This is a genomic window from Streptomyces sp. NPDC097595, assembly GCF_044761525.1.
Taxonomy (GTDB): domain Bacteria; phylum Actinomycetota; class Actinomycetes; order Streptomycetales; family Streptomycetaceae; genus Streptomyces; species Streptomyces drozdowiczii_A.
In genome coordinates this window covers 1-54,942 of sequence record NZ_JBIWCN010000022.1, presented here as the reverse complement: position 1 = coordinate 54,942, position 54,942 = coordinate 1, and the positions used below count along the sequence as shown (strand labels likewise).

General features: G+C 72.1%; 51 protein-coding genes and 1 tRNA gene. 22 read left to right on the top strand and 30 right to left on the bottom strand.

Features of this window, described 5'->3' with window-relative positions; all coding sequences use genetic code 11:
* Window positions 1-60 precede the first annotated feature (60 nt).
* A complete protein-coding gene (locus ACIQZN_RS28895) occupies window positions 61-525 on the top strand; it encodes an Lrp/AsnC family transcriptional regulator (protein WP_403999879.1) in 465 nt (154 codons plus the stop codon).
* A 75-nt stretch (window positions 526-600) separates the two neighbouring features.
* Here ACIQZN_RS28895 and ACIQZN_RS28890 read toward each other — a convergent pair whose 3' ends face one another.
* From ACIQZN_RS28890 to ACIQZN_RS28875, 4 genes are all read right to left on the bottom strand, one after another.
* Window positions 601-792 carry a hypothetical protein gene (locus ACIQZN_RS28890; protein ID WP_403999876.1) on the bottom strand — a complete coding sequence of 64 codons (192 nt, stop codon included), beginning with the start codon at window positions 790-792 and terminating at the stop codon, window positions 601-603.
* 86 nt (window positions 793-878) lie between these two features.
* Entirely contained in the window at window positions 879-1,772 is an 894-nt protein-coding gene (locus tag ACIQZN_RS28885; protein WP_403999873.1) for an SDR family oxidoreductase, read from the bottom strand.
* A complete protein-coding gene (locus tag ACIQZN_RS28880) occupies window positions 1,769-2,728 on the bottom strand; it encodes an alpha/beta fold hydrolase (protein ID WP_403999870.1) in 960 nt (319 codons plus the stop codon). The genes ACIQZN_RS28885 and ACIQZN_RS28880 overlap by 4 nt, the downstream gene beginning before the upstream one ends.
* Window positions 2,725-4,251: a flavin-containing monooxygenase gene (locus ACIQZN_RS28875; RefSeq protein ID WP_403999867.1), complete on the bottom strand. Its 1,527-nt coding sequence runs from the start codon at window positions 4,249-4,251 to the stop codon at window positions 2,725-2,727. The genes ACIQZN_RS28880 and ACIQZN_RS28875 overlap by 4 nt, the downstream gene beginning before the upstream one ends.
* A gap of 355 nt (window positions 4,252-4,606) precedes the next feature.
* On the opposite strand from ACIQZN_RS28875, the gene ACIQZN_RS28870 reads away from it, so the two are divergent.
* A complete protein-coding gene (locus ACIQZN_RS28870; RefSeq protein ID WP_404000097.1) occupies window positions 4,607-5,251 on the top strand; it encodes a MerR family transcriptional regulator in 645 nt (214 codons plus the stop codon).
* Window positions 5,252-5,530: 279 nt separating this feature from the next.
* On the top strand, window positions 5,531-5,947 hold the full coding sequence (locus ACIQZN_RS28865; protein WP_403999864.1) for a hypothetical protein: 417 nt from the start codon (window positions 5,531-5,533) through the stop codon (window positions 5,945-5,947).
* A 71-nt stretch (window positions 5,948-6,018) separates the two neighbouring features.
* Here ACIQZN_RS28865 and ACIQZN_RS28860 read toward each other — a convergent pair whose 3' ends face one another.
* Both ACIQZN_RS28860 and ACIQZN_RS28855 read right to left on the bottom strand, forming a co-directional pair.
* A complete protein-coding gene (locus ACIQZN_RS28860; RefSeq protein WP_403999861.1) occupies window positions 6,019-9,057 on the bottom strand; it encodes a BTAD domain-containing putative transcriptional regulator in 3,039 nt (1,012 codons plus the stop codon).
* 139 nt (window positions 9,058-9,196) lie between these two features.
* On the bottom strand, window positions 9,197-10,012 hold the full coding sequence (locus tag ACIQZN_RS28855) for an exodeoxyribonuclease III (RefSeq protein ID WP_403999858.1): 816 nt from the start codon (window positions 10,010-10,012) through the stop codon (window positions 9,197-9,199).
* A 50-nt stretch (window positions 10,013-10,062) separates the two neighbouring features.
* On the opposite strand from ACIQZN_RS28855, the gene ACIQZN_RS28850 reads away from it, so the two are divergent.
* The gene (locus tag ACIQZN_RS28850; RefSeq protein ID WP_403999855.1) at window positions 10,063-10,557 is read left to right on the top strand and encodes a GNAT family N-acetyltransferase; all 495 of its coding nucleotides are present in this window, start codon (window positions 10,063-10,065) and stop codon (window positions 10,555-10,557) included.
* A gap of 15 nt (window positions 10,558-10,572) precedes the next feature.
* On the opposite strand, the gene ACIQZN_RS28845 is transcribed toward ACIQZN_RS28850, so the two are convergent.
* On the bottom strand, window positions 10,573-10,989 hold the full coding sequence (locus ACIQZN_RS28845; RefSeq protein WP_403999852.1) for a hypothetical protein: 417 nt from the start codon (window positions 10,987-10,989) through the stop codon (window positions 10,573-10,575).
* Between the two features lie 154 nt (window positions 10,990-11,143).
* Between ACIQZN_RS28845 and ACIQZN_RS28840 the strand changes: the two genes are divergently transcribed.
* Both ACIQZN_RS28840 and ACIQZN_RS28835 read left to right on the top strand, forming a co-directional pair.
* Window positions 11,144-12,391 carry a histidine kinase gene (locus ACIQZN_RS28840; RefSeq protein ID WP_403999849.1) on the top strand — a complete coding sequence of 416 codons (1,248 nt, stop codon included), beginning with the start codon at window positions 11,144-11,146 and terminating at the stop codon, window positions 12,389-12,391.
* On the top strand, window positions 12,376-13,023 hold the full coding sequence (locus ACIQZN_RS28835) for a LuxR C-terminal-related transcriptional regulator (RefSeq protein WP_403999846.1): 648 nt from the start codon (window positions 12,376-12,378) through the stop codon (window positions 13,021-13,023). The genes ACIQZN_RS28840 and ACIQZN_RS28835 overlap by 16 nt, the downstream gene beginning before the upstream one ends.
* A gap of 19 nt (window positions 13,024-13,042) precedes the next feature.
* Here ACIQZN_RS28835 and ACIQZN_RS28830 read toward each other — a convergent pair whose 3' ends face one another.
* A complete protein-coding gene (locus tag ACIQZN_RS28830) occupies window positions 13,043-13,240 on the bottom strand; it encodes a DUF4913 domain-containing protein (protein ID WP_403999843.1) in 198 nt (65 codons plus the stop codon).
* Between the two features lie 132 nt (window positions 13,241-13,372).
* Here ACIQZN_RS28830 and ACIQZN_RS28825 point away from each other — a divergent pair, with 132 nt between their 5' ends.
* On the top strand, window positions 13,373-13,714 hold the full coding sequence (locus tag ACIQZN_RS28825; RefSeq protein WP_403999841.1) for a hypothetical protein: 342 nt from the start codon (window positions 13,373-13,375) through the stop codon (window positions 13,712-13,714).
* Window positions 13,715-13,933: 219 nt separating this feature from the next.
* Here ACIQZN_RS28825 and ACIQZN_RS28820 read toward each other — a convergent pair whose 3' ends face one another.
* A complete protein-coding gene (locus ACIQZN_RS28820) occupies window positions 13,934-14,587 on the bottom strand; it encodes a hypothetical protein (protein ID WP_403999838.1) in 654 nt (217 codons plus the stop codon).
* A gap of 550 nt (window positions 14,588-15,137) precedes the next feature.
* Here ACIQZN_RS28820 and ACIQZN_RS28815 point away from each other — a divergent pair.
* Window positions 15,138-17,417 carry a hypothetical protein gene (locus ACIQZN_RS28815; protein WP_403999835.1) on the top strand — a complete coding sequence of 760 codons (2,280 nt, stop codon included), beginning with the start codon at window positions 15,138-15,140 and terminating at the stop codon, window positions 17,415-17,417.
* Window positions 17,418-17,479: 62 nt separating this feature from the next.
* Here ACIQZN_RS28815 and ACIQZN_RS28810 read toward each other — a convergent pair whose 3' ends face one another.
* Window positions 17,480-19,321 carry a hypothetical protein gene (locus ACIQZN_RS28810; protein WP_403999832.1) on the bottom strand — a complete coding sequence of 614 codons (1,842 nt, stop codon included), beginning with the start codon at window positions 19,319-19,321 and terminating at the stop codon, window positions 17,480-17,482.
* A gap of 243 nt (window positions 19,322-19,564) precedes the next feature.
* Between ACIQZN_RS28810 and ACIQZN_RS28805 the strand changes: the two genes are divergently transcribed.
* Window positions 19,565-20,728 (top strand): PP2C family protein-serine/threonine phosphatase, encoded by a 1,164-nt coding sequence (locus ACIQZN_RS28805; protein ID WP_403999830.1) that lies wholly within the window; start codon window positions 19,565-19,567, stop codon window positions 20,726-20,728.
* On the opposite strand, the gene ACIQZN_RS28800 is transcribed toward ACIQZN_RS28805, so the two are convergent.
* Entirely contained in the window at window positions 20,632-21,216 is a 585-nt protein-coding gene (locus ACIQZN_RS28800; protein ID WP_403999827.1) for a hypothetical protein, read from the bottom strand. The two genes, ACIQZN_RS28805 and ACIQZN_RS28800, sit on opposite strands and share 97 nt — an antisense overlap.
* A 151-nt stretch (window positions 21,217-21,367) precedes the next feature.
* Here ACIQZN_RS28800 and ACIQZN_RS28795 point away from each other — a divergent pair, with 151 nt between their 5' ends.
* Entirely contained in the window at window positions 21,368-21,964 is a 597-nt protein-coding gene (locus ACIQZN_RS28795) for a TetR/AcrR family transcriptional regulator (protein ID WP_403999824.1), read from the top strand.
* Window positions 21,965-22,047: 83 nt separating this feature from the next.
* Here ACIQZN_RS28795 and ACIQZN_RS28790 read toward each other — a convergent pair.
* From ACIQZN_RS28790 to galU, 7 genes are all read right to left on the bottom strand, one after another.
* Window positions 22,048-22,121 (bottom strand) — tRNA-Ala (locus ACIQZN_RS28790).
* A 97-nt stretch (window positions 22,122-22,218) separates the two neighbouring features.
* Window positions 22,219-23,337: a gephyrin-like molybdotransferase receptor GlpR gene (gene glpR / locus ACIQZN_RS28785; protein ID WP_403999821.1), complete on the bottom strand. Its 1,119-nt coding sequence runs from the start codon at window positions 23,335-23,337 to the stop codon at window positions 22,219-22,221.
* Between the two features lie 135 nt (window positions 23,338-23,472).
* Window positions 23,473-24,096, bottom strand: a complete 624-nt coding sequence (locus tag ACIQZN_RS28780) for a GNAT family N-acetyltransferase (protein ID WP_403999818.1) — start codon at window positions 24,094-24,096, stop codon at window positions 23,473-23,475.
* A gap of 17 nt (window positions 24,097-24,113) precedes the next feature.
* Window positions 24,114-24,629 (bottom strand): molybdenum cofactor biosynthesis protein B, encoded by a 516-nt coding sequence (locus tag ACIQZN_RS28775; RefSeq protein WP_403999815.1) that lies wholly within the window; start codon window positions 24,627-24,629, stop codon window positions 24,114-24,116.
* Window positions 24,626-25,126 carry a cyclic pyranopterin monophosphate synthase MoaC gene (moaC, locus tag ACIQZN_RS28770; protein ID WP_403999812.1) on the bottom strand — a complete coding sequence of 167 codons (501 nt, stop codon included), beginning with the start codon at window positions 25,124-25,126 and terminating at the stop codon, window positions 24,626-24,628. Before moaC ends, ACIQZN_RS28775 begins: the two co-directional genes overlap by 4 nt.
* A gap of 122 nt (window positions 25,127-25,248) precedes the next feature.
* Window positions 25,249-26,559 carry a gephyrin-like molybdotransferase Glp gene (glp, locus tag ACIQZN_RS28765; RefSeq protein WP_403999809.1) on the bottom strand — a complete coding sequence of 437 codons (1,311 nt, stop codon included), beginning with the start codon at window positions 26,557-26,559 and terminating at the stop codon, window positions 25,249-25,251.
* A 4-nt stretch (window positions 26,560-26,563) separates the two neighbouring features.
* On the bottom strand, window positions 26,564-27,466 hold the full coding sequence (galU, locus tag ACIQZN_RS28760; protein WP_403999806.1) for a UTP--glucose-1-phosphate uridylyltransferase GalU: 903 nt from the start codon (window positions 27,464-27,466) through the stop codon (window positions 26,564-26,566).
* A 95-nt stretch (window positions 27,467-27,561) separates the two neighbouring features.
* Here galU and ACIQZN_RS28755 point away from each other — a divergent pair, with 95 nt between their 5' ends.
* Window positions 27,562-28,158, top strand: a complete 597-nt coding sequence (locus ACIQZN_RS28755) for a 5-formyltetrahydrofolate cyclo-ligase (RefSeq protein WP_403999803.1) — start codon at window positions 27,562-27,564, stop codon at window positions 28,156-28,158.
* A gap of 26 nt (window positions 28,159-28,184) precedes the next feature.
* Here ACIQZN_RS28755 and ACIQZN_RS28750 read toward each other — a convergent pair whose 3' ends face one another.
* Window positions 28,185-30,938 carry a penicillin acylase family protein gene (locus tag ACIQZN_RS28750; RefSeq protein WP_403999800.1) on the bottom strand — a complete coding sequence of 918 codons (2,754 nt, stop codon included), beginning with the start codon at window positions 30,936-30,938 and terminating at the stop codon, window positions 28,185-28,187.
* A 243-nt stretch (window positions 30,939-31,181) separates the two neighbouring features.
* On the opposite strand from ACIQZN_RS28750, the gene ACIQZN_RS28745 reads away from it, so the two are divergent.
* From ACIQZN_RS28745 to ACIQZN_RS28725, 5 genes are all read left to right on the top strand, one after another.
* Entirely contained in the window at window positions 31,182-32,765 is a 1,584-nt protein-coding gene (locus ACIQZN_RS28745; RefSeq protein ID WP_404000094.1) for a potassium/proton antiporter, read from the top strand.
* 315 nt (window positions 32,766-33,080) lie between these two features.
* Window positions 33,081-34,364 (top strand): MFS transporter, encoded by a 1,284-nt coding sequence (locus ACIQZN_RS28740; RefSeq protein ID WP_403999797.1) that lies wholly within the window; start codon window positions 33,081-33,083, stop codon window positions 34,362-34,364.
* 67 nt (window positions 34,365-34,431) lie between these two features.
* Window positions 34,432-34,776, top strand: a complete 345-nt coding sequence (locus tag ACIQZN_RS28735; protein WP_403999795.1) for an FmdB family zinc ribbon protein — start codon at window positions 34,432-34,434, stop codon at window positions 34,774-34,776.
* A gap of 109 nt (window positions 34,777-34,885) precedes the next feature.
* Window positions 34,886-35,719, top strand: a complete 834-nt coding sequence (locus tag ACIQZN_RS28730) for an S-methyl-5'-thioadenosine phosphorylase (protein ID WP_391265425.1) — start codon at window positions 34,886-34,888, stop codon at window positions 35,717-35,719.
* Window positions 35,720-35,952: 233 nt separating this feature from the next.
* Window positions 35,953-36,534: a hypothetical protein gene (locus ACIQZN_RS28725; protein ID WP_403999791.1), complete on the top strand. Its 582-nt coding sequence runs from the start codon at window positions 35,953-35,955 to the stop codon at window positions 36,532-36,534.
* 55 nt (window positions 36,535-36,589) lie between these two features.
* Here ACIQZN_RS28725 and ACIQZN_RS28720 read toward each other — a convergent pair whose 3' ends face one another.
* Genes ACIQZN_RS28720 through ACIQZN_RS28695 form a run of 6 tightly spaced genes read right to left on the bottom strand, consistent with a single transcriptional unit; the run spans window position 36,590 to window position 42,159 of the window.
* Complete coding sequence (locus tag ACIQZN_RS28720) at window positions 36,590-36,799, bottom strand: hypothetical protein (RefSeq protein ID WP_403999788.1); 210 nt, start codon at window positions 36,797-36,799, stop codon at window positions 36,590-36,592.
* A gap of 37 nt (window positions 36,800-36,836) precedes the next feature.
* Window positions 36,837-37,274, bottom strand: a complete 438-nt coding sequence (locus tag ACIQZN_RS28715; RefSeq protein ID WP_403999785.1) for a hypothetical protein — start codon at window positions 37,272-37,274, stop codon at window positions 36,837-36,839.
* Entirely contained in the window at window positions 37,271-38,080 is an 810-nt protein-coding gene (locus tag ACIQZN_RS28710; RefSeq protein ID WP_403999782.1) for a ubiquinol-cytochrome c reductase iron-sulfur subunit, read from the bottom strand. Before ACIQZN_RS28710 ends, ACIQZN_RS28715 begins: the two co-directional genes overlap by 4 nt.
* Complete coding sequence (locus ACIQZN_RS28705) at window positions 38,077-38,679, bottom strand: 4Fe-4S dicluster domain-containing protein (RefSeq protein ID WP_018104243.1); 603 nt, start codon at window positions 38,677-38,679, stop codon at window positions 38,077-38,079. Before ACIQZN_RS28705 ends, ACIQZN_RS28710 begins: the two co-directional genes overlap by 4 nt.
* 7 nt (window positions 38,680-38,686) lie before the next feature.
* The gene (locus tag ACIQZN_RS28700) at window positions 38,687-41,011 is read right to left on the bottom strand and encodes a molybdopterin oxidoreductase family protein (RefSeq protein WP_403999779.1); all 2,325 of its coding nucleotides are present in this window, start codon (window positions 41,009-41,011) and stop codon (window positions 38,687-38,689) included.
* Window positions 41,008-42,159 (bottom strand): MFS transporter, encoded by a 1,152-nt coding sequence (locus ACIQZN_RS28695; RefSeq protein ID WP_403999776.1) that lies wholly within the window; start codon window positions 42,157-42,159, stop codon window positions 41,008-41,010. Before ACIQZN_RS28695 ends, ACIQZN_RS28700 begins: the two co-directional genes overlap by 4 nt.
* Before the next feature lie 118 nt (window positions 42,160-42,277).
* On the opposite strand from ACIQZN_RS28695, the gene ACIQZN_RS28690 reads away from it, so the two are divergent.
* Window positions 42,278-43,339 carry a P1 family peptidase gene (locus ACIQZN_RS28690; protein WP_403999773.1) on the top strand — a complete coding sequence of 354 codons (1,062 nt, stop codon included), beginning with the start codon at window positions 42,278-42,280 and terminating at the stop codon, window positions 43,337-43,339.
* 193 nt (window positions 43,340-43,532) lie between these two features.
* Window positions 43,533-44,288, top strand: a complete 756-nt coding sequence (locus ACIQZN_RS28685; RefSeq protein WP_403999770.1) for a DUF6227 family protein — start codon at window positions 43,533-43,535, stop codon at window positions 44,286-44,288.
* 17 nt (window positions 44,289-44,305) lie between these two features.
* Here ACIQZN_RS28685 and ACIQZN_RS28680 read toward each other — a convergent pair whose 3' ends face one another.
* Window positions 44,306-45,826, bottom strand: coding sequence for an MFS transporter (locus ACIQZN_RS28680; RefSeq protein WP_403999767.1), 1,521 nt, complete (start codon window positions 45,824-45,826; stop codon window positions 44,306-44,308).
* A gap of 62 nt (window positions 45,827-45,888) precedes the next feature.
* Between ACIQZN_RS28680 and ACIQZN_RS28675 the strand changes: the two genes are divergently transcribed.
* Window positions 45,889-46,857, top strand: a complete 969-nt coding sequence (locus tag ACIQZN_RS28675) for a helix-turn-helix transcriptional regulator (RefSeq protein ID WP_403999764.1) — start codon at window positions 45,889-45,891, stop codon at window positions 46,855-46,857.
* 113 nt (window positions 46,858-46,970) lie between these two features.
* Here ACIQZN_RS28675 and ACIQZN_RS28670 read toward each other — a convergent pair whose 3' ends face one another.
* A complete protein-coding gene (locus ACIQZN_RS28670; protein ID WP_403999761.1) occupies window positions 46,971-47,969 on the bottom strand; it encodes an RNA polymerase sigma factor RpoD/SigA in 999 nt (332 codons plus the stop codon).
* Window positions 47,970-48,345: 376 nt separating this feature from the next.
* On the opposite strand from ACIQZN_RS28670, the gene ACIQZN_RS28665 reads away from it, so the two are divergent.
* Window positions 48,346-49,392, top strand: coding sequence for a questin oxidase family protein (locus ACIQZN_RS28665; protein ID WP_403999758.1), 1,047 nt, complete (start codon window positions 48,346-48,348; stop codon window positions 49,390-49,392).
* 18 nt (window positions 49,393-49,410) lie between these two features.
* Here the strand turns inward: ACIQZN_RS28665 and ACIQZN_RS28660 are convergent, their stop codons facing one another.
* The gene (locus ACIQZN_RS28660; RefSeq protein WP_403999755.1) at window positions 49,411-50,193 is read right to left on the bottom strand and encodes a dioxygenase; all 783 of its coding nucleotides are present in this window, start codon (window positions 50,191-50,193) and stop codon (window positions 49,411-49,413) included.
* A gap of 135 nt (window positions 50,194-50,328) precedes the next feature.
* Between ACIQZN_RS28660 and ACIQZN_RS28655 the strand changes: the two genes are divergently transcribed.
* Window positions 50,329-50,841, top strand: a complete 513-nt coding sequence (locus ACIQZN_RS28655; protein ID WP_391265411.1) for a MarR family transcriptional regulator — start codon at window positions 50,329-50,331, stop codon at window positions 50,839-50,841.
* An 82-nt stretch (window positions 50,842-50,923) separates the two neighbouring features.
* Here ACIQZN_RS28655 and ACIQZN_RS28650 read toward each other — a convergent pair whose 3' ends face one another.
* Both ACIQZN_RS28650 and ACIQZN_RS28645 read right to left on the bottom strand, forming a co-directional pair.
* Entirely contained in the window at window positions 50,924-52,456 is a 1,533-nt protein-coding gene (locus ACIQZN_RS28650) for an MFS transporter (RefSeq protein ID WP_403999752.1), read from the bottom strand.
* Window positions 52,457-52,636: 180 nt separating this feature from the next.
* Window positions 52,637-53,284 (bottom strand): TetR/AcrR family transcriptional regulator, encoded by a 648-nt coding sequence (locus ACIQZN_RS28645; RefSeq protein WP_161212698.1) that lies wholly within the window; start codon window positions 53,282-53,284, stop codon window positions 52,637-52,639.
* 289 nt (window positions 53,285-53,573) lie between these two features.
* Between ACIQZN_RS28645 and ACIQZN_RS28640 the strand changes: the two genes are divergently transcribed.
* Entirely contained in the window at window positions 53,574-54,854 is a 1,281-nt protein-coding gene (locus ACIQZN_RS28640; RefSeq protein WP_403999749.1) for a M6 family metalloprotease domain-containing protein, read from the top strand.
* Window positions 54,855-54,942 lie beyond the last annotated feature (88 nt).

The following is a 54,942-nucleotide window of genomic DNA, read 5'->3' as shown; positions in this document are numbered from 1 at the left end:
GAATGGATTCCGGCCTGTTCAGGGGCAGTTCGGCCGTGGATATCCCGGTAATCTGACCGGATGACCGGGAATCTCGACTCGACGGACTGGGCGATCCTGGACGAGCTCCAGCGGGACGGCCGGATCGCCTTCACGGAGCTGGCGCGACGGGTGAACCTGAGCGCGTCGGCGACGACGGAACGGGTGCGGCGGCTGGAATCGGCCGGGATCGTGACCGGCTACCGCGCGGAGGTGGACCTCGAACGGGCCGGATACGTGGCGCTGGCGGTGGTCCGGCTGAAGTACCCCGGCAGCCGGCACGAACCGCTGCGCCGGATGCTCAAGGAGCGTCCGGAGATCCTGGAGTGCCTGCGTACCACCGGGGACGACTGCTACGTACTGAAGGTGGCGGCCACCTCGATGGCGCACCTGGAGGAGATCGTGGACGAGCTGGCCGAGTTCGGGAGCACGACGACCAACCTCGTATTCAGCCGGACGCTGCCGTTCCGGGGTCCGAGCGAGCCCCGGGACCGCGCCCGTCCGTGACGCCGGGGCGCGGCACGCGCGAAGGGGCGCGCCCGGAAGAATCCGGGCGCGCCCCTCGGCGTCACCGCGCGGCCGTTACCGGTCGAAGCGCTCGCTCGCCTCGTCCTGGGCGCGCTGGGCGGCGTCCTTCGCGCGGTCGCGGCCCTGCTGGCCGGCGTCCTTCGCGCGGTCGCGGCCCTGGCCCTGACCCTTGCGGTCCTGGGCCTGGTCCTGCGCCTGGCCGGAGAGGTTCTTGGCCTTGTCCTTGAACTGGTCGGCGATCGCCATGCTGTTCACTCCTATGTGATGCGTGGGGGTTCGGCCCCGGTGGGCCTCCACCAGATTCACATGGGCGACCACGCTCCGCATGTCGATCACTCACGCTCCGTACGCGAGGCGCGTTCCTGCTGGTCAGCGGCGCCTCCGGCGCCGACGAGGCCCTTGCTCATGCCCTCCATGCGCGGGCCGAAGCGGCGCATCTCGCGCTGGCCGACGACGCCGATGAGGGTCGGCAGGTAGCCGCGTACGGACTGCATGCCGCGCAGCCACCACTGGGCGTAGACATGGGCGGAGCGGCGCTCGATCCCGGCGACGATGCGGTCGACGGCGGGGCCGAGCGGGTACGTACGGTTCGTGGGCCAGGGCAGCCGCTTCCGCAGGTCCCGCATGACGTCGTCCTCGTCGGCGCCGCGCACCATGTCGGTGTCGGTCCAGGAGAGGTAGCCGACGCCGACCTTCACGCCCTTGTAGCCGACTTCGGCGCGCAGGCTGTGCGCGAACGCCTCGACGCCCGACTTGGAGGCGCAGTAGGCGCTCATCATCGGGGCCGGGGTCATCGCGGCGAGGGACGCGATCTGGAGGAAGTAGCCCCGGCTCTCCATGAGGACGGGCAGGAAGGCGCGGGCCGTCACCGCGCCGCCGATGAGATTGACCTCGATGACGCGGCGCCAGGCGACCGGGTCGGAGTCGACCAGGGGGCCGCCGGTGGCGACGCCCGCGTTGGCGACGACGATGTCGACCTTGCCGAAGCGCGCCTTGACGTCCTGGGCGACGCGGGACATCGCCTCGTGGTCGGTGACATCCGCGTGCCAGTGGTCGCTTTCACCGTGGAGGCGGGCCGAAACCTTCTTCAGCTCGTCGGGTTCGAGGCCGACGAGGGCGAGGATCGCGCCCCGGGCGGAGAGCTTGCGGGCGAGGAGTTCGCCGACGCCGCGTGCCGCGCCGGTGACGACGACGACCTGTCCTTCGAGACTTCCCGTGCCGCTCATGCGACCTCCTCCTTGCCCTCGATGTCTGTACTACCCCGCGCGTCCCCGTCCGGCCCGGACGGCAGGTAGGCGGTCACCAGTTCTCGTATTTTCGCCGTGACGCTCTCCGGCGCCTCGACGGGCGTCATGTGCCCCATGCCCGTCAGCTCGGTGAGGCCGAGGCAGTCGGGCAGGGCCGCCGCGACGGCGCGGGCGTGGACGGGCGGGGTGAGCCGGTCCTCCGTACCCGCGATGATCGCGGTGGGCACGCGCAACTCCCGTACGCCCTCGTCCAGATCCAGGTCCGCGAGGACGTTCCCCCAGGCGACCCGGGGTATGCGGGGGCAGGCGTGCACGATGCGGGCGCAGGTGTCGACCCGGTCGGGAGCCGAACCGGCGCCCATCGTCCCGTACTTCAGTATCCGCCGGGAGACCGGCGTGACCGGTCCCAGGGGGGCGCGCGCGCCGAGGACCGCGCGGGTGAGGCGGGTGCGTACGGCTCCGGCGCGCATCGGAACGACCAGCGACTCGGCGAGGAGCCGGGAGCTGCCGGTGCTGCACAGCAGGACGGCGGCGGCGTGCTCGCGCAGCTTCGGGCGGCGGGAGGCCGACATGATCGTCATACCGCCCATGGAGTGCCCGGCCAGCACGGCCTTCTCGCCCGGGGCGAGGGTCGCGGCGAGGACCGCTTCGAGGTCGTCGGCGAGGGCGTCCGTGCTGTAGCCGTCGCGTGCGGCGGCGGGCGAGGTGCCGTGGCCGCGCTGGTCGTAGGCGATGACGCGGTGGTCGACGGCCAGGTCCCGTATCTGGGCGTCCCAGAAGCTGGTGTTGCAGGTCCAGCCGTGGGAGAGGACGACGGCGGGCGCGCCCTCCTGGCCGTGTATCTCGACGTGGATGCGGGAACCGTCGGCGGAGACGGCGAGCAGTTCGCGGGCGGCCACCGGGCGGCGGCCGGCGACGGGCAGGGGGCGGCTCATCGGACGGCCTCCTCGGAGACGGTGTCACCGGACGTGCGCGGGGCGGGGACGGTCGGGCGCAGGACCTGGTATTCGGACAGGTCGACGGTCCGGGTGGCCTTGCGGAACTCGGCGGTGGTGCCGGGCCAGACGGTGGTGTTGCGGCCGTTGGCGTCCAGGTACCAGCTGTTGCAGCCGCCGGTGTTCCAGACGGTGCGCTTCATGCGCTCCTGGACGCGGCGGTTCCAGGTGTTCACGGCGGAGGGGCGGGCGTCGAGGGCCGCCTTGCCGCCGAGGAGGTTCAGCTGGCGCAGGTAGTCGGCCATGTAGTTCAGCTGGGACTCGATCATGAGGATCATCGAGGAGTTCCCGAGCCCGGTGTTGGGGCCGATGATCGTCATCCAGTTGGGGAAGCCGGCCGCGCTGGCGCCGCGCAGCGCCTGCATGCCGTCCTTCCAGGACTCGGTGAGCGTGATCCCGTCGGCGCCGACGACGCGTTCGGCGATCGGCATGTCGGTGACGTGGAAGCCGGTGCCGAAGATGATCGCGTCGACCTCGGTCTCCGTACCGTCCGACGCGACGACCGTGGAGCCGCGGACCTCGGCGAGCCCGGAGGCGACGACGTCGACATTGGGCTGGGCGAGGGCCGGGTAGTACGTGCTCGACAGCAGGATGCGCTTGCAGCCGATGCGGTACGAGGGGGTCAGCTTCGCGCGCAGGGCGGGGTCCTTGATGGCACGGGCCATGTTGGACTTGGCTATCCGCTCGACCAGGCCGAGCTGGTCGGGGTGCTTGGTGAAGGCGCTGACCTGCAACTCCCGGATGCCCCAGAGGAGTCCGCGGCGGGCGGTGCCGGTGGCGGGCAGGGCGCGGTGCAGCTTGCGCTCCAGGCCGCTGATCTTCCGGTCCATGCGGGGCATGACCCAGGGCGGGGTGCGCTGGAAGAGCGTCAGCTTGCCGACCTTCGGCTGGATCGCGGGCACGATCTGGATGGCGGAGGCGCCGGTGCCGATCATCGCGACGCGCTTGCCGGTGAGGTCGGCGTCGTGGTCCCAGCGGGCGGAGTGGAAGACCTTGCCGGGGAAGTCGGCGAGCCCCGGGATGTCGGGCATCTTCGGGTCGGAGAGCGGCCCGGTCGCGGAGACGACGACGTCCGCCACGATGGTGGTCCCGTTGGCGCTGTCGATGATCCAGTGCAGCTCGTCGTTGTCCCAGCGCATCTGCTTCACCTCGTGGTTGAGGCGCAGATGGGCGCGGAGCCCGAAGGTGTCGGCGACGTGCTCCAGGTAGGCGCGGATGTGCTCCTGCCCGGAGAAGGTGCGCGGCCACTCGGGGTTGGGGGCGAACGAGAAGGAGTACAGGTGGGACGGTACGTCGCAGGCGCAGCCGGGGTAGCTGTTGTCGCGCCAGGTGCCGCCGACGGAACCGGCGCGCTCCAGGACCACGAAATCGGTGATGCCTTCGCGGCGCAGCCGGACAGCGGCACCGAGGCCCCCGAATCCGGATCCGATCACCGCCACGCGTACATGCTCGTGCTGGGCCATGCTGCCGCCTCCTGCGGTACGTCACACGACTCTGCCAGCAATCACTGGCATGGTTGGGAGGGTAGAGCAGCGGAGTACTGATGGGTAGGGGGCGGGCGAGGGAAAGTTACCCGCGGTACAACTTGGGCGCCTCGCCCCGGGGAGGCGGATAAGACCGTCCGGCAGATGGTGGGCGGAGGAAGGAGCGGGGCTGGGTGCGTGCAGTTGCAAGGCGGAGGATTGAGCCAACGCGGAGCGTTGGTGATTGACGACAACGCGGCAGATGCGCGTGCCCAGCCCCGTGACGCCGCCCACCATCTGCCGGACGGTCTAAGGTGCGGGGGTGGCAGAGGGACCCGAGCACCGCGAGTACCGCATGGAGGAGCTGGCCAAGGAGGCCGGCATCCCCGTGCGGACCGTGCGCTTCTACCGTGAGCGCGGCCTGATCTCGCCGCCCCGCCGCGAGGGCCGCATCGCCTGGTACGACGACCACCACCTGGCCCGCCTGCGCACGATCACGGGCCTCCTGGAACGCGGCCACACGCTGACCGGCATCGCCGATCTGGCCCGTACGTTCGAGAGCGGCCGCGATGTCGCGGAGGTGCTGGGCCTGGGCGAACCGTCCGAGGAGACCCCGGTCCGCCTCACGCCCGAACAACTCGCGGACTACTTCGAGGGCGAGTCCACGCCGGAGAACCTGGCGCTGGCGATGGAGCTGGGCTACCTGGGGACGGACGGCGCGGAGATCGTCCACATCAGCCGCCGCCTGCTGGAGGTCTCGGCGGAGCTGGTACGGGAAGGCGTGCCCCTCTCCGCGGTCCTGTCCACGGGCCGCCAGGTCCGCCGCCACGCGGAGGCGCTGGCGGACCTGTTCGTATCCGTACTCCAGGAGCACGGCGCGGAGACGGACCCGGAGCCACCGCAACTGCGGCCGCTGGCCCGCGCGGTGATCGACGCGGAGCTGTCCATGGCGCTGGACCGGCGGCTGCGGCGGGAGAAGCCGGACCCGGAGGAGAAGTAGGCGGCCGGTACGGGGTGCGGGCCCGGCCCACACGCGCTCTGCAAGGTTTTTGCAGCCGCGCACCGGCAGAGTCGTGGAGCGGGCGGTCGTCAGGCCACACGCCGCACGGTGTCAAGAGCCCGTGCGGTGAGGCACTTGCCGCCGCCCGAGTCGATCAGTGCGGAGGGGATCCCGTAACGCGGGGATCGGCCCGGCGCATCCGGCGTCCCCCCACCGCCTTCCGTGCGGCATGCGGCACAGCCCGCTCCGCACGGCTTCTCTCGCATAAGGAGCCACCCTGTGAAGCCTCGTATCGGGCGGATACTCGCCGGCGCGACCGCGCTGGCCGCCGCCGCCCTCATGATGAGCGGCGCCACCGCCTCCGCCCAGCCCGACCCCGGCATCGACTGGGACCACATCTTCAACCCCAACAGCCCCACCGGCTCCGGCGTACGCGTGTACGTCGAGGAGTACGGCGACATCGTCACGGTGTGCGACAGCGCGAAGGACGGGAAGTCCGCCACCGCCGTGGTCACCGATCTCGGCTACTCCCCCAGCCGCGAGTACTCCATGACCGTCAGCAGTGGCTACGGCACGTGCAAGACGCACCGGGCCAGCGACGGCGGGAAGTACAACCTGCATGAGAAGAACTACGTGGCCATCACGTACTGGGCCAAGGGCGAGGACAACTACGCCGAGTTCTACAACGACCACTGAGCCGTCGTTGTCGCCGCTCATGAGGCGTTGAAGCGAGGGGCGGGGTGAAACGAGGCACGGGGGTTCCCGTTTCACTCCGCCCCTCCGACGGCGGCCAGGACGGTGCGGGCACGGCGCTCGACCGGCCGCAGGCCCAGTTCCCCGGCCGTCGCCAGGGCGGCTCGCGCCAGCTCCGCGGCGGCCTCGGTGTTCCCTTCCGCCTGCCGCACCTCCGCGAGGCCCGTGCGGGCGTCCGCCTCCTGATGCCGGAAGCCCGAACGGCCGGCGATCTCCAGCGCTTCCTCCAGGTGCACCGCCGCCTGCGGCAACTCGCCACCGAGGCGCGACACTTCGCCGAGATTGAGCAGGCAGTCGCTCAGCGCGGTGGGATCCGCCGTCTCACGGGCGAACGCCAGCGCCTTCTCCGCGAGCGGACGGGCCAGGTCGAGCCGGCCGGTGTCCCGGTGCACGCGCGCCAGAATCTCCTGGGCGTCCGCCTCGTTGCGGCGCTTGCGGTGCTCCTGGGACAGCCGCAGCGCCCGGGTCCCGTCGGCGAACGCCGCCTCGTAGTCTCCCCGGGCGTGGTGCGCTACGGCCCGGTTGACCAGCGGGCTGATGGTGCCCATCGGCTGCCCGTGCCGCAGGGAGAGCTCGATGGCCTCACTCGCGCGCTCGACGGCCCGCTCCGACTCGCCGAGGTAGGAGTGGATCAGGGACACGACGTTGAGGGCGATGCCGAGGAGCACCGGGCGGTCGAGGCCGCGGAGCAGTTCCACACCGCGTTCCTGCCATTCCCCCGCCTGACGCATCTGACCGCGACGCCCGTAGTAGACGGCCAGGTTGGACATCACGCCCGCCTGTCCGGGGACGAACCCGGCGGTACGGTAGCCCTCCAGGGCGCCGAGGAAGTGCTCCAGATTACTTCCCTGGTCCTCGGTGTGGTGGCCCAGCACACCGAGACTCTGCAGCATCGCCGCCCGCGCCAGGGGATCGCCCTCGGCCTCGGCGGCGCGCAGGCCGGCGGTGACCACCGCCTTCCACTCGACCCGGTGGTGCCGGTAGTAGAGATACATGCGCAGCTGGTCGGCGACCTGCCAGGCGATGTGGCGCGGCCCCGACGCGGCGGCGGCGCCGACCACCGCGACCAGGTTCGCGAGTTCCTGGTCGAGCCACCCCAGGGCCTGCTTCCGGTCGGCGAACCGTCCGGAGGCGGCGCGCTCCCGGGGCAGTTGCGCGACGCCCGTGTACTCGAAGGCGGTGGCGGCCTCGGCGGTGGCGAGATACCAGTCGCACAGCCGCCGCCACGCCTCCTCGTGCGCCGGCCGCGCCGCGGCGTGCTCCGCCGCGTACAGCCGCAGCAGGTCGTGGAAGAGGAAGCGGTCGGCCGCGCTGCGCTGCAGCAGGCTCGCGTCGGCCAGTACGTCGAGGAGCTCCTCGGCCACGGCCGGTTCGGCGCCCAGCAGCGCCGCGGCGGCCTCCGCGCCGAAGTCCGGTCCCGGGTGCAGGCCGAGCAGGGCGAACAGCCGGACGGCGGACGGGTCCAGGAACGCGAGGGAGTTGTCGAAGGCAGTACGGACCGCGGCCCGGCGGTCACCGGCGATGGACAGTTTCGCCAGGCGCCCGTCGCTGTCCAGGTCGGCGGCGTAGGACTCCAGCGACCGCCCCGGCCTGGCCGCGAGATTGGCGGCGGCGATCCGCAGCGCCAGCGGAAGCCGCGCGCACTGCTCGGCCAGCCGTCGGGACGCCTCCGGCTCCGCAGCCACCCGGCCCTCGCCGAGCACGCCGGACAGCAGGGTGTGCGCCTCGCCCGGGTCCAGCACCTGGAGCCGGACGGCGTGCGCGGCATGGCTGACACCGAGACCGCGCAGCTCGAAACGGCTGGTGACCAGCACGGCCACCCCTGCGGTGCCGGGCAGCAACGGCCTGACCTGCTCGGCGTCCGCCGCGTCGTCGAGCACGATGAGCACCCGGCGGCCGGTGAGCCGGCCCCGGAAGGCCGCGGCCCGGTCCTCCAACGGCTCCGGGATGGCGGCCGCGTCCAGACCGGAGGCCTGCAACAGGGCCGCCAGGACCTCGGACGGATCGCGGGGGCGGTCGCCCGCGCCCAGCAACCGCACGTACCACTGCCCGTCCGGGAAGGCCCGCCGCAGCCGGTGACCGAGGTGCACCGCCAGCGCCGTCTTGCCGACACCGGGCGTGCCGGTGATGACGACGGGTGCGGTGGTCTCCCCCTGCGTCGCCGCCGTGAACAGGTCCTCCAGTTCCCGGATCGCCCCGTCGCGGCCCACGAACCCCGGCACGGCGAAGGGGAGTTGGCACTGCACGGTCCAGTCGTCCCGTACGCCGTCCGGCGTGGCCTCTGGTGGCCTCCCGGGCCGGGCGGATGCCCCGCCCAGCTCCGGGGCGTCGCGCAGGATCGCCTCGTGCAGCTGCCGCAGGGGCGCGCCGGGGTCGACGCCGAACTCCTGCGCCAGGCTCCGCCGGAACGCTTCGTAGTGCGCGAGCGCCTCCGCCTGCCTGCCGGAGCGGAACAGCACGGTCATGAGCTGCGCGGCGATCCGCTCGTCCCACGGATGTTCGGCGGCGAGGCCCCGCACCTGCTCGGTGAGACCGGCCGACCCGCCCGCGGCGAGACGGTGGTCGATACGGTCCAGCAGTGCGGCCAGCCGTTCCTGCTCCAGGCGGGCGCGCACGCTCTCGGCCCAGTCGCCGGCGATGCCGGAGAGCGGGTCACCGTGCCACAGGCCGAGCGCCTCGTCCAGAATGCGCCCCGCCTCGGCATCGCTGTCGGCGTCACGGGCCTGGGCGGTCAGGCTCCGGAAGCGGTAAAGGTCGATGTCGGCGGCGGAGGCGGTGAGCAGGTAGCCGCCGGCCCGGCGCTGTATCGCCGCCGTGTCGTCGCCCTGCGCGGGCAGGGCGCCCCGCAGACGTGCCAGGTAGCTCTGGAGCGTGCCACGCGCGGTGGGGGGCGGGGAGTGGCCCCATACGCACTCGATCAGATGATCGATGGAGAGCGCGACCCCCGGGGCCAGCAGGAACGCGGCAAGGACGCATCGCTGCTTCGGCGAGCCGAGGGATATCTGGGCACCGTCGCGCAACACCCCGACGGGGCCCAGGAGCTGGAATTCCAAGCGCTGTCACCCGTCCGTAGATGTGCGGCAGGCACGGCACGCCCATCGGCGCCGCCGGGCCAACCTAGCGCGACCGCGCCCCAGCCCCCCGAAGAGGGGGGCACCATCCCCTCGGCCGGGGGCTTTCCGCGGCCGCTCGCTACAGGTCGAAGACGACGGTCACCGGCGCGTGGTCGCTCCAGCGCTCGCCGTGTGTGGCGGCCCTCTCGACCCACGCCTTCACCGCGCGGCCGGCGAGGCCGGGGGTCGCGATCTGGTAGTCGATGCGCCAGCCGGTGTCGTTGTCGAAGGCGCGGCCCCGGTACGACCACCACGAGTACGGGCCCTCGACGTCCGGGTGCAGGGCGCGTACGACGTCGACGTACGCCGCCTCCTCGAAGACCCGGGTCAGCCACGCGCGCTCCTCGGGGAGGAAGCCGGAGCTCTTGCGGTTGGCGCGCCAGTTCTTGAGGTCCGCCTCCTGGTGGGCGATGTTCCAGTCGCCGCAGACGACGACCTCGCGGCCCTCGGCGGCGGCGCGGGCCTTCAGCCCGACCAGGTAGGGCAGGAAGGCGGCCATGAAGCGCTCCTTCTCGCCCTGCCGCTCGGTGCCGACCTCACCGGAGGGCAGATAGAGGCTCGCGACCGTGACGCCGGGCAGGTCGACCTCGACGTACCGCCCGCTCGCGTCGAACTCCTCGCACCCGGCGGGCCCGTACCCGCCGAAACCGATCTGCACGCGCTCGGGGGCGCGCCGCGAGTAGAGGGAGACGCCGGCCCGGCCCTTGGCGGCGGCCGGCGCGTGGACGGTGTGCCAGCCCTCGGGGTCACGTACGTCCGCGGGCAGCTGCTCGGGCTCGGCGCGCACCTCCTGGAGGCAGATCACGTCGGCGTCGGTCTGCGCCAGCCACTCGACGAAGCCCTTCTTGGCGGCGGCGCGGAGTCCGTTCACATTCACGGAGGTCACAGTGAGCATTCCGGCACGATACCGACCCACACATGCCGCATACATGTACGATATCTCGCATGAATATCCACGTCCGGGCCTTCGACCACCCCGATGCCGTCAAACTCAACGATCGCGTACAGCTCGAATACGCCGAGCGCTACGGCGACGAGGGCGATGTCACACCCCTGGACGCCACGATGTTCGACCCGCCTCACGGCCTGTACCTGATCGCGTACGACGCGTCGGACCAGCCGGTCGCCACGGGCGGCTGGCGCTCCCAGGAGCGCAACGAGGAGGGCTACTCGGACGGCGACGCCGAGCTGAAGCGGATGTACGTCATACCGGAGGGCCGCGGCCTGGGCCTCGCCCGCCGCATCCTGGCCGCCCTGGAAGCGGACGCCCGCACCGCGGGCCGCACCCGCATGGTCCTGGAAACCGGCGACCGCCAGCCGGAGGCCATCGCCCTGTACCTCTCCAGCGGCTACACCCCGTGCGAGAAGTTCGGCCACTACCGCACCTACCCCAACAGCCGCTGCTTCGCGAAGCCGCTGCGGGGAAACGGCACGGCCTGAGGGGGCGCCCTTCCCTCAACCCGCCTTGGGAAACGCCGTCTTCAGGGCCGTCCCCCGGGTGAGGAACGCGACGCGGATCACCGGCAGCATGCACAGCGTCTGCGTCACCGCGTACCAGGGCGGGCAGACGCCCGGGATCAGGTCGACGCCGATGATGGCGATGGGCATGATCACCGCGAGGGTGCTCACGCGGTCGAAGGCGCGGCGGGAGCCCCCGGCGGCCGAGGCCGTGATGCGGAGCAGGACGTACGCGATCACCGGCAGCAGGACCGCGCGGACCCACATGAAGGTGTTCACCGTGTGACCGGTGGCGGCCACCACGGCGACCGCGCCGAGGGCGGTGGCGGTGAGGGCGCCGTAGAGCGTGATGCTCCGGCGCGCCGATGCGAGGGCCCGCAGGGCCTCGGGCTGAAGGTTCGTGTTCGTGGTCATGGTGACGACGCTACGAATCGCCGATCGGGCGCGGTATGCGTCTGGGCCCACAACGGGGTGGGTCCAGACCCACTCCTTGCCCGAGCGGTGCTCGCGCGCCTCCCGCCCGGTGCAGAGTGGGGGCATCGGGACGGAATCGGGGAGGCGGCGGGCGATGAGAGTGCTGAGGTCGTGGGCGGCCGGGGCGGGTAGCGGGTTCGTACGGGCGTGCGCCGTCGCCGCCGTCACGCTGCTGATCCCGGCCGTGTGGGCGGGCGCGGTGGCGTGGGGCATCGCGTGGGGCGCGGCGAACCCCTGGTCGTGGGTGGGGCCGTTCGTGCTGGTGTGCGTGGCCACGCTCGGCCTGGCGCGGCCCGTGTGCCGGGCCGTCCGCGCGCTGGTCGCCCGCTGGTCCGGGACCGAGATCCCGTCCGGCTACCGGAACGCCCCGCCGGTGACCCGCATGGCAACCGGCTTCTGGTGGAACGGCTTCGACTACCACCGCACCCGGCGGGACGCCCTCATGGACCAGCGGTGGCGGCTGCGCTGGAAGGATCCGGCGAACTGGCGCGACCTGCGGTTCACGGCGATCGCCCCGTTCACGGCGGGGATCGTCGCGTGCGTACCACTCGCGGGGGTGGTGTGGGCCTCCGCCGGGCTGGGAACGGGCCGGCCGGCTCGGCTCCTCGGCCTCCTCGTGGCCGTCGCCTCCTCCCCGTACGCCTGGCGGGCAGTCACCCCGGTCGCGGTCCGTTTCCTGCGGCCGTCCGCCCGGATGGCGCTCGCGGACCGGGTGGACGAACTCACCGGGCAGCGGGCCGATGCGACGGTGGCGCAGGCCGCCGAGATCCGCCGGATCGAACGGGACCTGCACGACGGCGCGCAGGCCCGGCTCGTCGCGCTCGGGATGTCCCTGGCGACCGTGGAGAAGCTGATGGAGACCGACCCTGACCGGGCCAGGGCACTGATGCGCGAGGCCCGGGCGGGCGCCACCGCCTCACTGGCCGAACTGCGCGACCTGGTGCACGGGATCAACCCGCCCGTGCTCAACGACCGGGGCCTCGTCGACGCCGTACGCGCTCTCGCCCTCGACAGCCCCCTCGAAACGGAGGTCGTCGCGGACGTGCCGAAGCGGCTGGACGCGCCCGTCGAGTCGGCCGTCTACTTCGGCGTCGCCGAGCTGCTGACCAACGCGATCAAGCACGCCCGTGCGACGCGGATGCGGATCACCCTCGCCCAGGACGGGACGGGCCTGGTCGTGGAGGCGGAGGACGACGGACGCGGCGGCGCGGTCCTCCGGGACGGCGGCGGACTCGCGGGGCTGCGACGGCGCCTCGCGGTGTTCGACGGAAGCCTGGAGATCACGAGTCCGGCCGGCGGGCCGACCCGCGCGAGGATCATGGTGGCATGCGAATCGTTGTAGCCGAGGACCTGTACCTCCTGCGGGACGGCATGGTCCGTCTCATCGAGGCGTACGGACACGAGGTGGTGGGTACGGCCACGACCGGGCCGGAGACGCTGGCCGCCCTGCGCGAGTTTCGCCCCGACGTGGCGGTGGTGGACGTCCGCATGCCGCCGACGCAGACCGACGAGGGCCTGCGCGCGACCCTCGCCGCCCGCACCGAGATGCCGGGGCTGCCCGTCCTGATCCTGTCCCAGTACGTGGAGCAGCTGTACGCCCGCGAGTTGCTGGCCGACGGGTCGGGCGGCGTCGGCTACTTCCTGAAGGAGAGCGTGTTCGACGCGGACCAGTTCATCGACGCGCTGGAACGGGTCGCGGCCGGCGGCACGGCCATGGACCCGGCGGTCATCGCGAAGCTCCTGTCCAGCGGCTCGTCGCACCGCCGCCTCGACGGCCTCACCGAACGCGAGCACGAGGTCCTGGCCCTGATGGCCGAGGGCCTCTCCAACCAGGCCATCGCCTCCCGCCTGTTCCTCAGCGACAGCGCGATCAGCAAGTACACGACCTCCCTGTTCGCCAAGCTGGGCATCACGGACGACGGCTCGAACAACCGCCGCGTACTGGCGGTGCTGGCGTTTCTGCACGGGGCGTGAGGACGGGTCCGTTCCCCGGCTACCGGCCCGGCTCGTCCTCACGTGCCATGAACGCGGTGCCGGTCCACATCGCCGGGTCCGACGGCTCCACGGGCAGCGGGGGGTGCGGGTACGCGGTATGGCCGTCGGTGGGAGAGCAGGCGGAGAAGGGGCCGGTGTCCGCGTCGAGCAGGGCGTTGAGGTGCGGATCGCAGTGGTAGAGCCACCAGGTGGACATTCCGAGGTTCTCGTCCAGGCGCAGGTGTTCCCAGGCCCGCCCGCCACACGGCGTCCAGGCGCGAGATCGCCTCCGCGTGTTTCCACCAAGCGGGGCACCACGTCAGCGTGGTGCCGTTGATGGCCCGGCGGGGTGTCGGCGGCCTTCCGGACCGCCCAGCTGTCCGCCCTCCGCCGCTGGCTGGGGACCGACTTCCAGCGCGGCGACACCTATCGGTTCGGCGGGGACACCGGGACGGACTGGCACCGCTTCCAGGCGCTCGCCCTGCGAGGACGCCTCAAGGGCGAGGACGGAGCCGGGGACCTGAGCGCGGCGCTGGAGCTCGTACGGGGCCGCCCCTTCGACGGGATTCCGCCCCGCCGTTACGTCTGGGCCGAGTACCTGCGCCAGGACATGATCACCGCCGTGGTGGACACCGCCGCACTCCTCGCCGAACTCCTCGACCGGGTGGCCCTGCGCCCCTCCCGCGGCTAGGTCCAAACGAAAGGCCCCAGGGCCTGACCGAACGGCGCCGGGCGCTCCGGTGGCGCGGTGGGACCCGCGTCACCGGAGCGCAGATCGCGCTCTCGAGCGCCCCGCTCTCGTTCCCCACCTGAACGACGTCGGCATCCGTGTTGAGGTAGTGGGGGAAGAGCGCCTGCTCACCATGGGTGAGCGCCGCAGCGCCGTTCTTGTCCGCGGCCCAGAAACGGATCAGCGACTCGCTGTCGACAAAGCCCCGGAAGCGGGATCGAATCCGTCTCCCGACATGACCCGCTCCACCACGGCCCGCGCCCGCGCTTCGCGCCGCGCACCGAACTCCCCCGTTCCCCTCGTACTGGCGACGATGGACTCCCGCGCGTCGAGCGGGGACTCCCGGATGACGGGGAGGGCGTGGATGTGCGCGCGCCTGAATTTCGTCTGCCGGTAATTCACCTCGTACGGCTGGTCGTCGTAGGAGAGACGGATCCTGTGCGGCTCGACACTGTATTCGTTGATGAACCGTCGACGCGTCGCCAGCGCCTCGCGCAGTGAATCGACGTAGATATCGGAAAGGTCGTGCAGGAATTCGGTGTCGTTCTCCGCCACCGGGCTCTTCCCGCGCTGAGAGCGCCACACCGCGACGGCGTCTCCCTGATCCCGCGTCACCTCGGCGGGAAGCAGGCCCAGATACGTGATGCTCTGGTCCTCCGCTTCCAACAGCAGGCGCTTGACCCGCCCTTCGGGCTCGTACGTCACTTCGAGGGTGGCCTCTGGATCCAGGATCATGGCCGCGGAGTGGATGTACAGCTCCCCCCGCTGCCACTCGTACATGCGGAGGTTCTTCCGGTCCAGTTCCCCGCCCACGTACGACGGCTCGTAGGCCATCCCGCGAAGCACCTGCTCCCGCAGACGCTCCAGAGCGCCCCGCGGATCGGAGACCACCTGCTCCCGAGTCCGGCGGGAGAAGTCCTCGAACGTCCACTCCAGGGCGTCCCACTCGGCGATCCTCTCCGCCGAGGCCCGGTACGGCGAAGGAATGCCCCGCCCGGACGCCGCGATTTCGGAGACCGGCAGGGTCCTGAAGAGGGAATCCCGGTCAACTTGCGGCTCAGCACACCTGGTTGGTGGCTACATTTCTGAACCTGCCTACCAGTCAGGCAACTTGCCGCATCGTACACCTGACCGATGTATCGTTATCGCGGAACGCGAGAAGCATGGCTCATCGCGCCGTGAACGCCGGACGGCGCCACCCGCAAGGCGGTTGAGAATGCACGGTCTCCCCGATGGCCCACCAGCCGTCCCACCGTCGTGAGCCGCCTATATCCTGCCTGGACGGCACGTCACCGCCCGCCTCTCCGGCTCCGGCCCGACTGGCCGGAGGACTCGCCCGTCGTGAATGCCCCAGCCCCTCGCTGACGGAAGGAAGACCGAGAGCATGCCGCCCATTCCAGCTGCCTCGTCCCACGCATCAGCCCGCAGTTTCCGGTACGAGGTCGTCGGGCGACAGCCGGCGGAAGGACACCCGGAGCACTTCGTCCTCGACCTGTCCGCCGACGGCCACGCCCGGCTCGGCCACGAACACGGCCCCGTCCGGAGGTCCTGGACCGCGCGTACGGAACCCGTCGTGTGGACACGCCTGCTGAAGGCCGTCGAAGACATGCCGGCCGGCAGCCCCGCCCAGGAGCCCTCCGACGGGGAGCCGGTCCACCGCAGCCTTCAGGTCCTCGACGCGTCGCAGACGCGGACCGTGGCATGGGACGGAGGAACCGCTTCTCTGCGGGCCGCCGCGCTCCTGGACTCGCTCGTGGCCCAGATAAGCGGTCCGGCGTCGGATCTCGTCGCCAACACCCTTCCCCCGCTCATCCACCGGCTCACCGGCGAACCCGCCGACGACCCGCGCGGCCACGAACCCACTGCCGTCTTCGGCCAGGTCGGCGGACAGGACGCGTTCGCTGTCGCACGGACCAGCGGCGGCTTCGGCCTGTACGCGGTCGAACCGCTGAAGCTGCTCGCGGAGACCGCCGACCAGGGGCAGCTGCACCGGGCCCTGGTACTGGGTTCGGACGGGACGCGGGACCTCCTGGTGACCAGCGGCCAGGACAACGCTGTGTGGGCCTGGGACCTCACGGGCTCCGACGGCCTGGTGCACGCCCGAGTGGGCCACAGCGGGCCCGTCGGGGCCGTGGCCTTCCCGGCGGACCCGGAGGGCGAACTGGTCTACTCGGGCGGCGCGGACGGCAATGTCTGGGCGTGGGGTGCCGAGGACGGCAAGGAGGTCGGCGCGCTGACCGGCCACGAGCACATGGTCAACGCGCTGGCCGGCGGCCGGGTGGGGGACCTCGACCTACTCGTTTCCGGCGGTGACGACGGGACGGTCCGCGTTCGGGACACCGCCACCGGTGGGTCGATGGGATCGATCACGCCCGGGACCGAGTGGATCAACGCCGTGGCGTTCACCGGCTCGGAGGGACGGGGCCTGGTCGCGGCCACCGGATCCGACCACGTGATCAGGGTGTGGGATCTGGCGGCCGACAAGCCGACCCGGAGGCTGAGCGGCCACACCGCGGCGGTGACCGGGCTCGCCTTCCTCGGCCTCGCGAACCGTGCGGTGCTCGCCTCGTGCTCGTACGACGGCACCATCAGGACCTGGGACGCGGAGACCGGAGACGCGCTGGACACGTGGCCCGCCCAGGACGCATGGCCGGCCGCCCTCGCGGCCGTTCCGTCCCCCGGCGGACCGCTGCTCCTGTCCGGCGGTGCGACCGGGACCGTACGCGTCTGGGACGCGCACGGCACGGAGGTACGCGCGCTGGCGACGGACCACGGGCCCGTCCAGGCGCTCGCAGCGGCCGAGATCGACGGAGTGCCGGTGGCAGCCGTCGGGAGCCTGGATGGTTCCCTCGGGGTCTGGGACGTCGCGACCGGTTCCGTACGCCAGGTGCTCGCCCCGGACGACGGCCCTGTCACCTCGGTCTGCTTCAGCCCGGCGGGCGACCGGATCGTCTGCGGGACCTCGCGAGGGACGGTGCGCGTCCACGGCGCCGACGACGGCGCGCTCCGGCTCGTACCGACACCCCACACCGACGCCGTCGCCGCCCTTGCCTTCCTCCCCGTGGCCGGTGGTCTCGTGGCCTCCGCCGGAGCCGACAGGACCGTACGCACCTGGGAGGCGGCCACCGGAACTCCGCTGCTGCGCCTGCGCGGCCATGAGGCGCCCGTGACGCTGCTGGCGGCCGGGCAGGCCGGAACGGATCCCGTGCTCGCCTCCGCCGACGAGGACGGGGCCCTCCTGGTGTGGGACGCGCTCTCCGGCCGACGCCTCCTCGACCTCCGCACCACCCGGCCGTTGACCGCTCTCGCCTTCGGCACAGTCGACGGCGTGGACATCCTGGTGGGCGCGGAGCAGGACGGTCCGGTCCGGGTCTGGGAGCCGGCGTCGGGCGAGGAACTGGTGGCGGTCGACCACGACGGCAGCGAAGTCACGGTGCTCGCCGTTCGCGCGTTCTACGAGATCACCGTGCTCCTGATCGGTACGCGCGACGGCGAGGTCCGCACCCGGCGGCTGCCGGACGGCGCCGACATGGGCGCGGCGGACGTGACCCTGACCCCGCTCGCCCTCTCCTTCGCCCCGCCCGAGACCCTGCTCGTCGCGGGAGTCGACGGCCTCACCACCGTCCCCTTCACTCCGGAGGTCGTGGGGAACGGGGCGGGCTGAGCCGTCCGGGGTAGGTGGCGATGATCCTTCGGTCCACCGCCACCTGCCCGCTCGACGCACGGTCAGCCGATATCGGCGCCGGCGCCGCGGCCGCGGTCCACGGCCGGCATCGGGCGTGGGATCTCGCCCGCACGCACCCGGCTCCGCCTGCGCGCCGCGGCCGGGGAAAGGCGTGTCGCCCCGGCGACCGCGACCGCCTCGGCGCCCTCCGCATCCATGGTCACGGGCGCCGCGCTCGGCTTTTCCGGAGCGGGACGGCTCGCCGTAGGGGACGAGGCGGGCGAAGGGGGCTCGGTCTCCGCGCCGGGAGACGAGCCCGCCGCGAGTTCGCCGAGACGGGTATCGGTGAGCGAGGCGGGAGCGTCCCCCCACCGTTCGGCGTACGCTTCCCGCAGCCCTTCGGGCACGGGCCGGATGCCCAGCTCCTCCGCCTGTGTGTCCGCCCGCTCCTCCAGTCGCCCGGCCCCCCGGCCGGCCACCGCGGCCATCGTGTGGTGCAGGTCGGCCCGGCCGTCGAGGACCAGGGCCTCATTGCGCCAGCGTTCGGCCTGGGCGGGATCCGCGCCGGGCAGATCGTCCCGTTCGTCTGCGAGCCTCTTGAGCCGGGCGGACTCGGTCGCTGCGTCGAAGGCCCGCTCGTAATGGCGGCGTGCCTCCTGGAGCGCCCGGGCCGCCTGCTCGGAGTACGTCGCGGCGGGACCGGTCGACTCGGTGCCGCCCAGCAGTTCCGCCACCGTCTCCGCCGGCGTGTCGCGCTCCAGGTCGAGACCGTGCCTGGCGAACAGCTCGTCCCGCAGCACCCCGGAGGTCCTCTGCTTGGCCGGACTCTGCGGCCACCTGTCCACCTGGTCCCACACACCCGCGACCTCGGAGGGGCGTGCCGTGGCCCACCACTCCTCCGTGCTCAGCTTGGCGCGGAGATCGGCTCCCTGGTACACGTGGCGGGGATCCTCGCCACGCATCTCGGCCGTGACGGCCTGAGCCTGTACGTTCAGTCTCTTCCACGTCTCGCGCAGCCCGGCCCGCTCCTCGCCGCCGTCCGCGAGCAGTCGGCCCGCCTCCTCCGTACGGATCATCTCCGCGAGAACCGCGTGATGGACCTCTTCGAGGCTCCCCGCCTCCGCCCCCGAGACGAGGCGCCGCTGTCGCCGCGTCTCCGCGTCGATCACCGCGTCCGCCCGGTCACCGGTGACCCGGGCCGTCGCGTCGCCCCCCGCGGGGCTCCCGTCGTTGGCGACGGTCTCGATCACGATGCCGCCGTCGGGTGTCCGCCCCTGGCCGTCGCACCACTGCCGCAGTTCGCGTGCGGCGGCGGCCTCCGTCTGCTCACCGGGTGCCGTACGCAACTCGCCCCGGTGCAGGATGTGTTCGGGATCGGCCGGGTCGCGGACGACGTACAGGGTGGAGGTCTCGCCCCAGAGTTCGGCGTCCTCGCGCGCTGTGCCGGCCTCCTCCCGCAGGGAGGGCGAGCCGAGGGCGAGCGCCTTGGACAGTTCGGGCACGTTGAGCTGCACGTCGGCCGGACTCAGCCCGTAGCGCTCTTGGAGCTGCCGGCGCAGGTGTTCGAGGGTCGCGGCCGCAGCAGGATCGGAGGGCGCCCACTCGGTGGCGGCCTGCCAGGCGCGCCCGATGTCACGGGGCTGGGGATCCTTCCAGAAGTCCTCGTCCCAGGCGCCCCTCAGTACGGGCTCGGCCCGCTGCCGGTCCTCCCAGACCGACCGGGCCGCCTCCTGCCTCTCGCGCTCCCACGTCCGCTGCCGGTGCCGCGAGACCTCCACGGCGACGATCTCCGCGATGGTCAGGGCCACGCGGACGCCCTCGGACCACAGATCGCCCGCGGCGCCGGTGATCTCGTTCGTGGTGCGCTCGTTCTCCTGCCCGTCCATCTCCCCCGGAGCGAACACCGTAATCCCCGATCATCCGGCCAACAGAGCTTGTGGCCGTGATCGTCCCACGCCCCGGGCGGCCACAGGCGGCAATCGGGCCACTCCCCGCAACGGCGACGGGCCTCGGCCGGGCATCCGTCGAGCACCGGCCGCCCCGCCCCGCCGGTGCGCGAGCGGGATGCCTGGGGCTGTCCAACAATGGCTGTGTCCGAGAAGGGAGGCGTCGCGGGATGCGTGCCGGGCGTGGCGAGAGGAGCGTCCGTGGCGGACGGTGACGGGCGGGACGACGCACCGGCCACGACGGGGCGAGGCACCAGGGCGGCGGTCCTGAGCACGGCCCTGCTGCTGTGCGTCCTGGTAGCGGTCCTGCAACTGACCACCCCGCCCTCCTCGCACATCGCCGCGGTCCTCGTCGCTGTGCCCGCCGTCATCTCGTTCGGGTTCGGGCCGCCGATGATCATCGGTTCGGCGGTGGTGGCGGCGGGGATCCGCTGGCTGCTCCTGCCCGCCGAGCCGCAGCGGATCGGCTCCGTGATCGGCACCACCGTGGTCATCTGCGTCATCGCCGCGCTGAGCTGCTTCGTGGTGCGGCGCGGGGAGCGGGAGTCCGCGCGGCTGCGGAAGGTGGTGTCCGTCGCCGAGACCGCGCAGCGGGCGGTGCTGCGCCCGCCGCCCGAGACGCTGGGCCACTTCCGTACGGCCGCGAGCTATCTGGCCGCCGCGCAGTACGCACGCATCGGGGGCGACCTCTACGCGGTGGCGGACACCGAGTTCGGGGTGCGCGCGCTGATCGGGGACGTACGCGGGAAAGGGCTCGGCGCCGTGTCCACCGCATCGACGGTCCTCGGCTCGTTTCACGAGGCGGCGTACGAGGAAGGCACCCTGGGCCGCCTGGCCGGGCGGCTCGACACCGGCCTGAACCGCTTCCTGCGCGACGACGAGGCGTTCGTCACCGCTCTCCTCATCCAGATCACGCCCGACGGCCGCGCGGAGGCGTACTCCTGCGGCCACCCGCCCTCACTCGTACTGCGCGACGGCACGGTCCGGGAGCTCCCGTCCGGCACCGGCCTCCCCCTGGGGCTGCGCGCCCTCGCGAGCGCCCCCGCCGACGCGGACGGCCCCCGGTCGGCCGGCACGCGGCTACGGCCCGGGGACACGCTCCTGCTGTACACCGACGGCATCGCGGAGACGCGCGACGAGACCGGGGCCTTCTACCCGCTCGCCGACCGCCTGACGGCCTACCAGCGCGCCCATTCCCCGCCGGTCGACCCGCAACACCTGCTCACCTGGTTGCAGGAGGACGCCCAGGACTACAGCTGCGCCGGCACCTACGACGACGCGGCGCTCCTCGCCCTCGCCTGGCCGCCGGAGCGCCCCAGCCTCAGCGCCGAGACGAGGAAGAAGACACCGCCCGGAACGGCGTAGCCGATCGCGCCGGTGAGCGCCGGGTCATCGGCGCCCGCCGACCCGACGAACGACGCCCCGGCCAGGACCGAGATGCCACCGCTGAGGATCATCGGCCACTGGCCGCCCATCGAGCGGCGCGGAACGGCCACGACCAGCTGCACCAGTCCCGCGACGACCGCCCACGCCCCCCACACCCGCAGCACCGCCGGAATCCCGGAGGCGGCGGCGATCCCGACCCCGGCCGCCGCGGCGAGGCTGACCGCCATGTTGACGTGGAGCAGCGCCGGCGAGCGGGTGGCGCGGGACGCCCGGGCGTCCACGACGGCGGCGCCCACGTCGAACAGCGGATAGAGCACGAGCAGCGCGGCCACGACCGGGCTGATCCCGTCGGCCGTCGCGAACATCACGAGGGCCCAGAGGATGGCGAACGCGGCGCGGACGAAGTACAGCCGCCGCAGCGCGGAAGCCGTGTTCGTGATGCCCGACGGGGCGGCAACGGTGCTCATGACGAACCTTTCGACGAGAGTACGGGGAACGCGGACACGACGGCCTGACGGCCACCTCGCGCGAGAACGAACGTTCTGTTCATCAGGTTGGCAAGGGGGCGCACTCCTGTCAAGACCGAACGTTCTACCTCTCGCCCAGTAGGCTGGCGTCATGGCGCACAACGAACCCGAGAGCCGCCCGTCCGAAGCCCGGGACCGGCTCCTCAGCACGGCCACCCGGATCTTCTACTCGGAAGGCATCCATTCCGTAGGAGTGGACCGCATCGTCAAGGAAGCGCAGGTGACCCGGGCGACCTTCTACCGCCACTTCCCCAGCAAGGAGAACCTGGTCGTCGCCTACCTGACCGAGGCGGACCGCGCCCTGCGAGGCCAGGCCGAGGCGGCCATCGCCGCAGGGCTCCCCGCGCCCGACACGCTTCGCGCCATCGGCGCGTCCATCGCCCAGGCCATCGGGTCCCCCGGCTTCCGGGGCTGCGCCTTCCTCAACGCCGTCGCCGAGTATCCCGACCCCACGGACCCGGTGCACCAGGTCGTCCTCGCGCACCGCCAGTGGTTCCTGGACACGCTCACCGGGCTCCTGGGCGCGATCCGCGAGGAACCCGCCGACCGCGCGGCCCGCCACTTCGTCATGCTGCGCGACGGCGCGATGGCCGCCGGCTGCCTCTTCGACCCGGAGCTGGTGTCCGAGACCTTCCTCAACGGAGTGGAAGGCCTCCTCAAGGCCCAGGCGACGGCATCGTTCACCTGAGGACTCTCCGGGTCCGCGTCACAGCGGGCCCGGAACGACGAAATCCCGTCCAGCCAGAGGCTGGACGGGATTTCATGTGTCTGTGGACCTGTGGGGATTTGAACCCCAGACCCCCTCGATGCGAACGAGGTGCGCTACCAGACTGCGCCACAGGCCCTTGCGACGTGTGAAACTCTAGCACCCTCCGGGGGGTGCTCGGAAATCCGTTCCGCGCTGGTCAGCCGTGGCGTGGCTCACGGCCGTCCGACGCCGCGTCACTCATTGGCCGCGCGGGGGCGGTCGCCGTCCTCGTACTGATCGAAGAGCGGGGTGCGGCCCCGGTCGCGGGAGCGGCGGGACTGCGGGGAGCGCTGGCGCGGTGCCGGGTCCACCGGGGGCGTCGCGGGGTCCGGCTGCGCCGGCTCGGCGGCGCTGGAGCGGGCCGCGCTCCAGGTCTCCGGGTTGCCGACCTCGACCCCGCCCGTGGCGCGCGGGGCGACGGGGGCGGTGACATAGGTGGGCAGCGGCACCGGGACCGGCTCCCAGCTGTCGCCCTGGACCCGGCCGCGCTCGCGCTGCTGGTCCACCCACTCCGCGTGGTCCGTCTGCTCGACCAGCGCGCGGCGGCCGGCCTCCTGCGGGGAGACCGTGGGCGTCGGCTCGGGGGCCGGGTGGCGCGGCTCCGAGTCCTCGTCCGTCTCGGCCGGGGCGGTGGGGGCGGGCTGGTGGCGGCGGGGGCGGTTCTCACGGAGCCGCTGGGCGGCCACCTCGGCGCGCCGCTGGTCCATCGTGAAGGCGAACCGCCGCCGCTCGTGCGCCCTCAGGTGCGCGATGTACGCGCTGAGGAGCACGGCCGGGACCGCGGGCGCCCACAGGAAGCGGAGCCCGCCGACGGCCGCGACGATCGCGCCGAGCGTGAAGGCGAGGAAGAGGACCACGGTGGTGCGCCGGCGGCGCGCGAGGACCTGGAGGCGCTGTGCGCGCCGGGCGCGTTCCGCGTCGATGCCGCCGGGGCGCGCGCGCCGGGCGGGGGCGGCGGGCTCGGCGCCGCGCCGCTTGCGGGGGGCGCGCTCCGGCGCGACGGCCGGCTCGTGCATCCGGGCCTCGGTGTGCGCCGGGGGCGCGGCGAAGGCCCGGACGTCGACGGAGTCCATTCGGTCCGTGCTCGTGTCCGGGTCGGCGTCGGGTGCCGCCTCGTCCTCGGTGCGCTCCTGCAGCCCCTTGGCATACCGGCGCTCCATCGCCGCCCGGCCGGACAGCAGCCGGATGGCGGTGCTGAAGCGCTCCGTCGGACGCTCTTCGTTCAGCTCGTCCTGCCTGCGGAGCCACATCGGCACCAAGTAGGCGGCCCAGGCCCCGACGATGACTGCGTAGATGAGGCCGCTGCTGCTCACATCTCACACCGTAGAGGGGTTTGCGCGGAGGGATCCGCCAATTGGCGCGGTGTGTCGCGCGATCCGGTCGATATCGCGGACTTTTTTATGAGGGCGCGCATCAGCCGATCGAGAGTAATTCGAACAAACTTTTTATTACGCGGGAGGTTCCGGCTGATCCGTACGGGGAGCCGGTCGCGAGCGGTGCCACCTCCGCATCAGCCCGTCCGGCACTTCCTCCGCCGTGAGCGCGTAGATCAGATGGTCGCGCCACGCCCCGTCGATGTGCAGATAACGCGGGCGCAGCCCCTCCTCGCGGAATCCGAGTTTCTCCACGACCCGCCGACTCGGCCCGTTCTCCGGCCGAATGCACACCTCGATGCGATGGAGCCCCACCACCTGGAAGCAGTGGTCGACGGCGAGCGCGACGGCGGTCGGCATCACCCCGCGCCCGGCCACCTCCCGGTCCACCCAGTAGCCGACGTGCCCCGAGCACATCGAGCCCCAGGTGATCCCGGCGACGGTCAGCTGCCCGACCAGCCGGCCCCGGTACTCGATGGCGAACGGCAGCATCCGGCCCGCGTTCGCCTCGGAGCGCAGATGGCGGATCATCTGGCGGTACGTGGGCCGATGGGCCACCGGTCCGCCGGGCGCGGGCGGCGGGACCGTCGCCTCCCAGGGGCGCAGCCAGTCCCGATTGCGCCGGTTGACCTCGCGCCAGTCCCGCTGGTCGCGCAGCTTGATGGGCCGGAGGGCGACATCGCCGTCCGCCAGGATCACCGGCCAGGTCGCGACGTTCAGCTCGGGCTCCCGGGTCGGGGGTGGTCGCCGCCGCGCAGCTGGTCCACGGCGTGCGCCAGGAGCCGTTCGAGGACGGCGAGCCCGTCGCGGACCCCGCCGGTCGAGCCCGGGAGGTTGACGATCAGGGTGCGGCCGGCCACGCCCGCCAGGCCGCGTGAGAGCGCGGCGGTGGGGACCTTGTCGCGGCCCTCGGCCCGGATCGCCTCGGGGATGCCGGGCACCTCGTGGTCCAGGACGCGGCGGGTGGCCTCGGGGGTGCGGTCGGTGGGCGAGATGCCCGTACCGCCGGTGGTGACGACCACGTCGTACGCGGACGCCACCGCGGTCCGCAGCGCCTGCTCGACCGGGTCGCCGTCGGGCACGACCCGCGGGCCGTCGACGGTGAAGCCGAGCCCCGTCAGCGCCTCGGCGATCAGGGGCCCGCCCTTGTCCGCGTAGACCCCGGCGGACGCGCGGTTCGAGGCGGTCACGACGAGGGCGCGGTACGGGGCCGGGGCGCCGGGGGCGCTCACGCGTCGGTCCCGGGGGCCTGGTCGCGTACGTAGTCGCCGGACTTGCCGCCCGACTTCGCCTCGACCCGGATGTCCGTGATGACCGCGGCCTTGTCGACCGCCTTGACCATGTCCACGACGGTGAGCGCGGCGACGGACACCGCGGTCAGGGCCTCCATCTCGACGCCCGTGCGGTCGGTGGTCTTCACCGTGGCGGTGATCTCCACGGCGTCGTCGGCCACGCTCAGCTCGACGCCGACCCCGGAGACGGCCAGCGGGTGGCAGAGGGGGATCAGGTCCGGGGTGCGCTTGGCGCCCATGATCCCGGCGATCCGCGCGGTGGCGAGGGCGTCGCCCTTGGGGACCCCCTCGCCCCGGAGCAGTTCGACGACACGCGGCGACACGAGGACCCGGCCGCTGGCCCGGGCGACGCGCGCGGTGACGTCCTTCCCGGAGACGTCGACCATGCGGGCGGCCCCCGCCTCGTCGATGTGCGTCAGCCTGTTCTGCGTACTCAACTCACTCCGCCTAGCGGTATGGGCGCCGGATTCCCCGGGCCGCACCGGGGCGCGGGTGCGGGGGCCGGGGGATGTCCCCCGGACGGCACAGCGCCAGATACCGTACCGCCACCGGGGCGCGGTCAGCGGAGCAGGATCACCTCGGTGTCGCTGCCGGGTTCGGCGGAGGTGACGTCCTCGGGGAGCACGATGAGCGCGTCCGCCTGGGCGAGCGCGGCGATCAGATGCGAGCCGGAGCCGCCGACGGGCGTGACGGTGTCGGCCTCGGCGTCGTACGTCCCGCGCAGGAACTGGCGCTTCCCGGCCGGTGAGGACAGGGCCTTGTCCGTGACGAGCACGGCCTTCGACGTCGGGCGGTCGATCGCGGGCAGGCCCATCAGGGTGCGGATCGCGGGGCGGACGAACAGCTCGAAGGAGACGTAGCTGGAGACCGGGTTCCCGGGGAGGGCGAGCAGCGGGGTGTGGTCGGGGCCGATGGAGCCGAAGCCCTGCGGTTTGCCCGGCTGCATGGCGAGCTTCCGGAAGTCGACGCCGCCGCCCGGCCCGTCCTCGTCGCCGACGGAGGACAGGGCCTCCTTCACCACGTCGTACGCGCCGACGCTGACGCCGCCGGTGGTGACGAGGAGGTCGGCGCGGATGAGCTGGTCCTCGATGGTGGCGCGCAGGGTCTCGGCGTCGTCGGCGACGGCACCGACGCGGTAGGCGATGGCCCCGGCGTCCCGGGCGGCGGCGGTGAGGGCGAAGCTGTTGGAGTCGTAGATCTGCCCGCCGGTCAGTTCGCCGCCGGGCTGCACGAGTTCGCTGCCGGTGGACAGGACGACGACGCGGGGGCGGGGCCGCACCTTGACGGTGGAGCGGCCGATCGCGGCGAGCAGGCCGATCTGGGGCGGTCCGATCACCGTGCCCGCCTTGAGTGCGAGGTCGCCGGGGCGCACATCGCTGCCCCGCTCGCGGACGTGGGCGCGGGCCCCGGCGGGGCGGTGGACGCGGACCTCTCCGCCGGCGCCCTCGGGGGCGTCGCTGTGGGCGCGCATCGCGGCGGCGGGGCCCTCGCCCGTACCGCCGTCGGTCCACTCGACGGGGACGACCGCCTCGGCGCCCTCCGGGAGCGGGGCGCCGGTCATGATGCGGGCGGCCTCGCCCGCGCCGACGCGCCGGCCGGGGCCGAGGCCGTCGTCGCCGGCGGCGACGTCCCCGATGACGGTGAGGACGGCGGGGAACTCCTCGGTGGCGCCCTCGACATCGGCGACGCGGACGGCGTAACCGTCCATCGAGCTGTTGTCGAAGGGCGGCAGGGCGATCTCCACCACGACGTCCTCGACCAGGACGCAGCCCTGGGCCTCGGGCAGTTGCAGCTCGATGGGTTCGAGCGGCTTCACCGCGGCGAGGATGTCTTCCAGGTGCTCGTCCACCGACCAGATCGTGCTGCTCAACGTGCTACATCTCCTCGGTGACGTACCGGCGGAGCCAACTGCGGAACTCCGGTCCCAGATCATCACGTTCGCACGCGAGTCTGACAATGGCACGCAGATAGTCGCTGCGGTCGCCGGTGTCGTAGCGGCGGCCCTTGAAGACGACGCCGTGCACGGGGCCGCCGGCCTTCTCGTCCTCGGCGAGCAGTTGCAGGGCGTCGGTCAGCTGGATCTCGTTGCCCCGCCCCGGCTCGGTCCGGCGCAGTATCTCGAACACCGCGGGGTCCAGGACGTACCGGCCGATGATCGCGAGGTTGCTGGGCGCGTCGGCGGGCTCCGGCTTCTCGACCAGGCCGGTGACGCGTACGACGTCCGCCTCGGCGGTGGGCTCGAAGGCCGCGCAGCCGTACTGGTGGATCATCGCGGGCGGGACCTCCAGGAGCGCGATGACGCTGCCGCCCTCGCGCTCCTGGATCTCGGTCATCCGGGTCAGCAGCGGGTCGCGGGGGTCGATGAGGTCGTCGCCCAGGAGCACCGCGAACGGCTCGTCGCCGACGTGCGGGGCGGCGCACAGGACGGCATGACCCAGGCCGCGGGGGTCGCCCTGGCGGACGTAGTGCATGGTGGCGAGGTCGGTGGACTCGCGGACCTTGCGCAGCCGGTCGGCGTCGCCCTTGCGGGTCAGGGCGCCCTCCAGCTCGTAGTTCCGGTCGAAGTGGTCCTCCAGGGGACGCTTGTTGCGACCGGTGACCATCAGTACGTCGTGGAGTCCGGCGGCCACCGCTTCCTCGACGACGTACTGGATGGCAGGCTTGTCGACGACAGGCAGCATCTCCTTGGGAGTGGCCTTGGTGGCCGGAAGGAAGCGGGTCCCGAGGCCCGCCGCCGGAATGACGGCCTTGCTGATCCTGGGGTTCGACTGGGTCATGCGCTGAACCTTAACGGGGCCACATGGGCGGAAGATGAGGCTCCGGTTAACTTTGTCCTCATATAGCCCTGCCTGAGAGGCCGGTAGGTACCCCCATGAACACCGATATGTCCGCAAAGGCCGAGCTGCGGCGTGAACTGCTGGCCACGCGCCGCCTCCTGACGGATCAGGACGCCGCACGGGCCGCCTCGGTCCTCGCCCGGCACGCGCTCGGACTGCCGGAGCTGAGCGGGGCCCGTACCGTCGCCGCGTACGTCTCGGTGGGGCGCGAACCGGGCACCCGCGCGCTCCTGGACGCGCTGCGCGCGCGGGGCGTACGCGTGCTGCTGCCGGTGCTCCTCGCCGACAACGACCTGGACTGGGCACCGTACGAGGGCGCGGAAGGGCTCGCGAAAGCGGGGCGCGGGCTGCTCGAACCCACCGGCGAGCGGCTGGGCCCCGACGCCGTCCTGGAGGCGGACGCGGTGCTGCTGCCCGGCCTCGCGGTGGACGCGCGCGGCATGCGCCTGGGGCGCGGCGGCGGCAGCTACGACCGGGTGCTGGCGCGTCTGACGGCCGCCGGGGCCACCCCCGCGCTCATCGTCCTGCTGTACGCGAACGAGGTGACCGCACAGGTGCCGGCGGAGCCGCACGACTTCCCCGTGAACGCGGTGGTCACACCAGAAGGCCCCCGGCGCTTCGGCGTGAGCTGAAGCACCGGGGGCCCTCGGGGGCGCGCTTACGGTTTCAGGGTCAGCGTGTCCGTCGTCGTCCCGGCCACCGCGTTCGTGCCGTAGGCCCAGGGCAGCAGTTCACCGTTGACCCACTTGTCGGTCTGGTCGGTGTAGTGCGCGGCGAAGGCGTGCCCGGAGGCTCCGGTGAGGTTGATCCAGCGGGACTTGTCCCAGTCCCCCACGTTGACGACCATCCGCATCGACGGCACCCAGACCACCTCGTAGCCGCCGGCCGCGTTCCAGCCGGTGGCGTCCACCGCGGCCTCGCCGCCGCCGAGGTTCCAGGGGCCCCGGTTCAGGAGCCGCTGGAGGAGTCCGGGGCCCTCGGTGCCCAGGGTCTGGTTCTTCAGGGTCAGCTGGTGCAGCCGGCCCCAGTTCCAGGTGGTGATGTCCTTGCCCAGCTTGGCCGTCAGCTCCCAGCGCGCGTCCTCCATGGCGCGGGCGAACAGCTGGTCGCGGGTCTCGGTCGCGTCGTCCTTGCGGCTCTTGGGCGACTTCCACCACTTGCTGTCCGGCTTGTCCATGAGGTTGGCGACGACCTGGTACCAACGGTCACCGCCGTCCGGCTGCGCGGAGTCCGGGGCGCGCTGGCCGCATTCGCGTACCAGCCGGTCCTGCTCGTCGGCCGGGCCCGAGTTCTTCGGCGGCGGCACGTTCAGGCACTCGCCCTCGACGCGCATCTCCTTGGGCAGCTTGTCGCCGAAGGCGAGCTTGAGGATGTTGCGCCAGACGCCGTTGAAGTACGCGGCGGCGGCCGAGTCGGCCTCCTGGGTGTAGTCCCAGCCCTCCAGCAGCTTCTGCGCCTGGCGGACGTCCTTGTCGGCGATGTTGATCTTCAGCAGCTCGGGCACCAGCAGCGCGGCGATCTCGCTGGTGTTGTCCATCTGCATCTTCTGCATGTCTTCGGTCGAGATCTTGCCGCCGCCCTTGATCTTCGACTGGATGAGGTCGTTGATCCGCTGGCTGCGGCTGCCGTAGCCCCAGTCCTTGGTGAGCAGGTACGGGTACGTGTCCTCGTCGATCACGGCCTGGTTGGCGGTGACGATGTAGCCGCGCTTCGGGTTGTACTCGTAGGGCAGCTCGGCGAACGGGATCGGGTCCTTCTTCCAGCCGTACGCCGAGGACCAGCCGGGGCTGGGCGTCGTGCCGTCGCCCTGCTTGCGGACCGGGATCTTGCCGGGCGCCTGGTAGCCGATGTTGCCCTTGGTGTCGGCGTAGATGAGGTTCTGCGAGGGAACCTCGAAGTGCTCGGACGCCTTGCGGAAGCTCGTGAAGTCCTTGGCGCGGTTCAGCTCGAACACGGCGTCCATGGAGTGGCCGGGCTCCAGCGCGGTCCACTTCAGGGCGACGGCGTAACCGTCGGCGCGGTCCGGTGCCGAGTTGGTGACGGGGGCCTTCTGGCCGACCTTCTCCAGCTCGCTGCTGCGGTCGGAGACCAGCGGGCCGTTGTTGGTCTCGCGGACGGTGATGTGCCGGTCCTTGCCGCCCGCGACCTTGATGGTCTCCTCGCGGGTGGTGAAGGGCTTGGTCTTACCGTCGTACAGGTAGCCGTCGCCGGAGACCTTCTCCAGGAAGAGGTCGGTGACGTCGGCGCCGAGGTTGGTGAAGCCCCAGGCGACGTCCTGGTTGTGGCCGATGATCACACCGGGCATGCCGGAGAAGGTGTACCCGGCGGTGTCGTACTTGCAGGTTTCGGAGACCTGCCGGCAGTGAAGGCCCATCTGGTACCAGAGGGACGGCAGCATCGGCGCGAGGTGCGGGTCGTTGGCGAGCAGCGGCTTGTTGGTCGTCGTGTACTTGCCGGAGACCACCCAGGAGTTCGAGCCGATGCCGGTGCCGTTGGGCCCGAGCAGCGCGGGGATCTCGTCCAGGGTGTCGGAGAGCGCGCCGAGCTGCGTGTTCAGGCCCTGGGTCGCGTCCGCCACGGTGTTCGCGCCGCTCGCGCCGGTGTCGGTCGCCTTCGGGTCGAACGTGCCGGTGGCCGAGGAGATGGCGCCCTCGGTGACGATCGGCTCGTGCTTGTCGTACGGGTAGTCGGGGTAGAGCTGCTTGATCTCGTCCGTGTCGAGCCGGCTCGTCATCAGCGAGCGGTCGATCTCGTCCTGCATGTTGCCGCGCAGGTCCCAGGCCATGGCCTTCAGCCAGGCGACCGAGTCGACCGGGGTCCACCGGGACGGCTTGTAGTCGTTGGTGAGGCCGAGCGCGGCGTACTCGACGGAGATGTCCTTGCCGTCGCGCCCCTTGAGGTAGGCGTTCACGCCGTCCGCGTACGCCTGGAGGTTCTTCTTGGTCTCGGCGGAGAGCACGGTGTCGTACTCCTCCTGCGCGACCTTGCGCCAGCCCAGCGTCCGCAGGAAGGAGTCCGTCTCGACCTGTCCGGAGCCGAACATCTCGGAGAGCCGGCCGGCCGTCAGGTGACGGCGTACGTCCATCTCCCAGAAGCGGTCCTGCGCCTGTACGAAGCCCTGGGCGCGGAACAGGTCGGCGTCCGAGTCCGCGTAGATCTGCGGGATGCCGTAGCCGTCGCGCTTGACGTCGACGTTGCCGGAGAGGCCGTCGATGTGGATGGTCCCGTTGGTCTGCGGGTACGAGGCGCGCACGGTGGACACGGACCAGTACGTTCCGTAACCGATGCCCGCGACGAGCGCCAGCACCAGGACGATCAAGAGCAGGCGGGCGCGGCGCCCCTTCTTCTTCTTGCGCGGCCCGCCACCGGCGGTACCGGTGGATCCGGAAGAGGCGGTTGTTGTGGCGGGCATCGCTGTCCTTCGAGGGCAGGGCGGTCCTGGGAGTGCAGGAGCAACCATAGGCGCAGCGCGTCACCCACTCGGACGCGGTATCAGGATGGCTCGAATTGCGTAGCGATCGTACGAATACTCGAACGCATCAAGAAAACGTTAAAGATTAGGTAAGGTAACGAAGTACCGGCCGCCGGAAGACGATCCGGCAGGCGTACGCAGGGAAAGGACCGGCCACTGACTGTCCACACGCTCAACGAACTCCTGCTCGTCTGCTCACTCGTCCTGCTCGTCGCCGTCGTGGCGGTCCGCATCTCGTCCCGCAGCGGGCTCCCCAGCCTGCTCCTGTACCTCGGCATCGGCATCGCCCTGGGCCAGGACGGCTTCTTCGACGTCAAGTTCGACAACGCGGAACTGACGCAGGTCATCGGCTACGCGGCGCTCGTCGTGATCCTCGCCGAGGGCGGACTCGGCACGAAGTGGAAAGAGGTCAGACCGGCGCTCCCGGCTGCCGTGATGCTGTCGCTCGTCGGCGTCGGCATCAGCGTGGGCGTGACCGCGGCCGGGGCGCACTACCTGGTCGGCCTGGAGTGGCGGCAGGCGCTCATCATCGGCGCGGTCGTCTCGTCGACGGACGCCGCCGCGGTCTTCTCCGTGCTGCGCAAGGTCCCGCTGCCCGCCCGCGTCACCGGTGTCCTGGAGGCCGAATCCGGCTTCAACGACGCCCCCGTGGTGATCCTCGTCGTCGCCTTCTCGACCATCGGCGAGGTCGAGAGCTGGTACGTACTGATCGGCGAGATAGCCCTGGAGTTGGCCATCGGCGCCGCCGTCGGCATCGCCGTGGGCTGGCTCGGCGCGTACGGGCTGCGCCATGTGGCGCTCCCCGCCTCCGGCCTCTACCCGATCGCCGTCATGGCCATCGCGGTCTCCGCGTACGCGGCCGGCGCCATGCTGCACGGCAGCGGGTTCCTCGCCGTCTACCTGGCCTCGATGATCCTCGGCAACGCCAAGCTGCCGCACTGGCCGGCGACCCGGGGCTTCGCCGACGGGCTCGGCTGGCTCGCCCAGATCGGCATGTTCGTCCTGCTCGGTCTGCTGGTCACCCCGCACGACCTGCTGGACGACTTCTGGCCCGCCGTCGTCGTGGGCCTGGTCCTGACCGTCGTGGCACGGCCGCTGGAAGTCTTCATCTCCCTGCTGCCGTTCCGATTGCCCTGGCAGGAGAAGGCCCTCATGTCCTGGGCCGGGCTGCGCGGCGCCGTACCCATCATTCTGGCGACCATTCCCATGGTGTCCGGGATCGACGGCTCCACCAGGGTCTTCAACATCGTCTTCGTCCTGGTGATCGTCTACACCCTCATCCAGGGCCCGACCCTCCCCTGGCTCGCCAAGGCCCTCAACATCAAGGACGACCCGTCCGACGCCGCCGACCTGGGCATCGAATCGGCGCCCCTGGAACGGCTGCGCGGGCACCTGCTGTCGGTGGCCATCCCCGCCGAGTCGAAGATGCACGGCGTCGAGGTCGGGGAGCTCCGCATGCCCGCCGGCGCCGCGGTCACCCTCGTGGTGCGCGACGACAAGAGCTTCGTACCCGCCCCGTCCACGGTGCTCAGGCGCGGCGACGAACTGCTCGTCGTCGCCACCGACCCGGTGCGCGACGCGGCCGAGGCACGGCTGCGCGCGGTCGCCGAGGGCGGCAAGCTGGCCGGCTGGCTCGGGACGCCCGGCGGTCAGCCGGGGGGAATGGAGTCCCCGGTGCCGCAGGTGGCCGGGGCGCTGAAGGCGGTCAAGAAGCTCGGCGGCAAGGCCGACGAGGGCAAGAAGCGCAACGCGAAGGCACATCACTGAGCACACACAGTGTTCACAGGCGGCGAGGGGCGGGGCGCACACAATCACAGGGCCCCCGCCCTTCCTGCCTGTAGCATGAAGGAAACCCAGAACCACCGATTGATCGACCAACTCTGCCTGACGCAGAGCTGGCGCGACCGTATGGCGGTCGTGGCGTCCTCCGTACCGGCTGTGCCCCGCACACCGGCCGCGAGCGCCCGGCATCTACCGCAGTTCCGCGCGAAGAGGACAGCTCTCGGCAGCCCCGACCGGGCCCGCACCCCTGTGCCGGCCGCCCCGGGGGCACGGCCACCAGGCGGCAGAAAGGCAAGGACCGTGGCGTCCACGGTCTCCGAACGCCCCGGATACGGGCAGTTGCTGCGCACCCCCGGGGCGTGGACGTTCGTCCTTCCCGGCTTCGCCGCACGGCAACCCTTCGCGATGCTGACCATCGGCATCGTGCTGCTGGTCCAGCACACCACCGGCTCGTACGGGAGCGCAGGCGCCGTCGCGGCCGTCACCGGGGTCTCCATGGCCCTGTTCGCGCCGCAGACCGGCAAGCTCGCCGACCGGTTCGGCCAGCGGGCCGTGCTGCTGCCCGGCGTCCTGGTCCACGCCGCCTCCGTCTCGCTCCTGGTGACGCTCGCCCTGGCGGACGCGCCCCTGTGGGCCCTGTTCGCCGCGGCCGTCCCGACCGGCGCGTCCGTCCCGCAGATCGGCCCCATGGTGCGGGCCCGCTGGGCGGCGATGCTCGGCGCGGCACCGGGCCGCGAGGCGTCCCCGCTGCTGGCGACGGCCGCCGCGTTCGAGTCGGTGACGGACGAGTTCACCTTCGTCATCGGCCCGGTCATCGCCACCGCGCTCTGCACGGGCGTGCACCCGGCGGCCGGCCTGATCGCGGAGGCCGCGCTCACCCTGTTCGGCGGGCTGCTCTTCGCCGCGCGGCGCGCCACGCAGCCGCCGGTCCGCGACCGCGCCCTGCCCGGCGCCGAGCGGCACGCCTCGGCCCTGTCGATCCCCGGCGTGCGCGTGCTGGCGGTCGCCTTCCTCGGCATCGGCTCGGTCTTCGGCGGCATGCAGGTCTCGCTGACCGCGTTCGCCGAGGAGATCGGCAACCCGGGCTCCAACGGTGTGCTGTACGGGATCTTCGCCGCCGGCAACATGCTCGCCGGGGTCGCCTGCGGGGCCATCGCCTGGAAGTCCGGCCCCCGCCGCCGCCTGCTCGTCGGCTACACGGCGCTGGCGCTGACCGCGTCGGGCCTGTGGGCCGTGCACTCGGCGCCGCTGCTCGCCGGACTCGGCCTGCTGGTCGGGCTCTGCATCGCTCCGGCCCTGATCAGCGGCTACACGCTGGTCGAGGCGCTGGTGCCGGGCTCGGCGCGGACCGAGGCGTTCACCTGGCTGACGGGCGCGGTCGCGCTGGGCCAGGCCGCCGCGGTGACGGTGGCCGGCCGGCTGGCGGACGGGCACGGCGCGAGCGCCGGTTTCCTGGTCCCGCTGGTGGGTACGGTGCTGGCCCTCGCGACCCTGCTGACGCTGCGTTCGAGGCTCCTGCCAGCCGGTGTGGGGCGGACCGTGGCGCGTGGTATCGGTCACCGCGGGCCGGTCACGGTGGACTGATCCAGCGGAATACGTCACTATGGAGCGTCGTTAGCACTCATCGAGTCAGAGTGCCAGGAGGAACAAAGTGCCGACCTACCAGTACCAGTGCACCGAGTGTGGCGAGGGCCTCGAAGCGGTGCAGAAGTTCACCGATGACGCCCTCACGGTGTGCCCGAACTGCGACGGACGCCTGAAGAAGGTGTTCTCGGCGGTCGGCATCGTCTTCAAGGGTTCCGGCTTCTACCGGAACGACAGCCGCGGCTCCTCGTCGAGCAGCACGCCGGCTTCCTCCGCCTCGAAGACCTCCGGTTCCGGTTCGTCCACTTCTTCGACGTCCTCGGACTCGAAGCCCTCGGCCGCCCCGGCGTCCACGTCGTCGGCCTCCTCGTCGTCTTCCTCTTCCTCGACGAGCGGTTCGTCGGCCGCCTGAGCGACCGGCTCCACAGTTCTTACGAAGACCCCGCCGACCTGTTCGGCGGGGTCTTCGCGCGCCCGCGCCCGCCGGAGGGGGCTGTGCGGACACGGCCTAGGGTGACCGCATGGCGAACGCAGAGATCGGCGTGATCGGCGGCTCGGGGCTGTACTCCTTCCTGGAGGACGTCACCGAGGTCCGCGTGGAAACCCCTTACGGAGACCCCAGCGACTCCGTCTTCATCGGCGAGACCGGCGGCCGCCGGGTGGCCTTCCTCCCCCGGCACGGCCGGGGCCACCACGTGCCCCCGCACCGCATCAACTACCGCGCCAACCTGTGGGCGCTGCGCTCGGTCGGCGTACGCCAGGTGCTGGGCCCGTGCGCGGTGGGCGGCCTGCGCCCGGAGTACGGGCCGGGCACACTGATCGTGCCGGACCAGCTGGTGGACCGTACGAAGACCCGGGTGCAGACCTATTACGACGGTGAGACCCGGGCCGACGGGGTCCAGCCGAACGTGGTGCACCTGGGCTTCGCCGACCCGTACTGCCCCGAGGGCCGCAAGGTGGCGCTGGCCGCCGCGCGGGGCCGGGACTGGGAGGCGGTGGACGGCGGCACGCTGGTGGTGGTCGAGGGCCCCCGCTTCTCGACCCGCGCCGAATCGCGCTGGCACGCGGCGATGGGCTGGTCCGTCGTCGGCATGACCGGGCACCCCGAGGCCGTGCTCGCCCGCGAACTGGGCCTCTGCTACACGACGATGACCCTGGTCACGGACCTGGACGCGGGCGCGGAGGCCGGCGAGGGCGTCTCCCACGAGGAGGTGCTGAAGGTCTTCGCCGCCAATGTGGACCGGCTGCGCTCGGTCCTCTTCGACGCGGTGGCGGGGCTGCCGGCGACGGAGGACCGGGGGTGCGCGTGCGGGCACGCGCTGGACGGGATCGAGACGGGGATCGCGCTGCCCTAGGTCCTGTTGCCGCTGTTGTAGGGCCTGTTCCCGCTGCTGTAGGGCCTGTTGCCGCTGCTGTAGGTCCTGTTCCCGCCTGCGGGTGACGGAGTTATCCACATCCAGTGGGCGGTCCACAGGCTCCGGCGGGAATCGGGCGGCTGGTGGATCGTGGGGGTTGTCCGGCGGCCGGGACCTCGGGGTTCCGGCGGCCGGGCCTGCCCCATCGGCCCCTGACGCAGGCGGTGTTCGCGATGCGCTCGTCCGGTTCCCACTCCGTCCCCCAGCACCCTTCCACCGCTCCGTACGCGGGCGGGCCACCGGGACCGCTGCCCGCTCCCCCGCCGTGCGGGGTGCCCGCGTTCCCGCCGCTGCGGGTGCGCGTGGGTGCCGGTCAGCGACTGCGCCGTGCGATGTGGCGGCAGCGCCGGTCGATGGCGGCGGGCCTGGCCCTGACGGCGGCCGCGCTGGCCGTCTCCGGGCTGGCCGGGGGCGGTGGCGGCGGGCACGGCGGTGATACGGCGCGGGCGGCGGCCCGGGAGCGGGCTTCGCCTCCGGTACGCCTGGTGTCGGCGCCGGTACGGATCGCGGACGCGGAGACCGTGCGGCTGCTGCGGCCGGGCGACCGGGTGGACGTGGTCGCGTCAGGGGGTCCCGGGGCTGCGGAGGAGGCCCGGGTGGTGGCCAGGGGCGCGCGCGTGGAGCGGGTGCCGTCGGCGGAGGCCGGGGGCCTGGCGGGCGAGGGGGCGCTGATCGTCCTCGCGGTGCCCCGGGCGACGGCGGCGGGCCTCGCGGGGGCAGGGATCTCCGGCGGATTCGCGGTGGTCCTGTGCTGAGGCGGGCGGCGCGGGCCGTACGAAGGTGGGCCCGGGCCCCGGAGGGATCCTGGCGTCAGATGTGGTGCGGGGGCTTCTCGTCGAGGAAGCGAGCCAGGTCCGCGGCGCTGCCGCCGGACGGGGCCCGCTCGCCCCACCCCTGGTCCGTGTCGTCCGCGGACTGCTGGTCCAGCGGATCGTCGAAGATCAGCGTCGGCTTCGGCCTCGGCCGGTCCGGCGTGGTGGGCTTCGCGTCTCGCGGTGCGGGGGCTGGGGCGGTACTCATGCCTCCAGGGTACGGCCGCCCCGCCCCGGCAGGCCGGTCAGCGGTCCTTGGGGTCGAGCAGCCAGAGCCCGAGGACGACGAGGAACGACAGGCAGAGGAAGCCTGCGCCCCACCACGCGGTGCCGGAGTTGCCCTCCATCCACTCGTCCACGATGACCGTCAGGCCCCAGAGCTGCCCGATGACGACGGACATGGCCAGCACGAGGCGGGCGGTGAGCTTGGAGGACCGCTCGGGCTCCTGGTCGGTGCCGGCACCGGGTCCGGGCCCGGTGTGGCGGACGCGGGGGTCGCCGTAGCCACTGGTGGGCCGGATCTGCGGGTAGCGCTCGTGGACGGGCCGGTTGAGCTCGGCCCGCGCGCTGCCGGGGTGGTACTCGGGGTACTGCGGGCCGGGGTGCCGCGGGGGGCCGGGGGTCTGCGGGTCGGGGGCGGGCTGCGGGCCCGGGGCCCCGGGGGGCCGGTGGTCGTCGCTCATGACGGGCTCCCGGGGGTGTCGGACGCGCCGGCCGCGGTGCGCGTACGGGACGGGCCGGGGGCGACCGGGCCCGGAGCCACCGTGCGGGCGGTTCCGCCGGGGGCGGCGGGGGCCTCGGCGCCGTCGCGGACGCCGGGGCAGCCGAGGCGGGAGGCCAGGTCGGGGCGGTCCTCGCCGAACTGGCGGCACAGCCCGTGCTCGATGCTCTCGCCGGAGCGGGTGGTGCCGACGGCCCAGATGCTGCCGTCGGTCTCCTCGGTGAGCACGACCTTGGGCAGCCCCCGGGGCGGCGGTCCGGCGGTGACCTCACCGCTGCGGGCGTCGAAGACCCCCTCGTGGCAGGGGCAGTACAGCTCGCCCTCGGTGCCCCGGTCCTTGCGCCAGAGGACCCCGCAGGCGAGGTGGGTGCAGATGGCGGAGTAGCCGACCAGGGTGCCGTCGTTGAGCCGGACGGCGACCGCACGGTCCTCCTCGTCGGGGTAGTCGAAGGCGATGGACTCGCCGGGAAGGAGTTGGGCGGCGATCTTCTTGGGGGCGGGGGCCTTGCCGTCGTCGGGGTCGCCGTGGCGGGGCAGGATGCCGCCGGCGACGCCGAGACCGCCGATGGCGAGCCCGCCGGACACGGTGGCGACGATGCGCAGGTAGTCGCGCCGGGTGGTGAGGGCGTCGGCGGCGATCCGGTCGTGCAGGGCCTCGCGCGGGTCGCCGGAGGCCGGCTGTCCGGGGGCGCCGGGCGGGGTGCTGCCGGGGTCGCGGGGCGGGGGCTGCCTCGGGTCGCCGGGGGGCGGGTAGTCGGTCTCGGTCACCGTCGGACGTCCTTCCCGTTGATCTCCACGACGGGCAGGCCGCCGGGGACCGGCCACTGGACCCGGTCGGCGGGCACGACCATCGCGACGCCGGTGCGGACCTCGCTCTCGCCGAAGACGAAGGAGTCGGCGACCTGGACACCGGGGCGCTCGGCCTGGAGCTCCTCGGCGGTTCCGTAGAAGAGCGCTCCGGTCGGGCAGACGGTGGCGCACATGGGGGCGAGGCCGTAGGCGGTGCGGTCGTAGCAGAGGTTGCACTTCATCTGCAGCTTCGCCTGGAGGTCGATCTTCGGTACGCCGAAGGGACAGGCGTTGACGCAGTTGGCGCAGCCGATGCAGCGGGTGGTGTCGGCCTGCTGCACGACGCCGTCGGCGGTCACCAGGATCGCGTCGGCGGGGCACACCTCGGCGCACGGGGCGACGGGGTCCTCGCAGTGCATGCAGACGGTGGGAAGGGAGGCGACGGACTGGCCCTCGTCGGTGTAGTCGAGGTGGATCATGGACTTGCCGCGGTGCGAGTCGCATTCGCGGCAGGCGGAGACGCACGCCTGGCAGCCGATGCAGCGGCCCGGGTCGATGAAGATCGTTCGGCCCATCATGCGGGCATCAGCTCCTCTCCGAAGTGCCGCGGCCCTGCGGGGAGGTGGGCGGCAGCGGGTCGGTGCGGGAGACCTGGGTCTCCGGGTACGCGACGTGTCCGGGGGCGACCGGGGGCGAGGGGACGTCGTCGATCCGCTCGGCGTGCTCGATGCGGCAGGCGCACACCTTGTACTCGGGGATCTTCGAGCGGGGGTCGAGGGCGTCGATGGTGAGCGCGTTGGCGGCGGTGGGGACCGGCCAGTGGTACGGGATGAAGACGGTGTCGGGGCGGATCGCCTCGGTGACCAGGGCGGGGAAGACCTCGCTGCCGCGCCGGGTGACGACGCGGACCGGTTCGCCGTTGCGGAAGCCGTGGGAGGGGTGGACCTCGGCCCAGGGGCGGGGGGTCTGCTCGACCAGGCCGCCGAGCCTGCGGGTCTGGTTGCCGGAGAGGAAGTGGGCGACGGTGCGCCCGGTGGTGAGCGTCATGGGGTGCTCGTCGTCGTACGGGTCCATCGGCGGGTGCCACTCGACGACCTGGAGGTGGATCTTGCCGTCGGGGTGGTAGGTCCTGCCGTCCTCGAAGAGCCGGGGGGTTCCGGGGTGGTCGGTGGACGGGCAGGGCCAGGCGATGCCTCCGGTCTCCTCCAGCCGTTCGTAGGTGATGCCGTAGTAGTCGTTGACGGTGCCGGCGGAGGCGATCCGCAGCTCGTCGAAGACCTGGCGGGAGTTGTCGAAGGCGAACTTGTCGCCGGCGCCGAGCCGGCGGGCGAGTTCGCACATGACCCAGGTGTCCGTCCGGACTCCTGGGGGCGGGTCCTGGGCCTTGTTGTGCTTGACCACCCGGGCCTCGGCGTTGGCCATGACGCCGTCGTCCTCGGCCCAGGTGGTGACGGGGAAGACGACGTGCGCGTTGGCGGCGGTCTCGGAAAGGAAGAAGTCGAATTGGGCGTGGAACTCTGTGGCGTCGTACCCCTCCTTGACCACCTTGTAGTTGGGCAGGGAGACGAAGGGGTTGTTGCAGATACCGATCAGGCCGCGGATCTCGCGGCGCTGCATCTGCCAGACCATTTCCATCATCGAGGTTCCGGCGGGCGGGAGTTCGGACTCCTCGATGCCCCAGATCTCGCAGATCTGCCGGCGGTGGTCCGCGTTGTTGATGGAGCGTCCGCCGGGGAGGAGGTCGGACTTCTGGCCGTGCTCGCGGCCGCCCTGCCCGTTGCCCTGGCCGGTGAGGGTGCCGTAGCCGGCGCCGGGCTTGCCGATGTGGCCGGTGGCGGTGCAGAGGTTGATCACGGTGAGGCAGTTCTCGACGCCCTGCGAGTGGTGTTCGATGCCCCGGGCGTGCCAGGCCATGGCCTTGGGGGCGCGGGCGAAGGTGCGGGCGACCTGGACGATCTGTTCGGCGGGGATGCCGCAGATCTCGGCGGCGCGGGACGGCGGGTATGCGGCGACCTTGGCCTTGACCTCCTCCCAGCCGGTGGCGTGGGCGGCGAGGTACGCCTCGTCGGTGAGGCCCTCCGCGATGACGACGTTCAGCACGGAGTTGAAGAACGCCGAGTCGGTGCCGGGCTTGAGGGCGACGTGGATGTCGGCGGTCCGGGCGATGGCCGTCTCGCGGGGGTCGATCACGATGAGGCTGGCGCCCCGGTCCCGGGCTCCCCACACGTACTGGGTCATGACGGGGAAGCACTCGCCGACGTTGGAGCCGGCGATGAGCAGGCAGTCGGTGAGGAGGATGTCGGAGAAGGGGTTGCCCGCCCGGTCGATGTTGAAGGCGAGCTTGTTGGCGCCGGCCGCGCTGACCATGCAGAGCCGGCCGTTGTAGTCGACGTGCCGGGTCTTGAGGGCGACCCGGGCGAACTTGCCGACCAGGTAGGTCTTCTCGGAGAACAGGCTCGCTCCGCCGAGCAGCCCGAAGGCGTCGTTCCCGTACGTCTTCTGGATGCGGCGGATCTCGGCGACGGTGAAGTCGAGCGCCTCGTCCCAGGAGACCTCGCGGAAGTCCTCGTCGCGGGAGCGGCGCATCAGGGGGGCGGTGAGCCGGTCGGGGTGGTTGATCTGCTGGTAGGCGTTGATGCCCTTCGGGCACAGGCGCATGCGGTTGATGTCGTGGTTGCGGGGTTCGACGCCGAAGACCTTGCCGCCGCGGTCGACGCGCAGATACATGCCGCACTGGACGCCGCAGAAGCAGCAGTGGGTGGGGACGAGGGTCTCGCCGTTCTGGTCGGCGTGCCACCGGTCGGCGGGGATGCCGCCCGCGTCGCGGAAGGCGCGGGTGCCCGGCGGGGCGAGGGAGGGATCGATGGGAACGACCGCATGCGGTTCGGGCGTTCGCGAGTCCGCGGTCACTTGAAACCCTTCTTCACCTGGGAGAGATAGGCACTGCCTCGCAGCACCCGCTTGCAGCGCGGGCAGTATTCGGCCCACTCGTCGAAGCCGAGGCTGAGGTCGCGCATGGTGCCGCGAAGGTTGTCGACGTAGGGGGTGGTGTCGATGGGTTCCTCGCAGCGGCGGCAGGCGAAGACCTCTTCGTCCTGCCGGCCGGTGTACTTGAACAGCTGCATGCCGACGGCGGCGGGGCGCTGGACGATGTGGAAGAACTTCCCGAACGGGATGTAGATGAGGGTGAAGACCACCGCGACCATGTGGAGGATCGCCAGGAACTCGTAGCCGCCGCCGTGCAGGAAGATCGAGGAGAACGTGAGCAGCAGCCCGGTCACCGAGATGACGATGAGTGCGATCAGCGGCACCAGGTCGTAGGCGAACCGCTGGCCGGTGATGGCCCCGCGGTCCTTCATCCGCCGCCACAGGAAGTAGGAGGCGCCGGGGATGACGAGGACGGCGGCGATGTCCAGGCCGTGGAACATCAGCCAGCCGAGGAAGTTCAGGGAGTCGAAGCCGAGGATCTTGAAGCCCCAGATACGCATCTCGTAGCCGGGTCCGGTGCTGGTGCCCGAGGTGAAGGTGAACCAGCCCCAGGTCAGCGGGAAGGTGATCAGCGCGGCGAGGATGCATCCCCAGAAGATCAGCTGGTGGGCGGCCCAGCGGGCGTGCGAGCGGGCGCCGAGGAACTTCTGGAAGCCGAGGTAGGTGGCGATCATCTTCGGCAGCGCGGTGGGCGCGCGGCGGAAGTTGTCCATCGAGAAGAGGCTCCCCCAGCCCTTCTTGAACAGCCGCTTGGCGCCGGGCGCGGAGACCCAGACGGTGTACCGGTACGCGACGCCGAAGGCCAGGAACACCGTGGCGACGGCGTACGGCAGCAGCGCGGAGTCGAAGTGCTCCAGGAACCGGCTGCCGAGCACGATGGCCACGACGAGCAGAAGGGAGACGATGACGCCCGCCGCGGTCGCCCGCGCGGTGACGGACCGGGGAACGAGCCCCCCGGCCCGCCCGGACCCGCCCGGCGCCGGCACGCTGCCGCCCGCGTCGACGGTCCCGGTACGACCCCCGGGGGCGGGCTGCGCGGCTGCGCCTGCGGCTTCAGGTGGCTCGGTCACGGTGCCACGGTAGGGCGGCGTGGGGCGGTTGGTCCTGTTTTGCGGGGCCAGGGGGTGAGCGCGTCGCGGGGCCCACGGCGATACGTTGTCCGCCCACGCGCGCCCCGAAGGAGCCCCCATGACCCGTCAGGATGCCCTCACCGACGTTCACGGCCTGCGCGTCGGCCACGCCCAGGTCGCCGGGGAGGGTGCTCTCAGCGGGACCACCGTCGTACTCGCGCCCGAGGGCGGGGCCGTCGCCGCCGTCGATGTGCGCGGGGGCGGGCCGGGGACGCGGGAGACGGACGCGCTGGATCCGCGCAACCTGGTCCAGCGCATCGACGCGGTCGTGCTCACCGGCGGCAGCGCGTACGGGCTCGACGCGGCGTCCGGGGTGATGGCGTGGCTGGAGGAGCGGGGGCGCGGGGTGCGGGTGGGCGCCGATCCGGCCCAGGTGGTCCCCGTGGTCCCGGCGGCCTGCGTCTTCGACCTGGGGCGCGGCGGCGACTGGCGGGCCAGGCCGGACGCGGCGACGGGCCGGGCCGCCGTGGAGGACGCCGCCCGGGCCGAGGAGGGCGCGGCGGTCGTCCAGGGGTGCGTCGGCGCGGGCACGGGGGCGGTCGCCGGGCAGCTCAAGGGCGGGGTGGGGAGCGCGAGCGTCCTGCTGCCGTCCGGGCTCACCGTCGGCGCGCTCGTCGTGGTCAACGCGGCGGGCTCGGTGCTCGATCCCCGTACAGGGGTGCTGTTCGGGGAGTACGGCGGCGAGGAGCCGGCCGTCGTCCCGCCCGCCGAGGTCCACGAGGCGGCGCGAAGGAGCCTGGCGCAGGCGCGCGGCACGGATGCGCGCCCCCCGCTCAACACCACGCTCGCCGTCGTCGCCACCGACGCCGTCCTCACCCGGGCGCAGGCGCAGAAGCTGGCGGGCACCGCGCACGACGGGCTGGCGCGCGCCATCCGGCCCGTGCACCTGATGACCGACGGGGACACCGTGTTCGCGCTCGCCACCGGCCGGCGGGACCTGGCCGCGGAGGACCCCGTCGCGCTCAACCCGCTGCTCGCGGCGGGTGCGGAGGTGGTGGCCCGGGCCATCGTGAAGGCGGTCCGGGCGGCGAAGGGCGTCCGGGGCCGCGACGGCGGGGGCACCTACCCCTCGTACAGCGACCTCTACGGACCACTCGCGCAAGGAGGCCCGCTCGCGTGAAGAAGCCCGGTCCCCGCGAGCAAGCGCGCCACCCGCGTGCGGAAGCCCCGCCCGCGTGAGGAAGTCCGGGCCCCGTGCGCGGAACCTTCCGTGCGCCCCGTGCGTTTTTCTGAACCCCGGTCCCGATGTCAGCCCCAGGGGCTACGTTATGCACGCACCAAGTCACACGCGGCGACGGCCTGGAGACAGCACCTTGAGCGATCCGTATGAGACGACCGAGCAGCACCTCGAACGAATCCTGCGTCGGGCTCTCAATTCGTTCGACCTCCCCGACAGCACGGTGGAGCGGCTGGGCTCCGCGCTGGCCCACAGCAGCTCCCTGTACTCCTCGCACCACAGCGCCACCCTGCACCGCGAGACCTACCGCCATACGTATCTGCTGAGCGACGGCTCCGCGCTGACCCTGTGGGAGCTGGTGCACAGCGGTCCGCGCGGGGACGGCCACCCCGACACCCGGCAGCACGAGCTGTACGACGACGAGGCCGACGCCCACATCGCCGCCGCCCGGCTGACCGGCAGCCTGTGGGACGTCCCCGACTTCTGCGACGAGGAGGGGGCCCAGGCCGACCTGGAGCTCATGTCGGCGCTGCTGGCCGCGCCCCCGGCCCCGCTCCCCCGGATGTACGCGCCGGACAACTCCGCGGACCACGCCCGCCGTGTGCTGCGCCGCGCGGAGAACGGCGACGTGCCCGGCGAGGAGACCGCCCATCTGCTGCGGGCCGCGTTCGCGCACCACATCACGCAGGTCTTCGGCCGCCAGTGCCGCGTGGAGGGCCGGGACGCCGGCTTCACGCTGTACGAGCACGCGTTCCTGCTCCTCGACGGCAGCGAGACGAGCCTCTGGGAGGTCGAGCACACGGCGACCCCGGACGGCCGCCACATGTGCGAGGTGTACGGCGACGAGGCGACGGCGCGCGGCGCGATGGAAGCCCGTACGCGCATCTGCTGACGGGCCGCCCGCCGCGCTCAGTGCGTGAGCACCGGCTCCTCGGCGGGCTCCACCGCAGCCGGCTCGTCCTCCGCCGCGCCCTCCACGTGCTGCTTCGGCCTGGCCGGCAGGGCGAACATCACCACGAAGATCAGCAGCAGCACACCGGCCACCCACCACAGCGACTGCTCGAAGGCGTCCGCGAACGCCGGGCCGACCTGCTCGGGGGTGAGCCGGTCGCCGATCGCCCCGTAGAAGACGACCGAGACCAGCCCGAGGCCGAGCGCGTTGCCCATCTGCTGCACGCTGTTGAACAGGCCGGAGGCGGACCCCGAGTGCTCCTTGGGCACCTCGGACAGCACCGCGTCGGCCAGCGGTGCCACGATCAGGCCCATGCCGACGCCCATGACGACCAGGGGCAGCGCCATCTGCCAGGACGTGATGCCCATGCCGTAGTGGTGCGACTCCCAGATGTAGAGCAGCAGGCCGGCCGCCATGAGCAGGGCGCCCGCCTGGAGGACCTTGCGGCCGAACCGGGGCACCAGCTTCTGTACGGAGAGGCCGGCGGCCACCGACACGGAGACCGAGAAGGGGATGCCGGTCGTACCGGCCCGCAGGGCGCTCCAGCCGAGGCCCATCTGCATGTACAGCGTCCAGACCAGGAAGAAGATGCCGAGCCCGATGCCGAAGGTCAGCTGCACGGCGATCCCGGCGGCGAAGCTCCGCACCCGGAACAGCGACAGCTCGATCAGCGGCGACCCGTCCCGGCCGGCCTTGGCGCGCTCGAACAGCACGAGGAAGAGGAAGACGAGGACGCTCCCGGCCATCGACAGATAGCCCCACAGCGGCCAGCCCAGCTCACGGCCGCGGGTCAGCGGGTAGATCAGCATCAGCATGCCGAGCGTGACGAGCACGACGCCGACCAGGTCGAGCCGCAGCGCCCTGGGCGACTTGGACTCGGTGATGTACTTGCTGCCCAGGACCAGGCCGAGGATGCCGACCGGCAGGTTGATCAGGAAGATCGGGCGCCATTCCAGACCGGCGATGTTCCACTCGGTCAGCAGCGCGCCCAGCAGCGGCCCGGAGACCGCGCCGAGGCCGACGATCGCGCCGAACAGGCCGAAGACCTTGCCGCGCTCGTGGGCGGGGAAGGTGGCGTGCACGATCGACAGCACCTGCGGCACCATCAGGGCCGCCATGGCGCCCTGGAGGAAGCGGGAGGCGACCAGCATCTCCGGGTTGGCGGCGAATCCGCAGAGCGCGGAGGCGAGGGTGAAACCGCCTATGCCGACTAGGAAGAGCCGCTTGCGGCCGTAGATGTCACCGAGCCGCCCGCCGGTGATCAGCCCGGCCGCGAAGGCCAGGGCGTATCCGGCGACGATCCACTGGATGGAGCTGAACGAGGCGCCGGTGTCCCGCTCGATGCTGGGAATGGCGATGTTGACGATCGTGACGTCGACCAGGTCCATGAAGGCCGCGGTCATCACGATGGCCAGGGCGAACCACCGGCGGCGGTCCGAAGATGCCGCGGGAGACGGCAGTGGTGCGGAGGAAGTCATGGAAAGAACTTAAACAGCCAATAGGCCAGAACATGACCCAATGGGCGCGCATCCTGGGTGACATGACCGATACCCCGGCACGACTGCTGAATCTGCTGTCACTGCTCCAGACACCGCGCGAGTGGCCGGGGAGCGAGCTCGCCGAGCGCCTCGACGTCAGCCCGCGCACGATCCGCCGCGACATCGACCGCCTGCGCGACCTCGGCTATCCGGTCGAGGCTTCGCGCGGTTCGGTCGGCGGTTACCGGCTCGTGGCGGGCGCCGCCATGCCGCCGCTGCTCCTGGACGACGAGGAGGCCGTCGCCATCGCGGTGGGGCTGCGGGCCGGGGCCGGCCACGCCATCGAGGGCGTCGACGAGGCGTCCGTACGGGCGCTGGCCAAGCTGGAGCAGGTGCTGCCGTCCCGGCTGCGCCACCGGGTCTCCACCCTCCAGAACGCGACGGTCCCGCTGGCCCGGGGCGACGGTTCGACCATCGACCCGGAGACCCTGACCGTGATGGCGTCGGCGGTCACCGGCCGGGAGCGGCTGCGCTTCGCGTACCGGGCGGGCGACGGCGCCGAGACCCGGCGCCAGGTCGAGCCGTACCGGCTGGTGAGCACCGGGTGGCGCTGGTATCTGGTGGCGTACGACCTGGGGCGCGAGGCGTGGCGCACCTTCCGGGTGGACCGGGTCAGCGATCCGTTCGCGACCGGCGCCCGGTTCACGCCGAGGGAGCTGCCGGAGGGGGACGCGGCGGAGTTCCTGTCCAGCTCGATGGCGCGCCGGCAGCCGGAGACCGAGGTGGAGGTGAGCTTCGCGGCGCCGCCGGAGTTCGTCGCGTCGCGGCTGCACGGCCGGATGGGTCCGCTGGAGCCGGAGGGCGAGGACGGCTGCCGGCTGCGGGCGGTGCTGCGGGACCAGCTGGAGTGGGTGGCGGTGCGGCTGGCGATGGTGGACTGCGAGTTCACCGTGCACCGGCCGCCGCAGCTGGTGGCGTACGTGACGGAGCTGGGCGGCCGGCTCAGCCGCGCGGGGTCCGGCGGGGCCTAGCGAAGGCCGCGCGGAAAGGGATGAGCCCCGGCGCCAGGGGGGGGTGGGCGCCGGGACTCAGCTCAGGGGCCGCCGTGTGAAGCGGCCTAATTCGGAGGTTACTGGACTCGGGCTCAGGCTGCAGCGTCAAAGCCCGTGTCGTGAGCCATTCGCTTCAATTCGAGGAGCGCGTGCTTCTCGATCTGGCGGATGCGCTCGCGGGTGAGGCCGTGCTGCTTGCCGACCTCGGTGAGCGTGCGCTCCCGGCCGTCCTCGATTCCGTACCGCATGCGGATGATCGACGCGGTGCGGTTGTCCAGCTTGCCGATCAGCTCCTCCAGCTCCTCGCTGCGCAGCAGCGTGAGCACGGACTGCTCGGGCGAGATGGCGGAGGTGTCCTCCAGGAGGTCGCCGAACTGCGTGTCGCCCTCGTCGTCCACGGACATGTTGAGGCTGACCGGGTCACGGGCCCAGTCCAGGACGTCGCCGACACGGCCCGGGGTGGAGCCCAGCTCAGCGGCGATCTCGGCGTGCTCCGGGTCGCGCCCGTTCTCCCGGTTGAACTCGCGCTGCACCCGGCGGATGCGGCCCAGCTCCTCCACCAGGTGGACGGGGAGCCGGATCGTGCGCGACTGGTCCGCTATGGAGCGGGTGATGGCCTGGCGAATCCACCAGGTGGCGTACGTGGAGAACTTGAAGCCCTTGGCGTAGTCGAACTTCTCGACCGCGCGCACCAGGCCCGCGTTGCCCTCCTGGATCAGGTCGAGCAGGGGGAGCCCGGCTCGCGGGTAACGGCGGGCGACGGCGACGACGAGACGGAGGTTGGAACGGATGAATACGTCCTTGGCGCGCTCGCCCTCGGCGACCAGCGCCTCCAGCTCCTCGCGCGAGGCACCGCCGGCGTCGCTCTCCACCTGGCCGTCGAGGATCTGGCGTGCGTAGACACCGGCCTCGACGGACTGCGAGAGGTCGACTTCCTTGGCGGCGTCGAGCAGCGGCGTACGCGCTATCTCGTCCAGGTACATGCCGACCAGGTCGCGATCGGCGATCTCTCCGCCCACGGCGCGAACACTGCTCGCCCGGTTGGTCCCGCCGGTGGCGGACGAACGGCGGGCGACGGCACGGGTTGCCATGCGTGCTCCCTTGCTGAGTAGGTCGCGACACCCTCTCGGGTGCCCTGCATCCGATGGAAACAACGACTGGAATCCGGACAGAATTCCCATGCCTGGCATTCAATTTCGCGATCATGCAGTACCCTGTCCGGCCACCGGGGCGGGCGCATGCCGCATCCCGGCACGTCCGTGCAGGTCAGGCCGGGTACCCGGGTCGCTTCGGGGCCCTCGCCACCTCCCGTACCCCGGAAGACGCCGGGTACGGGTCGCCGGTTGCCCGGACTTCCGCCCCGGTCCCGGGCCCGCGGGCCCCGGTCCGGAGTCCTAGGCCCCATGCCCGCGACCTTGGGACCGCAGTCCGTTACCGGGCGCGCACCGAGTGCCTAGCGTCACTGTCATGAACGAGACGACGCACCGCACCGCCCCCGACACCACCGGCACCCTCGACGAGGCCCTGGAGCGGCTGCACTCCTCCGGCCCCGAGCACGGGGGCTGGCTGACCAACCACGCGCCGATGGCCGTGGAGGCCCTCGTCCGCAACGGCCAGGCCGCCACCGTGCACCGCTGGCTCGATCACTACCGGGCGAAGCTGGAGGACATGCCGGACCGTTTCGCCGAGGTCACCCCGGCGAACTGGCAGGAGGCCCTGGGCGACCCCCGCCGCATCGCCGACTGGGCGGTGTACTTCGAGCGGGAGACCGCCGACCGCCCCTGGCGCGACGTGCTCGCCGAGTGGTGGCCCCGGCTGCTCCCGGGCATCGCGGGCGGCTCCACGCATCCGGCGATCCGGCTCGGCCACAGCGTGCGCACCCTGCTGACGACCGAGGAGACCGGCCCCCGCGTCAAGGAGCTGGCCCACGCGCTCGGCTACTGGGCCGCCCGCCACGAGCCGCTGCCCCCGCTCACCCCGCTCGCCCCGGTCCCGACCGCCGGCGCCGCCCTGGACGCCGTGCCTCGGGTGCCCGACCAGAGCGGCGGCATCCGGGCCCGGCTGGCCCAGATCACGGCGTTCCCGCAGTGGCAGGGCGCGGCCGCGACCGGCGCGGACGAGGCGCGCGCCCGGCTGGAGGAGCTGGTGGGGGCCGCGGTCCACCGCTACACGGAGTACGGGCACGGCAACCCGGTGATGCTGGTGCACGCGGCGACCGCGCCCAACGCCGTCCTGCGGACGCTGCCGGCGCTGCCGCGCGAGCTGTGGGTGCCGAGCGTGGGGGCGGCGTGGGCGGCGAGCGCCGCGGTGACCGCCGCGTACTCCCCCGCCGAGGCCGCCGTCCTGCCGGCCGGGTACGGGGCGTCGCTCACGGCCGGGGAGCTGTTCGAACGGGCGGCGACGCACGGGGACGACCACACCATCAAGTTCACGGACACCGCGCTGGACGTGGGCGACGCGCCGGCCCTGGCGGCGGCACTGCGCTCGGTGGAGCTGAACCCGCCGGTGCTGTGACGCCGCACCCGTAAAGGCTCAGCCGTACTGCACCGAGCGCTTCGCCAGCCCCATCCAGAAGCCGTCGATCACGCTGCGCCCCTGGCCGAGCTCCTGCTCGGCGGCGCCGAGGGTGACGAAGAGCGGGGCGAAGTGCTCGGTGCGCGGGTGTGCCAGGCGGCCCGCCGGGGACTTGTGCTCGAAGTCCAGGAGCGCGTCGATGTCCTGCGCCCGGAGCGCGCGGTTTCCCCATTCGTCGAACTCCGCCGACCAGCCGGGGACGCCGCCGCCGGTGTGGCGCAGGGCGGCGAGGTTGTGCGTGAAGAAGCCGCTGCCGATGATCAGGACGCCCTCGTCGCGCAGCGGCGCCAGCTTGCGCCCGATGGCCATCAGCTTCTGCGGGTCGAGCGTGGGCAGGGAGATCTGGAGCACCGGGATGTCGGCGTCCGGGAACATCTCGACCAGCGGGACGTACGCGCCGTGGTCGAGGCCGCGGTCCGGGGTGTCCTGGACCGGCGTACCGGCGCCGCGCAGCAGTTTGCGGACGCTCTCGGCGAGCCGCGGGGCGCCGGGGGCGGCGTATCCGACCTGGTAGTAGTGCTCGGGGAAGCCCCAGAAGTCGTACACCAGCGGAAGCGTCTCGGTGGCGCCGAGCGCGAGCGGGGCCTCCTCCCAGTGCGCGGACACCATGAGGATGGCGGTGGGGCGCGGCAGCTCCGCCGACCAGGCGGCCAGCTGGCCCGGCCAGACGGGGTCGTCGGCGAGCGGCGGGGCTCCGTGGGAGAGGTAGAGGGCGGGCATGCGCTCCGCGGTGATTGTCATGACACTCCCCAACTGCGGCTACTCAAGGTAATTCTTCTGTAGAGGGCTTCGGCAGGAAGGATTCTTTAATCTTCAAGCTCCTACCTTCAGAGACCTTAGCTCTATCTAGTTCAACTTTCAAGAAAAGGTCGTACAGTGGAGTACATGACCACGGCATCAACCGGTGCGCCGCTCTGGCTCACCGACGAAGAACAATGCGTCTGGCGCGCGTATCTGCACGCCACCACGCTTCTGGAGGATCACCTCGACCGCCAGTTGCAGGCCGATGCCGGCATGCCGCACATCTACTACGGCCTGCTCGTCCAGCTCTCCCAGGCGCCCCGGCACCGCCTGCGGATGACCGAACTGGCCAGGAACGCCAAGATCACCCGCTCCCGCCTCTCCCACGCGGTCGCCCGGCTGGAGAAGAACGGCTGGGTCCGCCGCGAGGACTGCCCCTCCGACAAGCGCGGTCAGAACGCCGTCCTGACCGACGAGGGCCACGCGATGCTGCGCCGCTCCGCCCCGGGCCATGTGAAGGCCGTCCGCCAGGCGATGTTCGACCGCCTCACGCCCGAGCAGGTGCGCTCGCTGGGCGAGATCATGCAGATCCTGGCGGCCGGACTCCAGCCGGAGGGCGCCGACGCCGACCTCCCCTGGCTGCGCTGAAACCCGCTGTTACGCACTTCTGCCCCGGCCCTCTCGTACGAGGGAACCGGGGCAGAAACGTATCCGCGCAGGCTGCGACGGGTCAGTGTGCGACGACCGGGACCCGGATCTCGTCCTCGATGCCCTCCGCGCCACCGGAAGCGGAGCCTCCGGTGGTCCCCGCCGGGGTCGGACGGCCCGCGTTGACGAAGGTCAGCGCGATCGCGGCGGCCACCACGAGGATGCCGACGGCCCACCAGATGGCACCGGTGAAGCCGTGCACCATCGACTGGAGCTTCAGCAGCTCCGGGTTCTTGGCGCCGAGCGCGGCGTGCGAGGTGGCGTACGCCGTGGCGGCCGAGGCGGCGATCGTGTTCAGCAGGGCCGTGCCGATCGCACCGCCGACCTGCTGCGAGGTGTTGACCATCGCCGAGGCGACACCCGCGTCACGCGGCTCGACACCGTGCGTGGCCAGCGACATCGCCGGCATGAACGCCGTACCCATGCCCAGGCCCAGCAGCAGCTGGCCCGGCAGGATGACCGCCGCGTACGAGGAGTCGATGTCCAGCTGGGTGAGCAGCAGCATGCCGACCGCGGCGGTCAGGAAGCCGGGGCCCATCAGCTTGCGGGCCGGGACCCGGGTCATCAGCCGGGCGCCGATCTGCGTGGAGCCGGTGATCATGCCCGCGATCATCGGCATGAAGGCGAAGCCTGTCTTGATCGGCGAGTAGCCCTTGACGACCTGGAGGTAGTACGTGAGGAAGAGGAACAGGCCGAACATCGCGATGACGGCCAGACCCAGCGACATGTAGACGCCACCGCGGTTGCGGTCCATCACGACGCGCAGCGGGAGCAGCGGCGACTTGACCTTGGCCTCGGTCAGGACGAAGGACAGCAGCAGGACGCCGGCGGCGACGAACGAACCGACGGTCAGCGCGTCCGACCAGCCCGCGGACTCGGCGCGGGTGAACCCGTACACCAGCGAGACCAGACCCAGCGCGGACAGGACGACGCCCGGGATGTCGAGCGGCGAGCGGTTGCGGCTGCCGGCGGGCTCGCGGATGACGAAGTAGGCACCGGCGGCGGCGACGATCGCGAACGGGATGTTGACGAAGAAGGTCCAGCGCCAGTTCAGCGTCTGAGTGAGGAAACCGCCGAGGATCAGGCCCACGGCGCCACCGCCACCGGCGATCGCCCCGTAGATGCCGAACGCCTTCGCGCGCTCCTTGGCGTCGGTGAACATCACCGCGAGCAGCGAGAGCGCGGCCGGCGCGAGCAGCGCGCCGAAGACGCCCTGGAGGGCGCGGGAGCCGAACAGCATGCCCTGGTTCTGCGCGGCGCCACCGAGCGCGGAGGCCAGCGCGAAGCCGATCAGGCCGACGACGAAGGTGCGCTTGCGGCCCCAGAGGTCGGCGATGCGCCCGCCGAAGAGCAGCAGCCCGCCGAAGGCGAGGGCGTAGGCGGTGATGACCCACTGCTTGTTGGCGTCGGTGATGCCGAGCGCGGTCTGGGCGTGCGGCAGCGCGATGTTCACGATCGTGGCGTCGAGCACCACCATCAGCTGCGCGAGCGCGATGAAGGCCAGGGCCTTCCAGCGACTGGGGTCGGGGAGTCGGAGATCAGGTGTTTTTGACATGGGAGTAGCCACCTAGGAGCGCGCGAGGGCGCGGGAGATCGCGAACCGTGCGTGCCGCTGGTCGCGGGCACGGCTGAGGGCGGGTCTGAGGGCGGGAGGGTCGTCGGGCTTCGGGTCGAGTCGCCGGGCTTCGGGGAAGTCGTCGGGCTTCAGGTAAGGGGAGAGCGGGCGCGGGTCACGTCACGTGCGGCGCCGCAGGTCCTCCAAGGTCGCCGCAGTCCCGGGGAGTACGGACCGGGCCGGGGCCTCCAGCCCGTCCAGGAACAGCTGGATGTGGCGGTGGGTGAACCGGTCGATGTTCGGGCAGGCGATGCCCGGCAGCGGCCGGGTGAGCTGGGAGAGGGCGACCAGTACGTCTCCGACGGCGATGTCGGTACGCAGGCGCCCCGCGGACATGGCGCGCGCGACGAGCCCTTCGACGGCCTCTTCGAGGCGCCGGCGCTCGGCGAGCAGTTCGGGGTGGTCCTTGTCGAAGCCGCCGGAGAGCATGGGGCACAGGGCCCCGATGCGTTCGTCGGCCGCCGCGTGGACGAAGCGGGTGAGCGCGTCGAAGGGGTCCGCCTCTTCGGCGGTGGCCTCCTCGGCGCGGTCGGTGGTACGGGAGGTGACCGCGAGCACGACCTCGTGGACGAGGGCGGCCCGGTCGGGGAAGTTCCGGTAGAGCGTCGCGTTGCCGACGCCGGCGCGGCGGGCGACCTCGTCGAGGGGCACGTCGGGCCCGAACTCCACGAACATCTCGCGCGCGGCCGTCACGATCCGCTCCCGGTTGCGCAGCGCGTCGGCCCTCGGCCTGGGCGTGCGGGGCTGCGCGGGTGCGGTGGTGGCCACGGCGGTGCTCCTTGTCTTCCGGGTCTCTTCGTCTTCCGGTTCTTCCCTGTGCGGCTCCGGCCGGAGAAACAACCGGGGACCGCTTCCCCGTTTCGCGGGGACACGGGTGCAAACGGGGAAAGGGTCCCCGGTTATTTCCCCGCCATTTGTGACCTGCGTCACGCACACCGCAGTCGCCGGAAAACCAACCGAACGGCGCACCCAGCGAGCGGCCCGCGATCACCCGGCAGAGGCTGACGGCAGAGCGCAGCCGGGGTCGGCCGGCTGCCGCGGACCGGAAGGCGCCCCGATGCAGCAGCCCCGCCACCGGATACGCACATACCGTCGCCCGGTCGCTCTCGGCGCTGCAACGGCCCTGGTCATTGCGGCCCTGGCGACCGCGAGCAGCACGCTGCCCCTCCAGAGCCCCGCGTCCGCCGGCCCCGCCGCGACGGCCCCCCTGGCCACCGGACTCGGCCCCTGCCGAATCACGTCGGCCATGGGCGTACAGATGTCGGAGGGCATGCCGACGCAGCCCGGCTACGCCCGCTCCACCGGCCGGGTGCACGCGCTGAACCTGATGATCGACTTCCCGGACGCGCAGGGCACCGAGCCCGCGATGGACCGCCTGGCCGAATTCTTCCCGCAGACGACGGACTGGTTCCGGACGAGCTCGTACGGCCGGCTCACCTACATACCGGAGACGCCGATCCGCTCGTGGCTGCGGATGCCGCTGCCCTTCGAGGAGTACGGAATCGAGCGGGGCTCCCCGTACGAGCCGGGCTACCGCCACCTGGTCCAGGACATCGTGGCGGCCGCGGACCCGAGGGTGGACTTCGACGAGTACGACCTGGTCAACATCCTGGTCACCCCGAACGCCGGGCCCTCCGCCCTGGACACCGTGCTCTCGGTGACCTTCTCGGGGAACGACGAGGCCCCGATCGCGGACGGGGTGCCGCTGTCCAACACCTCATTCGTCTACAGCCGCCAGGACGACGGCTCCGGCTCGTACGCCCAGACCGGCTACCGGGTCCTGCCCCACGAGAACGGCCACGTCTTCGGGCTGCCCGACCTCTACACGATGGAGGGCGGCGGCTCGGTCGGGCACTGGGACATCATGTCCGAGGACTGGGGCGCCAACAACGACCTGCTCGGCTGGCACAAGTGGAAGCTGGGCTGGCTGGACAACGACCAGGTGAGCTGCGCCGCCCGCCCCGGCACCACGGACCACGTCCTGGAACCCCTGGCCACCCGGGGCGGCCTGAAGCTGGCCTTCGTCCCCCTGACCGCGGAGTCCGGCTACGCGGTGGAGGTCCGCACCCAGGCGGGCAACGACCAGGCGGTCTGCCGCCCCGGCGTCCTCATCTACAAGGTCAGCTCGGACGTGGACACGGGCCAGGGCCCGGTCTCGGTCGCCGACAGCACCAAGAACAGCCCCGGCTGCACCCGCCTCCCCAACGTCCACGCGGAACTCTCGGACGCCCCGTACCAGCCGGGCGACACCTTCACGGACCGGACGAACGGGATACGGATCTCGGTGCTGGAGAAGGACCAGAAGGGCGACTACCGGGTGCAGGTGACGCGGTCCTAGGTGTATTGATCACGAGCGTTGTTAACGCTGGCAGGTCTTGATCATGGCGAAGACCTCCGGTGTGGTGGAGGTGTCTAGGCTCCACACC

What these genes read in the sequence shown, in the direction of transcription:
- ACIQZN_RS28650 (WP_403999752.1), bottom strand. Translation starts at nt 52,456, where the DNA reads ATGTCAAAAACACCTGATCTCCGACTCCCCGACCCCAGTCGCTGGAAG.
- ACIQZN_RS28875 (WP_403999867.1), bottom strand. Translation starts at nt 4,251, where the DNA reads ATGGCCCAGCACGAGCATGTACGCGTGGCGGTGATCGGATCCGGATTC.
- ACIQZN_RS28690 (WP_403999773.1), top strand. Translation starts at nt 42,278, where the DNA reads ATGACCCGTCAGGATGCCCTCACCGACGTTCACGGCCTGCGCGTCGGC.
- ACIQZN_RS28705 (WP_018104243.1), bottom strand. Translation starts at nt 38,679, where the DNA reads ATGATGGGCCGAACGATCTTCATCGACCCGGGCCGCTGCATCGGCTGC.
- ACIQZN_RS28880 (WP_403999870.1), bottom strand. Translation starts at nt 2,728, where the DNA reads ATGAGCCGCCCCCTGCCCGTCGCCGGCCGCCGCCCGGTGGCCGCCCGC.
- ACIQZN_RS28680 (WP_403999767.1), bottom strand. Translation starts at nt 45,826, where the DNA reads ATGACTTCCTCCGCACCACTGCCGTCTCCCGCGGCATCTTCGGACCGC.
- ACIQZN_RS28830 (WP_403999843.1), bottom strand. Translation starts at nt 13,240, where the DNA reads ATGTCCACCTGGTGGCTCTACCACTGCGATCCGCACCTCAACGCCCTG.
- ACIQZN_RS28670 (WP_403999761.1), bottom strand. Translation starts at nt 47,969, where the DNA reads ATGGCAACCCGTGCCGTCGCCCGCCGTTCGTCCGCCACCGGCGGGACC.
- ACIQZN_RS28755 (WP_403999803.1), top strand. Translation starts at nt 27,562, where the DNA reads ATGAACACCGATATGTCCGCAAAGGCCGAGCTGCGGCGTGAACTGCTG.
- ACIQZN_RS28890 (WP_403999876.1), bottom strand. Translation starts at nt 792, where the DNA reads ATGGCGATCGCCGACCAGTTCAAGGACAAGGCCAAGAACCTCTCCGGC.
- ACIQZN_RS28725 (WP_403999791.1), top strand. Translation starts at nt 35,953, where the DNA reads ATGCGCTCGTCCGGTTCCCACTCCGTCCCCCAGCACCCTTCCACCGCT.
- ACIQZN_RS28840 (WP_403999849.1), top strand. Translation starts at nt 11,144, where the DNA reads ATGAGAGTGCTGAGGTCGTGGGCGGCCGGGGCGGGTAGCGGGTTCGTA.
- ACIQZN_RS28800 (WP_403999827.1), bottom strand. Translation starts at nt 21,216, where the DNA reads ATGAGCACCGTTGCCGCCCCGTCGGGCATCACGAACACGGCTTCCGCG.
- ACIQZN_RS28855 (WP_403999858.1), bottom strand. Translation starts at nt 10,012, where the DNA reads ATGCTCACTGTGACCTCCGTGAATGTGAACGGACTCCGCGCCGCCGCC.
- ACIQZN_RS28715 (WP_403999785.1), bottom strand. Translation starts at nt 37,274, where the DNA reads ATGAGCGACGACCACCGGCCCCCCGGGGCCCCGGGCCCGCAGCCCGCC.
- ACIQZN_RS28850 (WP_403999855.1), top strand. Translation starts at nt 10,063, where the DNA reads ATGAATATCCACGTCCGGGCCTTCGACCACCCCGATGCCGTCAAACTC.
- ACIQZN_RS28640 (WP_403999749.1), top strand. Translation starts at nt 53,574, where the DNA reads ATGCAGCAGCCCCGCCACCGGATACGCACATACCGTCGCCCGGTCGCT.
- ACIQZN_RS28835 (WP_403999846.1), top strand. Translation starts at nt 12,376, where the DNA reads ATGCGAATCGTTGTAGCCGAGGACCTGTACCTCCTGCGGGACGGCATG.
- ACIQZN_RS28750 (WP_403999800.1), bottom strand. Translation starts at nt 30,938, where the DNA reads ATGCCCGCCACAACAACCGCCTCTTCCGGATCCACCGGTACCGCCGGT.
- ACIQZN_RS28795 (WP_403999824.1), top strand. Translation starts at nt 21,368, where the DNA reads ATGGCGCACAACGAACCCGAGAGCCGCCCGTCCGAAGCCCGGGACCGG.
- ACIQZN_RS28660 (WP_403999755.1), bottom strand. Translation starts at nt 50,193, where the DNA reads ATGACAATCACCGCGGAGCGCATGCCCGCCCTCTACCTCTCCCACGGA.
- galU (WP_403999806.1), bottom strand. Translation starts at nt 27,466, where the DNA reads ATGACCCAGTCGAACCCCAGGATCAGCAAGGCCGTCATTCCGGCGGCG.
- ACIQZN_RS28720 (WP_403999788.1), bottom strand. Translation starts at nt 36,799, where the DNA reads ATGAGTACCGCCCCAGCCCCCGCACCGCGAGACGCGAAGCCCACCACG.
- ACIQZN_RS28820 (WP_403999838.1), bottom strand. Translation starts at nt 14,587, where the DNA reads ATGGCCTACGAGCCGTCGTACGTGGGCGGGGAACTGGACCGGAAGAAC.
- ACIQZN_RS28675 (WP_403999764.1), top strand. Translation starts at nt 45,889, where the DNA reads ATGACCGATACCCCGGCACGACTGCTGAATCTGCTGTCACTGCTCCAG.
- ACIQZN_RS28730 (WP_391265425.1), top strand. Translation starts at nt 34,886, where the DNA reads ATGGCGAACGCAGAGATCGGCGTGATCGGCGGCTCGGGGCTGTACTCC.
- ACIQZN_RS28815 (WP_403999835.1), top strand. Translation starts at nt 15,138, where the DNA reads ATGCCGCCCATTCCAGCTGCCTCGTCCCACGCATCAGCCCGCAGTTTC.
- ACIQZN_RS28895 (WP_403999879.1), top strand. Translation starts at nt 61, where the DNA reads ATGACCGGGAATCTCGACTCGACGGACTGGGCGATCCTGGACGAGCTC.
- ACIQZN_RS28845 (WP_403999852.1), bottom strand. Translation starts at nt 10,989, where the DNA reads ATGACCACGAACACGAACCTTCAGCCCGAGGCCCTGCGGGCCCTCGCA.
- ACIQZN_RS28870 (WP_404000097.1), top strand. Translation starts at nt 4,607, where the DNA reads ATGGAGGAGCTGGCCAAGGAGGCCGGCATCCCCGTGCGGACCGTGCGC.
- ACIQZN_RS28885 (WP_403999873.1), bottom strand. Translation starts at nt 1,772, where the DNA reads ATGAGCGGCACGGGAAGTCTCGAAGGACAGGTCGTCGTCGTCACCGGC.
- ACIQZN_RS28665 (WP_403999758.1), top strand. Translation starts at nt 48,346, where the DNA reads ATGAACGAGACGACGCACCGCACCGCCCCCGACACCACCGGCACCCTC.